Source organism: Corallococcus sp. AB045 (assembly GCF_003668895.1).
GTDB classification, from domain to species: domain Bacteria; phylum Myxococcota; class Myxococcia; order Myxococcales; family Myxococcaceae; genus Corallococcus; species Corallococcus coralloides.
Genome location: NZ_RAWN01000047.1, coordinates 1 through 54,117, shown reverse-complemented (window position 1 = coordinate 54,117; position 54,117 = coordinate 1). Strand labels below are relative to the sequence as shown.

Annotated in this window: 53 protein-coding genes, 1 tRNA gene and 1 pseudogene; 22 read left to right on the top strand and 33 right to left on the bottom strand. The window is 69.8% G+C overall.

The genetic code is table 11. The features are described from left to right. Positions 1 to 129 precede the first annotated feature (129 nt). The 4 genes from D7Y21_RS14160 to D7Y21_RS14145 form a co-directional block, all read right to left on the bottom strand. Positions 130 to 1,578 carry a carotenoid oxygenase family protein gene (locus D7Y21_RS14160; RefSeq protein WP_121713750.1) on the bottom strand — a complete coding sequence of 483 codons (1,449 nt, stop codon included), beginning with the start codon at positions 1,576 to 1,578 and terminating at the stop codon, positions 130 to 132. A 29-nt stretch (positions 1,579 to 1,607) separates the two neighbouring features. Then, complete coding sequence (locus tag D7Y21_RS14155) at positions 1,608 to 2,072, bottom strand: hypothetical protein (protein WP_121713748.1); 465 nt, start codon at positions 2,070 to 2,072, stop codon at positions 1,608 to 1,610. Positions 2,073 to 2,231: 159 nt separating this feature from the next. Continuing rightward, on the bottom strand, positions 2,232 to 3,629 hold the full coding sequence (locus D7Y21_RS14150; RefSeq protein WP_121713747.1) for a DUF1552 domain-containing protein: 1,398 nt from the start codon (positions 3,627 to 3,629) through the stop codon (positions 2,232 to 2,234). A 5-nt stretch (positions 3,630 to 3,634) separates the two neighbouring features. Then, positions 3,635 to 5,980: a DUF1588 domain-containing protein gene (locus D7Y21_RS14145; RefSeq protein ID WP_121713745.1), complete on the bottom strand. Its 2,346-nt coding sequence runs from the start codon at positions 5,978 to 5,980 to the stop codon at positions 3,635 to 3,637. Between the two features lie 311 nt (positions 5,981 to 6,291). Between D7Y21_RS14145 and D7Y21_RS14140 the strand changes: the two genes are divergently transcribed. The 6 genes from D7Y21_RS14140 to D7Y21_RS14115 are packed head-to-tail and all read left to right on the top strand — an operon-like array spanning position 6,292 to position 12,001. After that, positions 6,292 to 7,320: a hypothetical protein gene (locus tag D7Y21_RS14140; RefSeq protein ID WP_121713743.1), complete on the top strand. Its 1,029-nt coding sequence runs from the start codon at positions 6,292 to 6,294 to the stop codon at positions 7,318 to 7,320. Beyond that, positions 7,293 to 8,567, top strand: coding sequence for a hypothetical protein (locus D7Y21_RS14135; RefSeq protein ID WP_121713741.1), 1,275 nt, complete (start codon positions 7,293 to 7,295; stop codon positions 8,565 to 8,567). Before D7Y21_RS14140 ends, D7Y21_RS14135 begins: the two co-directional genes overlap by 28 nt. Next, a complete protein-coding gene (locus tag D7Y21_RS14130; RefSeq protein ID WP_121713739.1) occupies positions 8,564 to 9,175 on the top strand; it encodes an isoprenylcysteine carboxylmethyltransferase family protein in 612 nt (203 codons plus the stop codon). Before D7Y21_RS14135 ends, D7Y21_RS14130 begins: the two co-directional genes overlap by 4 nt. A gap of 6 nt (positions 9,176 to 9,181) precedes the next feature. Next, positions 9,182 to 10,165: a fatty acid desaturase gene (locus D7Y21_RS14125; RefSeq protein WP_121713737.1), complete on the top strand. Its 984-nt coding sequence runs from the start codon at positions 9,182 to 9,184 to the stop codon at positions 10,163 to 10,165. Then, entirely contained in the window at positions 10,162 to 11,391 is a 1,230-nt protein-coding gene (locus D7Y21_RS14120; RefSeq protein WP_121713735.1) for a CapA family protein, read from the top strand. Before D7Y21_RS14125 ends, D7Y21_RS14120 begins: the two co-directional genes overlap by 4 nt. A gap of 1 nt (position 11,392) precedes the next feature. Beyond that, the gene (locus D7Y21_RS14115) at positions 11,393 to 12,001 is read left to right on the top strand and encodes an iron-containing redox enzyme family protein (protein WP_121713733.1); all 609 of its coding nucleotides are present in this window, start codon (positions 11,393 to 11,395) and stop codon (positions 11,999 to 12,001) included. A gap of 28 nt (positions 12,002 to 12,029) precedes the next feature. On the opposite strand, the gene D7Y21_RS14110 is transcribed toward D7Y21_RS14115, so the two are convergent. From D7Y21_RS14110 to D7Y21_RS14090, 5 genes are all read right to left on the bottom strand, one after another. Next, a complete protein-coding gene (locus tag D7Y21_RS14110; RefSeq protein WP_121713731.1) occupies positions 12,030 to 13,676 on the bottom strand; it encodes a hypothetical protein in 1,647 nt (548 codons plus the stop codon). Between the two features lie 385 nt (positions 13,677 to 14,061). Next, complete coding sequence (locus D7Y21_RS14105) at positions 14,062 to 14,475, bottom strand: Tsi3 family protein (RefSeq protein WP_120565732.1); 414 nt, start codon at positions 14,473 to 14,475, stop codon at positions 14,062 to 14,064. Between the two features lie 156 nt (positions 14,476 to 14,631). Then, positions 14,632 to 15,003: a YccF domain-containing protein gene (locus tag D7Y21_RS14100; protein ID WP_120565731.1), complete on the bottom strand. Its 372-nt coding sequence runs from the start codon at positions 15,001 to 15,003 to the stop codon at positions 14,632 to 14,634. Positions 15,004 to 15,165: 162 nt separating this feature from the next. Continuing rightward, a complete protein-coding gene (locus tag D7Y21_RS14095) occupies positions 15,166 to 17,121 on the bottom strand; it encodes a serine/threonine-protein kinase (RefSeq protein ID WP_120565730.1) in 1,956 nt (651 codons plus the stop codon). Between the two features lie 53 nt (positions 17,122 to 17,174). Then, positions 17,175 to 18,515, bottom strand: coding sequence for a trypsin-like peptidase domain-containing protein (locus D7Y21_RS14090; protein WP_121713729.1), 1,341 nt, complete (start codon positions 18,513 to 18,515; stop codon positions 17,175 to 17,177). A 258-nt stretch (positions 18,516 to 18,773) separates the two neighbouring features. Here D7Y21_RS14090 and D7Y21_RS14085 point away from each other — a divergent pair, with 258 nt between their 5' ends. Beyond that, entirely contained in the window at positions 18,774 to 19,781 is a 1,008-nt protein-coding gene (locus D7Y21_RS14085; protein ID WP_120565728.1) for a hybrid sensor histidine kinase/response regulator, read from the top strand. 4 nt (positions 19,782 to 19,785) lie between these two features. On the opposite strand, the gene D7Y21_RS14080 is transcribed toward D7Y21_RS14085, so the two are convergent. Both D7Y21_RS14080 and D7Y21_RS14075 read right to left on the bottom strand, forming a co-directional pair. Beyond that, positions 19,786 to 20,823, bottom strand: coding sequence for an agmatinase family protein (locus D7Y21_RS14080; RefSeq protein WP_121713727.1), 1,038 nt, complete (start codon positions 20,821 to 20,823; stop codon positions 19,786 to 19,788). A gap of 61 nt (positions 20,824 to 20,884) precedes the next feature. Further along, positions 20,885 to 22,429 (bottom strand): serine/threonine-protein kinase, encoded by a 1,545-nt coding sequence (locus tag D7Y21_RS14075; RefSeq protein WP_147469279.1) that lies wholly within the window; start codon positions 22,427 to 22,429, stop codon positions 20,885 to 20,887. 86 nt (positions 22,430 to 22,515) lie between these two features. Here D7Y21_RS14075 and D7Y21_RS14070 point away from each other — a divergent pair, with 86 nt between their 5' ends. After that, positions 22,516 to 22,944: an MmcQ/YjbR family DNA-binding protein gene (locus D7Y21_RS14070; protein ID WP_121713723.1), complete on the top strand. Its 429-nt coding sequence runs from the start codon at positions 22,516 to 22,518 to the stop codon at positions 22,942 to 22,944. A gap of 5 nt (positions 22,945 to 22,949) precedes the next feature. On the opposite strand, the gene D7Y21_RS14065 is transcribed toward D7Y21_RS14070, so the two are convergent. Continuing rightward, entirely contained in the window at positions 22,950 to 23,939 is a 990-nt protein-coding gene (locus D7Y21_RS14065) for an NAD(P)H-quinone oxidoreductase (RefSeq protein WP_121713721.1), read from the bottom strand. A gap of 36 nt (positions 23,940 to 23,975) precedes the next feature. After that, on the bottom strand, positions 23,976 to 24,977 hold the full coding sequence (locus tag D7Y21_RS14060) for a magnesium transporter (RefSeq protein WP_121713720.1): 1,002 nt from the start codon (positions 24,975 to 24,977) through the stop codon (positions 23,976 to 23,978). A gap of 52 nt (positions 24,978 to 25,029) precedes the next feature. Between D7Y21_RS14060 and D7Y21_RS14055 the strand changes: the two genes are divergently transcribed. Next, the gene (locus D7Y21_RS14055; RefSeq protein WP_014396283.1) at positions 25,030 to 25,236 is read left to right on the top strand and encodes a DNA gyrase inhibitor YacG; all 207 of its coding nucleotides are present in this window, start codon (positions 25,030 to 25,032) and stop codon (positions 25,234 to 25,236) included. Positions 25,237 to 25,391: 155 nt separating this feature from the next. Beyond that, positions 25,392 to 26,465: a lysylphosphatidylglycerol synthase transmembrane domain-containing protein gene (locus D7Y21_RS14050; RefSeq protein WP_120565723.1), complete on the top strand. Its 1,074-nt coding sequence runs from the start codon at positions 25,392 to 25,394 to the stop codon at positions 26,463 to 26,465. 13 nt (positions 26,466 to 26,478) lie between these two features. Here D7Y21_RS14050 and D7Y21_RS14045 read toward each other — a convergent pair whose 3' ends face one another. After that, positions 26,479 to 26,952, bottom strand: a complete 474-nt coding sequence (locus tag D7Y21_RS14045; protein WP_120565722.1) for a hypothetical protein — start codon at positions 26,950 to 26,952, stop codon at positions 26,479 to 26,481. 165 nt (positions 26,953 to 27,117) lie between these two features. After that, positions 27,118 to 27,372, bottom strand: coding sequence for a ribbon-helix-helix domain-containing protein (locus D7Y21_RS14040; protein ID WP_120565721.1), 255 nt, complete (start codon positions 27,370 to 27,372; stop codon positions 27,118 to 27,120). A 369-nt stretch (positions 27,373 to 27,741) separates the two neighbouring features. Between D7Y21_RS14040 and D7Y21_RS14035 the strand changes: the two genes are divergently transcribed. Then, positions 27,742 to 28,308, top strand: a complete 567-nt coding sequence (locus D7Y21_RS14035) for a TMEM165/GDT1 family protein (RefSeq protein WP_120565720.1) — start codon at positions 27,742 to 27,744, stop codon at positions 28,306 to 28,308. Positions 28,309 to 28,360: 52 nt separating this feature from the next. Here the strand turns inward: D7Y21_RS14035 and D7Y21_RS14030 are convergent, their stop codons facing one another. Further along, positions 28,361 to 29,404: an NAD(P)-dependent alcohol dehydrogenase gene (locus D7Y21_RS14030; protein ID WP_121713718.1), complete on the bottom strand. Its 1,044-nt coding sequence runs from the start codon at positions 29,402 to 29,404 to the stop codon at positions 28,361 to 28,363. 119 nt (positions 29,405 to 29,523) lie between these two features. Here D7Y21_RS14030 and D7Y21_RS14025 point away from each other — a divergent pair, with 119 nt between their 5' ends. Continuing rightward, positions 29,524 to 30,021 carry a DUF1579 domain-containing protein gene (locus tag D7Y21_RS14025; RefSeq protein WP_121713716.1) on the top strand — a complete coding sequence of 166 codons (498 nt, stop codon included), beginning with the start codon at positions 29,524 to 29,526 and terminating at the stop codon, positions 30,019 to 30,021. On the opposite strand, the gene D7Y21_RS14020 is transcribed toward D7Y21_RS14025, so the two are convergent. The 8 genes from D7Y21_RS14020 to D7Y21_RS13985 all read right to left on the bottom strand — a co-directional run bounded on the left by D7Y21_RS14020 (position 30,003) and on the right by D7Y21_RS13985 (position 38,015). Then, positions 30,003 to 30,569 carry a bifunctional 2-polyprenyl-6-hydroxyphenol methylase/3-demethylubiquinol 3-O-methyltransferase UbiG gene (locus D7Y21_RS14020; RefSeq protein ID WP_120565717.1) on the bottom strand — a complete coding sequence of 189 codons (567 nt, stop codon included), beginning with the start codon at positions 30,567 to 30,569 and terminating at the stop codon, positions 30,003 to 30,005. The genes D7Y21_RS14025 and D7Y21_RS14020 overlap by 19 nt on opposite strands. Positions 30,570 to 30,580: 11 nt before the next feature. Continuing rightward, positions 30,581 to 31,396: an isocitrate lyase/phosphoenolpyruvate mutase family protein gene (locus D7Y21_RS14015; RefSeq protein WP_121713714.1), complete on the bottom strand. Its 816-nt coding sequence runs from the start codon at positions 31,394 to 31,396 to the stop codon at positions 30,581 to 30,583. 33 nt (positions 31,397 to 31,429) lie between these two features. Continuing rightward, positions 31,430 to 31,951, bottom strand: a complete 522-nt coding sequence (gene ogt / locus D7Y21_RS14010) for a methylated-DNA--[protein]-cysteine S-methyltransferase (RefSeq protein WP_199735418.1) — start codon at positions 31,949 to 31,951, stop codon at positions 31,430 to 31,432. Continuing rightward, the gene (locus D7Y21_RS14005; protein ID WP_121713712.1) at positions 31,944 to 33,443 is read right to left on the bottom strand and encodes a DNA-3-methyladenine glycosylase 2 family protein; all 1,500 of its coding nucleotides are present in this window, start codon (positions 33,441 to 33,443) and stop codon (positions 31,944 to 31,946) included. Before D7Y21_RS14005 ends, ogt begins: the two co-directional genes overlap by 8 nt. A gap of 87 nt (positions 33,444 to 33,530) precedes the next feature. After that, positions 33,531 to 33,920, bottom strand: a complete 390-nt coding sequence (locus D7Y21_RS14000) for a YHYH domain-containing protein (protein WP_121713710.1) — start codon at positions 33,918 to 33,920, stop codon at positions 33,531 to 33,533. After that, the gene (locus D7Y21_RS13995; RefSeq protein ID WP_121713709.1) at positions 33,917 to 36,292 is read right to left on the bottom strand and encodes a hypothetical protein; all 2,376 of its coding nucleotides are present in this window, start codon (positions 36,290 to 36,292) and stop codon (positions 33,917 to 33,919) included. The genes D7Y21_RS14000 and D7Y21_RS13995 overlap by 4 nt, the downstream gene beginning before the upstream one ends. Positions 36,293 to 36,454: 162 nt before the next feature. Next, positions 36,455 to 36,528 (bottom strand) — tRNA-Ile (locus D7Y21_RS13990). Positions 36,529 to 36,671: 143 nt separating this feature from the next. Continuing rightward, on the bottom strand, positions 36,672 to 38,015 hold the full coding sequence (locus tag D7Y21_RS13985; RefSeq protein ID WP_147469278.1) for a hypothetical protein: 1,344 nt from the start codon (positions 38,013 to 38,015) through the stop codon (positions 36,672 to 36,674). A 300-nt stretch (positions 38,016 to 38,315) separates the two neighbouring features. Here D7Y21_RS13985 and D7Y21_RS43630 point away from each other — a divergent pair, with 300 nt between their 5' ends. Continuing rightward, the gene (locus tag D7Y21_RS43630; RefSeq protein WP_121713705.1) at positions 38,316 to 38,696 is read left to right on the top strand and encodes a YkvA family protein; all 381 of its coding nucleotides are present in this window, start codon (positions 38,316 to 38,318) and stop codon (positions 38,694 to 38,696) included. A 170-nt stretch (positions 38,697 to 38,866) separates the two neighbouring features. Beyond that, entirely contained in the window at positions 38,867 to 39,343 is a 477-nt protein-coding gene (locus D7Y21_RS13975; protein WP_121713703.1) for a hypothetical protein, read from the top strand. Between the two features lie 65 nt (positions 39,344 to 39,408). Here D7Y21_RS13975 and D7Y21_RS13970 read toward each other — a convergent pair whose 3' ends face one another. Then, positions 39,409 to 39,795, bottom strand: a complete 387-nt coding sequence (locus tag D7Y21_RS13970) for a hypothetical protein (RefSeq protein WP_121713701.1) — start codon at positions 39,793 to 39,795, stop codon at positions 39,409 to 39,411. Between the two features lie 352 nt (positions 39,796 to 40,147). On the opposite strand from D7Y21_RS13970, the gene D7Y21_RS13965 reads away from it, so the two are divergent. After that, entirely contained in the window at positions 40,148 to 41,464 is a 1,317-nt protein-coding gene (locus D7Y21_RS13965) for a multicopper oxidase family protein (RefSeq protein ID WP_199735417.1), read from the top strand. 71 nt (positions 41,465 to 41,535) lie between these two features. Here D7Y21_RS13965 and D7Y21_RS43450 read toward each other — a convergent pair whose 3' ends face one another. The 3 genes from D7Y21_RS43450 to D7Y21_RS13950 are packed head-to-tail and all read right to left on the bottom strand — an operon-like array spanning position 41,536 to position 45,090. Then, positions 41,536 to 43,275 (bottom strand): serine/threonine-protein kinase, encoded by a 1,740-nt coding sequence (locus D7Y21_RS43450; RefSeq protein ID WP_121713699.1) that lies wholly within the window; start codon positions 43,273 to 43,275, stop codon positions 41,536 to 41,538. A gap of 55 nt (positions 43,276 to 43,330) precedes the next feature. Next, on the bottom strand, positions 43,331 to 44,413 hold the full coding sequence (locus D7Y21_RS13955; protein WP_121713697.1) for a hypothetical protein: 1,083 nt from the start codon (positions 44,411 to 44,413) through the stop codon (positions 43,331 to 43,333). Then, the gene (locus tag D7Y21_RS13950) at positions 44,410 to 45,090 is read right to left on the bottom strand and encodes a hypothetical protein (RefSeq protein WP_121713695.1); all 681 of its coding nucleotides are present in this window, start codon (positions 45,088 to 45,090) and stop codon (positions 44,410 to 44,412) included. The genes D7Y21_RS13955 and D7Y21_RS13950 overlap by 4 nt, the downstream gene beginning before the upstream one ends. A gap of 210 nt (positions 45,091 to 45,300) precedes the next feature. Here D7Y21_RS13950 and D7Y21_RS13945 point away from each other — a divergent pair, with 210 nt between their 5' ends. The 3 genes from D7Y21_RS13945 to D7Y21_RS13935 are packed head-to-tail and all read left to right on the top strand — an operon-like array spanning position 45,301 to position 46,928. After that, complete coding sequence (locus D7Y21_RS13945) at positions 45,301 to 46,062, top strand: hypothetical protein (RefSeq protein WP_120562650.1); 762 nt, start codon at positions 45,301 to 45,303, stop codon at positions 46,060 to 46,062. A 2-nt stretch (positions 46,063 to 46,064) separates the two neighbouring features. After that, positions 46,065 to 46,436 carry a hypothetical protein gene (locus D7Y21_RS13940; RefSeq protein ID WP_120562651.1) on the top strand — a complete coding sequence of 124 codons (372 nt, stop codon included), beginning with the start codon at positions 46,065 to 46,067 and terminating at the stop codon, positions 46,434 to 46,436. Between the two features lie 33 nt (positions 46,437 to 46,469). Then, positions 46,470 to 46,928, top strand: a complete 459-nt coding sequence (locus D7Y21_RS13935; RefSeq protein WP_120562652.1) for a GNAT family N-acetyltransferase — start codon at positions 46,470 to 46,472, stop codon at positions 46,926 to 46,928. 1 nt (position 46,929) lies between these two features. Here the strand turns inward: D7Y21_RS13935 and D7Y21_RS13930 are convergent, their stop codons facing one another. From D7Y21_RS13930 to D7Y21_RS13915, 4 genes are all read right to left on the bottom strand, one after another. Beyond that, the gene (locus D7Y21_RS13930; protein ID WP_120562653.1) at positions 46,930 to 47,340 is read right to left on the bottom strand and encodes a VOC family protein; all 411 of its coding nucleotides are present in this window, start codon (positions 47,338 to 47,340) and stop codon (positions 46,930 to 46,932) included. A gap of 123 nt (positions 47,341 to 47,463) precedes the next feature. After that, complete coding sequence (locus D7Y21_RS13925) at positions 47,464 to 48,834, bottom strand: FAD-binding oxidoreductase (protein WP_120562654.1); 1,371 nt, start codon at positions 48,832 to 48,834, stop codon at positions 47,464 to 47,466. 46 nt (positions 48,835 to 48,880) lie between these two features. Further along, positions 48,881 to 49,648 carry a dienelactone hydrolase family protein gene (locus D7Y21_RS13920; protein WP_121713752.1) on the bottom strand — a complete coding sequence of 256 codons (768 nt, stop codon included), beginning with the start codon at positions 49,646 to 49,648 and terminating at the stop codon, positions 48,881 to 48,883. A 66-nt stretch (positions 49,649 to 49,714) separates the two neighbouring features. Further along, positions 49,715 to 50,539: a helix-turn-helix domain-containing protein gene (locus tag D7Y21_RS13915; protein ID WP_121713693.1), complete on the bottom strand. Its 825-nt coding sequence runs from the start codon at positions 50,537 to 50,539 to the stop codon at positions 49,715 to 49,717. Positions 50,540 to 50,632: 93 nt separating this feature from the next. On the opposite strand from D7Y21_RS13915, the gene D7Y21_RS13910 reads away from it, so the two are divergent. From D7Y21_RS13910 to D7Y21_RS13900, 3 genes are all read left to right on the top strand, one after another. Then, a complete protein-coding gene (locus tag D7Y21_RS13910; protein ID WP_121713691.1) occupies positions 50,633 to 52,072 on the top strand; it encodes an RluA family pseudouridine synthase in 1,440 nt (479 codons plus the stop codon). Between the two features lie 112 nt (positions 52,073 to 52,184). Further along, positions 52,185 to 52,721 carry a hypothetical protein gene (locus D7Y21_RS13905; RefSeq protein WP_120562657.1) on the top strand — a complete coding sequence of 179 codons (537 nt, stop codon included), beginning with the start codon at positions 52,185 to 52,187 and terminating at the stop codon, positions 52,719 to 52,721. Between the two features lie 184 nt (positions 52,722 to 52,905). Then, positions 52,906 to 53,547 (top strand): DUF2716 domain-containing protein, encoded by a 642-nt coding sequence (locus D7Y21_RS13900; protein WP_158627286.1) that lies wholly within the window; start codon positions 52,906 to 52,908, stop codon positions 53,545 to 53,547. A gap of 15 nt (positions 53,548 to 53,562) precedes the next feature. Here the strand turns inward: D7Y21_RS13900 and D7Y21_RS13895 are convergent, their stop codons facing one another. Then, positions 53,563 to 53,757 carry a hypothetical protein gene (locus D7Y21_RS13895; RefSeq protein WP_121713687.1) on the bottom strand — a complete coding sequence of 65 codons (195 nt, stop codon included), beginning with the start codon at positions 53,755 to 53,757 and terminating at the stop codon, positions 53,563 to 53,565. A 109-nt stretch (positions 53,758 to 53,866) separates the two neighbouring features. Between D7Y21_RS13895 and D7Y21_RS13890 the strand changes: the two are divergent. Further along, positions 53,867 to 54,117 (top strand): annotated as a pseudogene (locus tag D7Y21_RS13890) (hypothetical protein); the annotation flags it as partial.

Sequence of the window (54,117 nt, the reverse complement as noted above, 5' to 3'; positions counted from 1 at the left end):
GCCGGGGCTGGGGACGGGGGAGTCGCCGGACATGGCGGTATGGACTGGCACTGAGGCGCGCGCTTCGCCCCTGACGAATCGTATGGGCTTCTGCCGTGTTCGCGCGCGGCCGACGGCCCGCCGCGGCCCCTAACGGTGGGCCGCGCCGTTCCTGGGGGGCAGGAACTCGCCGTGGAACGTGGGCGGTAGGCCGTGTTCGAAGTGACAGCGCGCCACGGGCCCCGCGTCCAGCCGCTCGGCGTCCAGCACGGCCACGTGGGTGGTGTCTGTCTTCGTGTCGTAGACCTGGGTGAGGACCCAGCCATCGTCCTCGGCCTTCGAGCCGGGGCGGGGCACGAAGACGCCCTCGGAGGGGTACTGGCCCTCGCCCAGCTCGGCGCGTGTCACGCGGCCGGTGGTGACGTCCACGCGCACCATCGCGTCGTACATGCCGCGCCGGGCCGCGCGGGTGGAGTGCGCGCCCATGTAGGCCGCCTGGTACGGCCGGCACTCCACGCTGGGGGCCACGCGGGGGAACTCGCAGCTCAGGTCCATCAGTTGCTCGCTGCGGAACGTGCGGGCCTTCAGGTCGATGATCGCGCGGTGGAGCATGCCGTCGGCCTCGATGGACGGGGTGGCGCGCACCAGCTCTCCCAGCCACTGGTTGGAGGCGAAGTCGGGGTAGCGCACGTAGTCCACCACCAGCGTGTCGCCTTCCTCGTACGCGTTGCAGAAGTGCCAGTTGAAGAAGGAGTCGGCGGGGATGCGGATGGGGTGCGCCACGTCGTCGATGGGCACCACGACCACCTCCGCCGCCGCCCCTGGCCGGAAGGAGACGTTGTCCGAGAATGCGCCGATGCGCAGCAGCATCTTCAGCACGTCGATGCGCATGGCCGGCAGGAAGAAGACGAGGTAGCGGTCCGTGGCCATGTAGTCATGGACCATGGTCGCGCCGGGCAGCGGCACGGACCCCAGGTGCCGCGCTCCGGCGCCGTCCGGCAGGGCGTACAGCTCCAGCGTGTTCACCCGGCCGTGGTGCTGGCCGAAATTGTAGAGGGTCTTGCGCGAGTGGACGCGGCGCGGGTGCGCGGAGAACGACTTCATCACCACGCCGTCGAGGTTCGTCTCGCCCAGGCTGGACAGGTCGTCCGGGGACAGCTCCACGGGGAGGTTCGGCTCGTGCAGCGCGTACAGCCGGCCGTTCCACGGCATCACCGCCGTGTTCGCGTTGTTCTTCTGGGGGTTGAGCAGCTTGTTGCGCAGCGGCGTGGGCATGGCGTAGCTGCCGTAGAGGTGCCGACCCGCCTTGCGCTCCGTGACCATGGTGCGCGTGTCCAGGAGCTTCGCCGCGCCCTGGACACCGTCTGGCCCGAAGCGCACGCCCATCACGCCGCCGTCGCCGTCGAACCAGTGCTGGACCGGCAGCCCGTGCACGTCGAACGTCCACGCGCCCGCGCGGAACAGCGTCCCGCGCAGTCCTTCGGGAATCCGTCCCTCCACCCGCAGGGGCTGGAAGTCATGCTGACGGGAGATGTTGCGGAAGGCCCGCTTCCAGGCTGGAAGGGGAGCAGCGGCCGGCGGAGGGAGCGCGGTGGTCATGGCGGGTCCGGGAAGAGCAGGGCGAAGGGTCAGGGCGAGGGCTGGGCGATGACCTGCGGTCCGAGCGCCCGGGCCTGCTCCTCGGCCTCGTCACGGCGAATCCCCACCAGCGTCCACATGCCCCCGCTGAAGTCGATGCATCCGAAGAACATGATGATGGGCTCGCACAGGCCCAGCACCGTGCAGACGATCAGCACCAGCGTGATGAAGGTGCGCCCCATCACCGCCCAGACGAAGAACTGGCGCATGTTCAGGACGGCGGCCTGGTGGGACATGAACGACATGGACACCAGCAGTCCGCCCGCCATGCGCATGAAGAACAGGTTCCCATCCGCCGCCCCGGGCGAGATGCCCATCACCTGGAGGAACAGGCCCGGCACCAGCAGCAGCGTGAAGGCCAGTGGGAACGTGTAGAAGACCCATACGTACATGGACCGGCCCGCGTGGCTCAGCGTGGATAGCTTGGGGAACACCTTCGGGGCGAACAGCATCATGTGGACGGACTCCGGCGGTCAGGCTTGAGGCGGTAACGGCAGCGTAGAGGAAAGCACAGGCGGCACGCATCCCGCACAGGGGGGCGCCAACCCCCCTCTTGACACAGCGCCTGACTGTCTCGTTCACATGGACAGGGTTCCGCGGCCCGCCCTCGCGGCTCAGCCATACAGCTCGCTCAGCGGTCCCGGCGCGATGCGGGTGCTGCCCTCCTGCCCGAAGGTGTTGAAGTCCGCGTCTCCGAACGCGTGGCCGAGCGTGTTGAAGAGGTTGGAGACCTGCCGGTTCCGGGCCGCGTCGTACTTCGGGTACACGACCGTGCGCCCGTCGGTCTTCAGGCCCAGCGCGTTGCCGCCCACCACGAGCTTCGGCCACTCACGCGAGGTGGAGTGGTGCTGCTCGCCGTTGTCGGACATGAAGACGATCGCCGTGTGATCCAGCATCGAGCCGCTCGCGCCGACCTCGGGCGTGGCGGCCAGCGTCCTCGCCAGGTTCGCCACCAACTGCACGTGGCGGCGGGTGACCTCGGCGACGCGCTCCCAGTTCTGCCCCGCATCCAGGCCGTGCTGCAAGCTGTGTCGCGGGACGTCGCTCACGTCCGGGCCGTAGGCCACGTCGAAGCCCGAGGTGCCCGTCGCCAGCACGACCGTGTTCGTCAGCCCGCCCAGGAGGGCCGCCGTGGCGATCTGGAACTGCGCCTCGAACCACTTCAGCGAGTCGGGCGGTGAGCCCGCGCCGGTGAGGAGCGGGTTGTCCTTCGGCGCCAGCGGCAGGTAGGGCCGCACGCGGTCCGCCATGCCCGCGAGCTGATCCTCCCGCGTGCGCAGCGACTCGAGCGAGGAGAGGTAGCGCTCCAGTTTCAGCCGCTCGTTGGAGTTGCCCCTGAACTCCGCCAGCGCCTTGCGCGAGTCGGCCAGCGCGAAGTCGAAGAGCATCTTGCGATCGCGCCCATTCGTCGAGCCGCCGAGCAGCGAGCCGAAGGTGCTGTCGAACGCGAGCGACGGGTTGACGATGATGCCCGCGGGCTTGCGGGGTCCGAGCGCGCAGGTTTCGTACACGATAGACACGCGCGCGGAGCTGGTGCCCAGGCGCAGCACGTCGAACGGTGCACCCCGGCGCAGGCGAGGTGCGATCACCGCGTCGAAGGTCGCGCCCGCTCCGTTCACCGCGCAGCTCAGCCCGCCCGTCCCGCTGGAGTGCCCGCCGCCCGCGATGAGGTTCGAGAGCCCCAGCAGCACGGCGGAGCGGTTCACCAGGTCGAGGTTGCCGGAAGACGCCGCCAGCGGCCCGAGACTGATCGCGCTGGCGAGATTGTCGCCCTCACGCACCAGCGGCGTGTCCTTGTACGCGTCCCAGAAGAGGCGGTCGGAGGTGTTGGCGCGTCCCCCCAGCGCCGCGCGGGTGCCCGTGCTCAGGAGCGCGCGGGGGTAGACGCCATTGCACTCGAGGACCAGCACCACGCGCGCCGGCAACGCTGACGACTGGGCGTAGACGTCGTGGAAGTAGGGCGCGAAGAGGCCGGCGGCCATGCCCTTCAGGACGGTTCGTCGCGAGAACATGGCAGTCACTCTCCAGCCTGCGGCACACGCCGCGTCTTCCAGGTGTCGCTTGTCATCAGCGTGGTCAGCATCTTGGAGAACGAGCCGTTGTTCTGATCATAGGCCTGCTCCATCTGCGTCAGCGTGCAGGCGTCGCTCACGTTCTCCGGGCGTCCCATGAAGTAGCGGAAGGCCTGTCGCACGAAGCAGCGTTTCACGTGCCGCGAGGTCGCCAGGCGCTCGCTCAACTCCACCGCGTCGCGCACCGGACCGTCCAGCGCGGGGTCCGGCATCGACGTGAGCGTCGAGCTTCCGTCCGGCGTGGTCCAGCCTCCGCTGGTCGAGTGATCCCGCGCGCGCAGGAAGCCCGCGTGGTTGTAGAGCTCGAAGGGCAGGCCGAGCGGTTCCATCAGACGGTGACAGCCCTGACACTGCGATCCGGCGGTCGCCTCCTGCAGGCGGCGGCGCGCGTTCTTGTCGGCGGCGTGAGCGCCGACCTGGGCTGCCACCTGCACGCTGCTGAGCGGCGGGACGAAGCCGCACAGCAGGTTCTCGCGCACCCACTTGCCGCGGTGGACGATGGACGGATCGTCCTCGAAGTTGCCGCCGTGCGCGGCCAGCCACACCGGGTGGGTCAGCACCCCCGCGCGCTCCGTGGCAGGCAGCGTCTTCCAGCGGCCCGCGACGGTCGCCGGGAGGATCTCGCTGACGTTGTAGGGGTGCGAGAGGCCCTTATGCGAGTCGTATGCCGCGTTCTGCATGGAGGGCACGTAGAAGGTGCGCGTGGTGAGCAGGTTCGACAGCACGTCCTGATCCTCGACCACCACCCGCGCGATCAAATCGTCGAACTGCTGGATGAAGGTCGGCTCCAGCGGATGGAAGTTGGTGAGCAGGTTGTCGTACGAGACCGAGCTGATGTAGCCGAGCCCCTCGAGCTCGAAGCGCGAGGTCGCCGCCGGGGACTCCTTGAACACCGCGGACACGTGCCCGTAGCCGAGCCACTCGCGGAAGAAGCCCGCGACGCCGTCACCCAGCCAGTACTGCCCGCGCTTGGAGCGCTGCTCCTCGTTGTAGTCCTGCACCAGATCGAAGCGCGGTGTCCCGTTCTGGTTGGCGTCGACGCCGCCCAGGTGCTTCTTGATCAGGGCGGTGGTCGTCGCATCCTGCGTGAGCGAGCCATCCTTCGCGGCAATGGCCACGTCGGCCAGATGCCCCTCGAGGGGCGCGGAGTAGTACGGCCACACGAAGCTCGGCGTGGCCGAGGGCGCGCGCCCCGCCAGCGCGTAGGCCAGCTGCGAGCCCAGCTCCAGGCTGGTCAGTTCCACGCGACCGTCGGCCGGATCGCCGCCCAGCTCGCGGCGGAACATGGCGCCGGTCATCATCCACGCGGCGTTGGAGATCCGCGTGATGGAGTCCGCGCGGTTTCGCGGGGAGTAGCTCGGTTCCTGCGCGATGACCGAGGTCGCGAAGGCGGTGATGCGGGTGAGCTCATCCTCGGTGGGCGGGCGGAAGAAGACGCCGAACTCGAGCATCTGGCCAAGGTGGAAGCGCTTGCAGGTGTCGCTCGGGTTCGCGTCGTTGAACATGCAGCTGAAGCGGTTGTTGGTGAAGACACGCTCCATCCGGTTGCCGTCCGGGTAGTTCATCGTCCACGGCGAGGCGGCCGCGCCGACCACCGGCAGGAAGAGCTCCACCGTGGCCTCGTCCAGCGTCTCGTCCGTGGCCCAGGAGCTGTACTGCTCGATGGCGCTGGGATCGAGCGGGTTGTCGTAGAAGCTGAACCCGGTCCAGCTGCGCTCGACCGAGCCACCGACGTTGCGGGTGAACTCGCGCCGGTTCATGCGGCGGATGCGCGTCGGCGCATCCGAGCGCACGCCTTCGGTGCAGGTGAAGAGCGCGGACTGATCGAGCAGGTTGGGCTCGGGCACTACGGTCACGGGCGGCCCGTCCGTGCCACTGCAGAGGGGCATCCCCTCATTGATCCAGGTCTCGAGCGCGGTGCGCTCGGCCGCGCTCGCGCGCTCATGCGGGGCTGGCGGCATCGGAGACGTGTCGTCGCGCATGCGGCTGAGCGCGCGCTGGGCGTTGCTGAGCTTCCCATCCATCGCCGAACTCACCCGCATGTCGTGCAGGGTGCGCAGCGGCATCGTCGCACCCTGGGTCGGCAGCGCGCCGTGACAGCTGGCGCAGCGATTGGTGAGCACCGACTGCACCACGCACGCGGCGCCCACGGGCCCACCGGGATCCCCGGGGTCAACTGGATCCACTGGATCCACTGGCTTGTTGGGGCCTCCGTCGTTGGTGTTTGGCCCGATGTTGCCCTTGCACGCAACGAGGCTCAACAGTCCGGCCAGCAGGAGCACGCGGTTCATCCGGCCAGTCTGGCATGGACGGCGGGTGAAAGAGCAAGCGGGTCCTGCCAAACGGGCTTAGCCGGGACTGGCTCCCATCCTGATCAGGCGGAGCGCGGCCTGGGCAGGCGTGTACCCCAAGGGGCTCACGCGGCCTGTCCACCGGCCGGGAGCTATGCGCCTCGGCTGTGCAGGGGGCTTCACACCCGTGTGCCAGGCGCTGCACGGGGGGCTGGGCGAGCGAGGTTGCGTCCGGGCGGGAGCGGGCCTTCCCGGCTGGCCTCAAGGATGCATTGCTAGCGCACATGGGCCGGGATCGAGCTGCTTCCCTGATGGACGACCTTCGCGCCGCCAACCCCAGCGAGCACACGCGCTGGCTGGCCGAGCCCGATGAGCCGGCCTTCCGTGAGCTGCTTCACGCGCGCTATGCGGAGACGTATTCCTACCCGTTCCTCTACGAGCCCGGCGGCGCCGTACGGCTCTGGAGGGACGGGGCGCTGCTGAGCCTCGGCGAGTTCGACGCGCGGGGGGCGCTGCTGTGGCACACGGGCCTGTGGAGCAAGCCGGGGCGGGACTCGCTGGACTCGGGGCTCTCCGTGGCGCTGCCGAGCCGCCGCACCATCATGGGCCGCGCCGAGCACGAGGCGCTGTGGGGCTCGCTGCTGGAGCGGCTCGGGCGCTGGGTGGGCTTCCTGCACCAGAACACCTCCACGCTGCACGTCATGGCGCAGCGCTACGCCTCGCGCTTCATGCGGGCGAGGCCCATGGGCCTCGTCGTCAACTACACGCGGGGCGAGACGGTGATTGGCGTGGAGGAGGGCTTGGGCGTGCCCATGCAGGCACTGGCGATGACGACGGTGCTCGCGCCCCCGCCGCCACGCCGGCGCTACCTGCCCGAGGGCCCGTGGGGGGAGTGGCTCGCATCCATCCTGGCCGGGGTGGGGCTCGCGGAGTCGGTGGCCTTCACGCCGCTGGAGCGCCGGGCATGGAGGGAGGGCGCAGTGCTGCGTCCGCTCGACTGGAACGCGTCGCTGCGTCTGGAGCGGCGGGTCCTCGTGGGCTTCAGCGCGGAGGGCACCCCGGCGCTCACGTCGGAGCGGGCGCGCGTGGACGTCATCCACCTGCCCATGGGCGAGCCCCAGTGGGTGGCAGAGGGGACGCCGGTGCTCCTCGCGGCCGGCTTTCTTCCGACGGGCATCCGCCTCCGCCAGCACGAGCCGGATGAACTCGTCTTCCAATACGTGGCGGACCCGAGGGCCGCGTGCGAAGCCGTGAGCCGCGCCCGGCTGGACGGCGCGCGGGCCCGGGAACTCTTCGCGGGATGGATGGAGCGATGCGCGCGAACTTCGTGGACACGGTGATGGCGCGGCTGGACGGCGAGGTCGCCACCATCTGGGCCACGGTGCTGCTGCGGCTGGAGGACAGGCCCGACGTGGCGCTCCTGCGCCGGGGGCTGCGCGCGCTGGTGCGGGAGAGCGAGCGCCTCAACGTGGCCTGGAACGACGCGCGCCGCGCATGGGTGCCCGCGGTGCGCGGGGACGCGGAGGTGGACGCGGCCCTGGTGGAAGGCGCAGCCCCCCTGTCCGAGCCCGAAGCCGTGGCGCGAATCATCAACACGCGGGTGGATCTCACGCGCGACGTGCCGCTGCGGCTGCACCTGCATCCCATGGTGGACGCGGCCCAGGGGCCCTGGCTGCTGGGCATCCAGTTGCACCACGCCATCGGGGACGCGAAGGCGCTGGCGCACCTGCTGGAGCGGCTGTGGTTGCTCTGCGCGGGACGCGGGTCGGAGTCGCGCCCGCTGGAGCCCTCGACGCTCACGGATGGCAAGGTGCTGCTCGCGGCGCTGCGCCAGCCTGGCCGGGTGCTGGGGCTCACGAGTCCGCGCCGGCGGCTCCTGGCGCGGCGGGGAATGGGGCTGCGCCGCAGTGGGGACACCGCCGGACACGCGCTATCGGCCACGGCGCGGCTCACGCTTCCCCAGGGCGACACGGACCTCCAGGCGTCGGAGGTCTTCTTCTCCGCGCTGCTCGCGGGCGTGGCGCTGCGAGAGTCCCCGGCGGACGGACTCATCCGCTTGCGCATGCCGGTGGACCTGCGGCGGATGCTGGGGCTCGGGCGGACGCTGGGCAATGGCTGCTCCGCGGTGCCGATTGAGATCTCCCTGAAGGAGGTCCGCGCCCGGCTCAAGGCCCCGCGCGAGCTGGCCCGCTTCCTCCGCTCCGAGGTGCAGCGGGTGCTCGATGAGGGCGTGCACTGGACGACGGCGCTGGAGTGCATGGCGGTGGCCCGGCTCGCACCGGCGCGGGTGCTGCGCAAGAACGCGCGTCCCGCGCTCATCGCCGAGCCCCGGACGAACACGCTCGTCGTCACCTACCTGGGACGGATGGACAAGCACTTCACGGAGGCGCCGTTCCGCATCCGCTCCATGCGCAGCCACACGGCCACCTGGGGCGCCACGGGCCTGGCGTTCGCGGACACGCTCAACATCAACACGGCGGCCTTCGAGGGCCTCTGGACGCGCGAGGAGTTGCGCGACTTCACGGAGCGCGTCGCCGGGTGGGCGTCCTCGGGCTTCGGCCTGCGGGCGGAGGTGCTCGCGCCATGATGGGGCTGCGCGAGGCGCCCGGGGTGTACCTGGGCTTCATCTCCCTGCACGTGCTCGCGGGGCACCTGGGCTCCAGCCTCGTCTACCGCCTGCGCTTCGGACGCAGCCCGCTGGCCTACCGGAGCGCGGCGGCGGATTCCGCGCACACGCGCGTCACGCGGCGCATCAGTTGCGTCTCGCTGCTCTGGGCCGGCTCCGTGCTCGCGGCCGCGTTCTGGCCCGCGTGGTCCGTCATGTCCTGGGGACGGCCGCTGCTGCCCATTCCTCCGCTCGCGGGTTGGGTGCTCGGTGTCGTGGGGCTCATGGGCATGCTGTGGGCCCAGTATGGAATGGGCCCGGCCTTCCGCATCGGCGTGGACGCGGGGGAGTCCCGGCCCGAGCTGCACGAGGGGGGGCTCCACCGCTCCTCGCGCAACCCCATCTACGTGTTCTCCTACCTGTACCTCGTAGGGGCTTCGCTCTGGGCTCCGTCCGTGGTGACGCTGGGCGCCTGTGCGGCGCTCGGGGGGCTCTTCCATCAACTGGTGCTCCAGGAGGAGCGGTTCCTCGCGGACCGCCTCGGTGAGCCCTACGCGCGCTATTGCCAGCGCGTCCCTCGCTACTTCTGACGCGCCATGCAGCCAGCCCTCTCGCGTCTCGCTGATTCGCCCGGTGCCGCGCCCCCGGAGCCCGGCCTCTCCCGCGCCGAGCTGGTGGAGCTGCTCCGCATCCGTCCTCTGCGCGCGGTGGGCATGGCGGCGCTGCACCTGGGGGTCTGGGTCGCGGCGGCCGTGGCCATTGCCCGCGCGGACAGCGTCTGGGTGAAGCTGCCGCTGTGGATGCTGGCGGGTGGGGCGGTGATGGGGCTCATCCAGCTCGACCACGACGCGTGGCACGACAACCTCTTCCCGAGGCCGTGGCAGAACCGCCTCTTCGGCAACGCGCTCAGCCTGCTCGTGGGCATCGCCTACGAGCCCATGCGCCATGACCACCTCGCGCACCACCGCTGGAACCGGACGCAGAAGGACCCCGACGCCTACAACGCGGGCCGCCGCTCGCTCGGGCTGTGCGCGCTCTTCTACGCCACCGTGCTGCTCGGCATCCCGCTGAGCCTCATCTACTTCAACGTCCTCTATCCGCTGCAGCACTTCTCCCGCGCGCGATTGCGCCGCCATGGCGTGGTGCTGCTCTGCTACGCGGGATTCTACGCGGGGCTCTTCTGGATGCTGTCGCGGCACGGGCTCGTCCCCGGCGCGGTGGAGTGCTGGCTGCTGCCGGTGCTCTTCGCCAGCCCCCTCAACGGCCTCAAGTCCATCGCGGACCACTACGCCAACACGTGGCGCGGGGACCGCTTCCACACCGCGACGACGGTGCGCGGCACGCGGCTCGTCACCTTCCTCTGGAACGGGCTCAACTACCACCTGGACCACCACCTCTATCCGCGCGTGCCCGGCTACAACCTCGCCAGGCTGCACACCCACCTGCGCCCCGGGCTGCTCGCGCGCGGCGCCCCCGTCTTCGACAGCTACCTCGACGTCATGGGACGCGCGCTGCTCGCCGGCCCCACCGTCGTGGACGAGGACGTGCGGCTCGTCACCCTGGAACGAAAGCGCTCATGAACGCCCTACGCCAGCTGTACGCGGACATCCGCTACGAGGACGGCCGCTGGCCGCTGTCCCGCTGGGACCTCAACCTGCGCTACATCGCCAAGAGCCTCCTCCACGTCCCCGAGCCGCGCCGCACCGAGGACGCCGAGCACTTCGCGCGCGTCGCCCGGCACCTCGCCTCCGGGAGCTGGAAGCCCGACGCGCCCGCGGCGCTCAACCTGTGCGCCGTGGGCGATGTGATGTGGATTCGCAGCGGCTTCCGCGAGGCCCTCTCCCCGGGCTTGCGCGCGCTGATGGCGGACGCGCACGTGGCCTTCGCCAACCTGGAGACGCCCGTGGACCCGGCGCGGCCCGTGCCCCGGCTCGTCTACGAGACGCTCCACTACAACGCGCCGCCGGGCTACCTGGACGCGTGGGAGGGCACCGCGCGCCACCGTGTGTTCTCGCTGTGCAACAACCACGCGCTGGACCAGGGCGCGGAAGGGCTGGAGCGCACGCGCCAGAGCGTGCTGGCCCGCCCGGAGCACCGCTGCGTCGGAGGCCCCCGGGCGGAGGACGCGGTGGCGGGCCTGGAGGTGGCCGGGGTGCGCCTGGGCATTGCCGCGGTGACGTATGACATCAACCACCTCGCGGGGGCGCCGCCCGAGGGCGTTCCGGTGACGCGCCTGGGCAACCCGCGGCATGCGCCCGACTGGGAGCGGCTGGGCGCCCTCATTGACGCGGCGCGCGCGGTGGGGCCGGACCTCGTGGTGCTCATGCCGCACTGGGGCTTCGAGTACGAGTACTGGCCCGAGTCCCTCCAGCGCGAGCACGCCTACCGCCTCATCGAGCGCGGGGCGGACATCCTTCTGGGCTCCTCGCCGCACGTGCTGCAGCCCGTGGAGCTGGTCTCCATCGACGGCGGGGACCCCACGTGCCCCGCGCAGGTGCGCCGGGGAGGGCCACCGCGAGTGGGGCTCATCGCGTACTCGCTCGGCAACTTCCTGAGCATCATGCCCACGCGGGCGTGCCAGACGGGCGCGGTGCTGAAGCTCGCGCTCGCGCGGGACGCGGGGGGCCCCCTGCGCCCCGTGGACGTGCGCGCGGTGCCCACGGCGTGCGGGCGGGGCCTGGGCGGCGAGGGCTTCCTGGACGCGGGCGTCGTGGCGGTGGACGAGCTGGGCCTGGAGCGCGCGGCGCCGCACCTTGCGCACGCGTGGCGCACCCTGGGCGGACTGATTTCAACCCGGAGGGACTGAGATGGTGTCGATGCGGGAGCAGTTGGAGGCACTCACCGTGGGCATGGCCCGGCAGGTCGCTGGCTGGCTGCCGGCCGTGACGCCCGAGCGATACGTGGCCTTCCTGGACATGATGTACCACTACACGCTGCGCAGTGGAGACCGGCTGCGGCTCGCGGCCGAGCGCGCCACGCTCCCCGAGCTGAAGGCCTTCTTCGCGGAGCTCGCGGCGGACGAGCAGTCCCACTACCAGCTCGCGAAGGCGGACCTCGCGGCCTTCGGGCGCACGCCGTCGGACGCCACGCCCCGCGAGGTCTCCGCGTTCCACGCCTTCTGGGAAGGCATCCCGGGGGAGCGCCAGCTCTCGTTCCTCGGCGCGCTGTACGTGCTGGAGGGCGTGGCGCGGCACCTCGGGGGCGACACACGCCAGGGGTTGGGGCGGCTCGGCCTGGACAGGACGCGGGCGCGCTTCCTGCTCGTGCACCTGGACGTGGACGTGGAGCACGGCGCGCGGGCCCAGGCGCTCTGCGAGTCGCTCGGTGCGCACGGCCCCGAGCCCCTGCTGGACGGCGCGCGCCAGGCGGCGGACTTCTGGGTGGCCATCCATCGCCGGGCGCTCGCGGAGGCATAGGCCGGGCCCCCGCGGGCCAGCCAGTGCGTCACTTGTGCTCGGGTGACCTGGGCATCTCCGTGGCGTAGAGGGCGTGGGAGCCGTCCCGGATCTTGGCCTTGCTGCCGAACACGATCGACTCGTCGTTCTGATCGAAGGTCTTGTTGGGGACGTGCATCCCCGACCCCGACCAGTAATGCCCGAACGCGTTCGTGGGCAGGATGAGCTTGTCGCCCAGCCTGTTCGCCGCCGCCTCCAACACCATGGCGCAGGTCCGGCAGGGGGTCTTGACCCCGCCGATGAACGCGGGCTGCAACGAGGTCAGGCTCCCCGCCCCATCCAGCGCCGTGAGCACCGGGTAGAAGAGCTCCTCGGCGTGGATGTCCTTCTTGGTGAAGTGGGTGCTCCCCGTGCCCTTCCCGAACTTCTTGGGGAGCACCACGTAGACCTTGCCGGCCTGGACGGGGGCGCCCTCCAGCGTCCAGTGCTTGAAGCCATTCGCGTGGTTGGCCACCGTCAGCCCCAGCGTGTTCGCGGAGCCGAACGTCAGGGACTGCGTGAGCGCGTTGAACACGTACGGCCACTTGTAATGGAAGTAGGACGGATAGAGGCCGCTGTTGAACTCCCCCTGGTACTGGGGGAGCTTGTTGGCGTGCAGCTTGCCAATCTTCCGCATCTTCGTCGCGTAGGCGCCGGACGATGACTTGGGCAGCTTGATGTCCGCGAGGAACGTCTTGAGCGACGTCTGCTTCTGGAGCGCGCTCAGCAGCGCATCGGAGTACGTGATGTTGTTGGAGGCCAGGAAGAGGGAACCCGCGGCCCACATGGCCTGGACCTCGACCGGGACGTTGGTGTCGCCTCCGCCGTTGAACTCAATGACGAACAGCAGCGCGCTGAGCCTGCGCAGAAACGAATTGGGCCCCAGCTCCCGGTAGTCCCAGGTGACGTCGCGCTCGATGAGCTTCGCCGCGTTGACGATGGTGGGCATGGAGCTGCCCCCGCGGGGGTAGGACGTCGTGCCAATCGTCTCCGAGTCACCCAGCTTCTTCTTGTACGTGGAGAACGGCACCACCTTGCCGCCGTGAAGCTCCGTCTTCAGCGGGTTGGACGTGTCGTTGAGCGCGCCGTACTTCGTGTCGAACTTCCGCCGGAAGCGCTTGCGGGACTGGTACACCGCTTCGCTCGTCGCGAGCCGCGCGCTGTCGGACGTGCCCTCGAACTCGAACGCCTGATCGTAGACCGTCGCGTCCTGCGGCCCCAGCTCCAGTTTGCGCTTCTTCTTCGTGTGCTGCTCGAACGCCTCCAGCATCGAAGTGTCCACGTCCTCCGTGCCGTAGAGGCCCAGGTCGTTCACCTGGGTCGGGTCCAACTGCCCCGGCTCCTTGCGCTTGCCCAGGCGCGACGGCTTCTTCGCGACGTGCGGCTTGAGGAGGAACACCTCGTCGGCCTTGTCGCACTTGGGGCACAGGGGACGCGCGCCCTTGAGCGTCGGATAGTCGTCCGCGGAGCACAGCCCGGAGGTGTAGGCGCACCGCCGGCAGTTGAAGATGTAGGCGTTGATGGACTTCTGGACGGCGGGCGTCGCGCCGAACTTCTTCGCGCACTCGTTGCAGGAGGGCGGCTGCGTCAGCGCCTCCCCGGCGTTGAACAGATCACTGACCCGCTTGCAGTGCTGACATTCGTAATAGAAGAGCATCCGCGTCCCTCGTCGGATCCGGATGTTCTCCAGCTTCCGCGCGGACCGTCAAGCGAGCGGGCTGGCGCGGCGCGGTCGCCAATTCAATGGAAAAGAGATCCTCGCCAAGTCCGCTTCGTGACAAGGGAGTTCCCTCAAGCCGGGGCGGAGCCGGTGCTTGAGGAGGGAGAGCCCCGCCTTTGCCGCGACGGTGGAGGAGCCGAGGAAGGAGCGCACACCCCGTTTGGACTGGGCCGGACTGCTCAAGCAGGACGTTCGCCCTGGATGTGTTCGCGTGCTTGAGGTGTGGAGGCAAGCTTAAGGGTGTTGGCGTGCGTGAGGGGAGCAGGAGAGGCCTGCTCGATTCAGAGGCACTTGGGGTGATGAGCCGGTCTCATGCCCTCGTTCAAAAGGGCGTCTGGTCTGAAGCGGGCTTCGCCACCGAAAGCCCCTGTCGGCGGATCAACTCGTCCAATTCGAAGCTCGGGGCCAGGCCGTCGGTGAAGCGCATCTGCCGGTAGCGAACGTAGGATGGCCCTAAAGCCTCGACATAGGTCAGGGTCACTGCGTCCCCGCTGGAGCCGCCCTCGGAGGTTTCCATCAGGCGCCGCAGCCGTCGTACGCCCACGCGCTCCGTCGATCCAGCATCCGGGGCGGGGCCCGCGATGATGTCGACATCGATCTGGATTGGATCGCGAGTCTCGTGGGCATCTGAATCCGGCGTGACCAGCCAGCCGTGCTCGCGCGCCTTGGCCGCATAGTGGGAGGCAAGCCTGAGTTCGTAACCCGCTACGGGTGGATGAATGGGTAGCGCGGTCATGGGGGGAGTCGCTTCTCGGCAACCGAACATACAAAGCACAAGAAGAGCGAAGACCCCCACCGCACGGTAGATTGGAACATGCCTCCCTGAATTCAAGGAAAGACCCTCGCTGCTTTCACGTCGCGATATGCTTCGTAGCCGGGTGGAGGGGGGCGTTCAGCCGCGAATGCGCTTGCCGAATGGAGCGAACGCGACCATTCCGAGCTTGAGGTGCTGCAGCGCGAACGGAATGCCGATGATCGTCAGCGCCAGGCTGACTCCGATGACGACGTTGGTGAGGAAGATCCAGATTCCAGCGAAGAGTGCCCAGACGATGTTGAGCCCGAAGCTCATCGCGCCTGCGCTGGGAAGATCCTCGATGTCCTTGCCGAAGGGCATCAGCGCGAGGCCGGCCATCTTGAAGCACTGCACGCCGAACGGGATGCCGACGAGGGTGAGGCAGAGCACCAGTCCACCGAGCAGGTACTCGAGGCAGAGCACCAGACCTCCGCCGAAGATGATCCACAACAGGTTCAGAAGCAGGTTCATGATCGGCTTATACGTTGGAGTCGTCAGTCGATGACATGAGCCCGTCTGAATTTCGCCAGGCCTCGATTTCAGGAGCCGCGCGCGCTGCTATCGCTTGAGCCAGGGCGCGGGGTGTCTGTCCATCCCCGAGCCCCGTCGCGGAGGCGTCCCGCCAACTGGCGCCTACTCCTCCGTGGCCTCCTGCGGCTCCTGGAAGTCCACGTCGAAGTTGACGCGCTGGCCGGGCTCGATGGTGAAGGTCTTCTGCCAGTGCGACGGGCCCACGTTGACGTTGAGGCGGTGGTAGCCCTCGAAGACGTCCAACTCCTCCACGGGGACCGTGCCCACGGGCTTGCCGTCCACGGAGACGTTGGCGCCAGCCGGGCCGCGCACGTTGATGAAGGCCTTGTTGAGGAAGAACTGGTAGGCGGAGCGGCCCGTGGGGGCCACCGTCACCGTGCGCGACACGGAGATGCCGAGCGCGCCGTTGGTGAAGGTCAGCAGGTGCTTGCCCGGCGGCAGCGACGCGGACAGTGGCGTCCGGCCCAGCAGCGCGTTGTTGAGCGTGACCTCCACGCGCGGCTCCACCGTGAGGTCCAGGATGCCCATCGTCGGGCCCGCGTCCACACCAGCGTCAACGCCCGCGTCCTCGACGCCCGCGTCGAAGGGCTCGGCCACGACGATGGGCAGGCCCGCGTCGAAGGTCTCCACCGTCATCGTGCCCTGGAGCTGGCGCTGGACGATCACCGCGCCCGCGCCGAGCGTCAGCACGAGCCCGCCCACCACGAACGGGACCCAGGAACGCGAAGGCTTCTGCGCGGCCACTGGCCGCGCTGCGGGGCTCGCCGCTCCGCCGAAGATGGGGCCCGCGGGCCGCGTCTCCGTGGATGCCGTTGGAGCAGGGGAGGGCGTCACGGTCTGAGCCGTGGCCGGGCTCGTGGTGCTCGGGACAGCGCTCTGCACCGGAGTCGCGACAGGGGTGCTCTGCGGGACCTGCACCGCTGCCGGGGCCTGAGCGGCCTGCACCGGCGCCGTCACCACGGGCTGCACGGGCGCGGCAGTCTGCGGTGCAGTGGTCACGGCCTGCACGGGAGCCGGCTTGCTGCTCTCCGCCGAGGAGAACTCCGGCACCTTGCTCTTCACGGGCTCCGCGAGCCCCGCGCCGTTCGCGATGATCTCGGCGATCTGCGGCGTCGGCATGCCCGCCTTCGCCAGCGCCTCCGCGATGCCCTTCTCAATCGTCGCCCGGCGCGCCGCTCTCGCGTCGCTCTCCGGCGGGAACAGCTTCGCCAGGTGCTCCGCGAACTCCTCGTGCGTCGGCAGCTTGCCAATCGCATCCACCAGCGCCTCGCGGAACGCGAGCGCCGACGAATAGCGCTCCAGCGCCCGCTTCGTCGTCGCGCGGCGCACGACGGCATCCAGCTTCAGCGGCACGTCCGCCGGCATCGGGGGCAGGGCGCGGTTGAGCACCGCCTTGTCCGGATCCGCCGACTCCTTGAACGGCATCTTCCCCGTGAGGCACTCGTGCAGCGTGAGCCCCAGCAGGAACACGTCCGACTGCACGTTGACCGCTTCACGCCCGCCCAGCAGCTGCTCCGGGGACGTGTACGCGCGGCGGTTCTTCACGCGCTTGCCACCGCGCTCACGCGGCGCCACGGACAGCGCGCCGTAGCCCGTCACCTTCGTGTAGCCGCTGAAGGACACCATCAGCGTCTCGGGCCGGATGTCTCCGTGCACCAGCGGTGAACCGTCGTCGTTGCCCGCCACGTGCGCGTAGTGCAGGCCCATGGCCGCGTCCGCCACCACCAGCGCCGCGAACGCGGGCGACATGCGCGGGTTGGCTTCCAGCACGCGCCGCAGCGGCTCGCCGTCCGCGAACTCGGTGACTCGCGCGAGGCCCCCGTCCAGCTTCTCCAGGCCGTGCACGCGCAGGATGTTCGGGTGCTCGAAGACGATGGCGCGGTTCGTCTCGCGCTCCAGGCGCGCCACCAGCTCCGGGTTCTGCGCGATTTCAGGCGGTGCCCAGATGAGCACCACGGGGCGGGGCGTGGCGCCTTCCTCCAGCGACAGTCCGAGGAAGGCACGCGAGCCCTCTCCGGCAAGGAGGGGGCCGAGTGACTGATAGCGAGGCGAACTCATGGGAACGGCATGCTAGTGCCCTTCCCGTCGATCCTGGAATCCCCGGGTCGCGCCTAGAGTCGCTGGCCTTCGAAAGGCAGCGTCAGGTGGTAGCCATAACGCCCGCGCCGCACGAGCAACAGCACGCTACGTCCCCGTCGCGCCGTCAGCAGGGCTTCACGGAAAGTGTCACCCGTGGGGACAGGCTGATTGTTCATCCGCAACAGCACGTCCCCCGGCTCCAGCCCAATCTCCGAGGCAGCCGACCCCTGCCGCACGGACGAAATCGCCATCCCGCCCTTGGACTCCTTCACGCGGAGTCCCAGCTTCTCCCACGCCAGGTTCTCAAGCAGGCGAGCTGGAAATTCGACCGGCGTCACCTGCACCGTGCGGTTGCCGCCTGCTCGGAAGAGCACCAAGGGGAAGACCGAGCGGGCGGGGTAGCCGCGCACGCGCGAATCGAAATCCTCCGCGTCCTGGATGCGCGAACCGCCCAGCTCCGCGACCAGGTCTCCGCGCTGCACACCGGCCTGCGCTGCGGGGCTGTCCGGATCCACGTTCGTCACGATGACACCGTACGTGCGGTCCCACCCGAGCCGCGCGGCCACCTGCGAGGGCAGATCCGCCGTGTCCATGCCCACCCACGCGGGGCGCACCTTCCCGAAGCGCGTGAGCTCCTCCACGATGCGCCGCACCTTGTCCGCGGGGATGGCGAAGCCGATGCCCTGCCCGTTGGCGTAGATGGCCGTGTTGATGCCGATGATCTCCCCGTCCACGTTGAGCAGCGGCCCGCCGGAGTTGCCCGGGTTGATGGCCGCGTCCGTCTGGAGGAAGTCGTTGTAGACGCGGCTGTCCGCACGGAAGGTGCGGCCCGTGGCGGACACCACGCCTGCGGTCACCGTCTTGCTCAGGCCGAACGGGCTGCCGATGGCGACCACCGTCTCGCCAATCATCAAGTCGCTGCTGGTGCCCAGCTTCGCCGTGGGCAGGGGCTCCTTCGCGTTGACCTTGAGGACCGCCAGGTCGTTGTTCGCGTCACTGCCCACCACCTCCGCGTCGAAGGTGCGCCCGTCCGCGAGCACCACGTGGATGGCGGACGCGCCCCGGATGACGTGGTCGTTGGTGACGATGATGCCGGACGGGTCGATGATGGCGCCGCTGCCCAGGCCCGTAATGCGCTGGCGCGTCTCCGGCTGCGCCATCCCCTGGCCGAAGAACTCCTCCAGGGGCGAGCGGGGCCGGCCCCGGAAGCGCGACTCCACCTCCTGTTCGGTGCCGATGTAGACGACCGCCGGGGAGACCTTCTGAACCACCTCCACCACGTCGCTGCGGCGCCGGGACAGGTCCGCGTGCGCCGGGAGCGCCAGCACGAGCCCCCACAGCAAGAGCCCCCACCGGATGTGTGCTGCCCTCATGCCATTCCTCCGTACGCCGCCGGGAATTGTCTCCCGGAAGACAGTCTGAATGTCGGGAAGGCCTCAGCCATTCCCTGGGTGTCTGGAAGCGGCGTCCCGCTCTTCATAGACCAGATGCTGCGGCCGTGATCGAACGCACTTTCAGGCAGAACGTCCTTGCCCTGGGCCGATTGCGGCGTTGGGGGAGCAAGGGCAGCCCTGGGAGTCCCGGCGCGGCGTGTTGCTGGCTGCCCGCGGGGGCCTTGGGAGCGGTTGCGCATGAGTCTCGTCCTGGTCGCGGATGACGAACCCGCCGTGCTGGAAGTCCTGAGCCAGGTGATTGAGGACCTGGGGCACGACGTGGTGCGCGCGCGGGATGGCGAGGAGGCGCTGGCGCTTGCCCGGGCCCACCGTCCGCGGCTGGTGGTGACGGACCACATGATGCCGCGCATGAGCGGCATGGAGCTGTGCAGCCGGCTGAAGCAGGAGCCGGGCCTGCGCGAGGTGCCCATCATCCTGCTGAGCGCCGTGCTCCAGCAGGGCTCGCCGGATGCGTCCGCGTTCCTCAACAAGCCCTTTGAGATCACCGACTTCGAGACGCTGGTCCACGATGTGCTGGAGAAGGCCCCCGCCGCGCCCCCGGAGCCCACCACGCCCGTGGAGGCGCTGAGCCGGTGGGTGGCGCAGTCGCTCCAGGGCCCGCTGGAGGCCGCGAGGGATCAACTGCGCACGCTTAGAGACCTGCCCCCACCGGGCAAGGGCGCGGTGGAGGCGCTGGGCGCGCAGCTCCAGTCACTGGAGCGGATGGGCCGCTACCTCCAGGACGCCGCCCGTCTGAGCGCGGGCAGCGTGACGTTGCGGCCGGTGGAGGGCGACCTGCGCCAGCCGCTGGAGGCCTCCGTCGCGCGCTGCCGCACCACGGGGCCGGGCGTGCCGGTGGAGGTGACGGTGCCCCCGGAGGCGGTGGGCCTTCGCTTCGACCCGGAGCGCCTGGAGCAGGTGTTCGACGTGCTCCTGTCGAACGCGGCCCGGCAGGGCGGGGTGCGCGTGGAACTGGAGGCGTCCGCGGAGCAGGTGCTGGTGCGCGTGAGCGACCCGGGGCCGGGCATCCCGGATGCGGAGCTGCCCCGGCTGTTCCAGCCCTTCCCGGAGGGCCCCGCGCGGGGAGATGCGCTGGGGCTCTACGTGGCCTCGGAGCTGGCGAAGCTGCACGGCGGCGCGCTCTCCGCCGAGTCGCGCCCCGGGCAGGGCGCGACGTTCAGCGTGTCATTGCCGCGCGTGGCCTGACGCCTCAGGCCTTCTGCGACTTCAGCATCCAGCCGATCATCTTGTAGAGCAGGCGGGCGCCCACGTTGGCGTCCCACTCGCTGCCCTCCGGGTCGGGGGCCACTTCGGTGAGGTCGAAGCCGACGATGGTGCGGCCCGAGCGCACGACGCCCGCGACGAGCGCGATGGCCTCCGGGAAGGACAGGCCGCCGGGGACGGGCGTGCCGGTGTTCGGGCACAGCACGGGGTCCAGGCCGTCGATGTCGAAGGACAGGTAGACCTGCTGTGGCAGCTTGTCGACGATCTGCTTCACCTGCTGGTTCCAGGGCAGGCCGTCGAAGCGGTTCTGCTGGAGGACGGCGTCGTAGAAGGCGTGGATGCGGCCGCCGGAGCCCTCGATGTAGCGGTGCTCGTTCTCGCTCATGTCGCGCAGGCCCACCTGGACCAGCGTCTTCACGCCCGGGATGCGCTCACACACGTTGTAGAAGATGGACGCGTGCGACCAGGTGAAGCCCTCGTACGCGACGCGCAGGTCGGCGTGCGCGTCCAGGTGCAGCACGCCCATGCCGGGGTACTTCTCCGCGTGGGCCTGGACGATGCCGAAGGAGATGGCGTGATCGCCTCCCACGGCGGCCACGAGCTTGCCCTGCTCAATCCACTGCTTCGCGGTGCGGTAGACGTGGTCGTTGAGCTTCTCGCTGAAGCCGTTCACGTCCTTGGCGGCGAGGAGCAGCTCGGCCTCGCCGGAGTCGATGCCGCCGGCCTCGATGACGAGCTGGGCGCGCTCCTTGGCGCGCTCGTTCCACTCGTGCAGCTCAGCGGGGGCCTCCAGCATGGCGATGCCGCGCTCGTAGGGCCGGCCGGTCTCCACGTCGAAGAGGTCCACCTGCTTGCTGGCCTCCAGCAGAGCGGCGGGGCCGTTGGACGTGCCGCCGCCGTAGCTGGTGGTGGCCTCGAAGGGCACGGGGATGACGACGACGTGGGCGTCGTCGGGAGAGTGGGGGAGGCCGAAGATGCCGGAGCCCGGCTGCGCGGCGGCGGCGGGGTCGAAGTGGGTAGCCATGGCGGCGCAGGATACGGTTCCGCATCCGGGGCGCAATGGCTTCGGTGGCTCCTGGCTGCCCTCAGGGAGGCGGGGCCTTCAGGAACTCGCGCGCGTGGTCCGAGCTGGGGCCCTGGAGCCCCAACCGCAGGTAGCGGTCGTATTCCGTTCGCGCCTCTTTCAGCCGTCCCAGGCTCTCGTAGGTGTTGGCCAGCGCGAACCGGCACGGGCCGCTTCGTGGATCCGCCGCCACGCAATCGCGGAACGAGGCCAGGGCATCCGAGGGCCGCCCCAGTTCGAGGAAGGCCCTGCCCATGGAATAGGCCGCGGCTGCCTCATCGGACGGCGAGCGCGGATGCTGCTCGCCCGAGCGCACGACCCACAGGAGCAGCATCACGCCGAGGAGTCCACCGCCTCCCATGATGAGGCCGTTGCGCCAGTGGCGATGCCAGCGGATCTTCCGGCGTGCCGGGGCCATGGGTTCAGGAGCCGTGGGCGGAGCGTAGGGCGCCCGGGGCAGGCTCTTCGCAACCAGCTCCGCGGGAAACACGGGCCATTCGTGCATCGCGGGTGAGGGCGGGGCGGACTCGGCGTCCACAGGGGCGCGACTGGCGAGCAGCCGTTCGTCGCGCCAGGTCTGGAGCTGCCGGAGGAAGGGCTCCGGAATGGAGACGTCCCGGTGCTGGGCGGCCAGCTGTTCCTGGAAGCACCACGCCATGAACAGCTTCCGGGCATGGGTGGGAAGGCGCGGCGCGTGCGAGCCCAACCAGTCCGACAGGGATTGTTGCAGCGCCTCCGCGCTCCGGTAGCGCTCGTCCGGAGAGGGCATGAGGGCCCGCTTCAGGATGGAGAGCAGGTCCTCGTCCAGGCCGGGGTTGAGGCTGCGCGCCGGGGTGTGCCGGCCCTCGATGGCTCGCTGGAAGATCTCCAGTTCGTTGCCGGTGATGGGCCGCTCGCCACAGAGCAGTTCGAACAGGACGACGCCCACCGCGTAGACATCCGCGCGCGCGTCCGAGGGCCACTGCTTGAGCTGCTCCGGCGCCAGATAGGGGTATTTGCCTTTGACGACGCCGACCTCCGTCTCCGGCCGCCCCGCGAGCCGCGCCTTGGCGATGCCGAAGTCGGAGACCTTCACCTCGCCCTCGTAGCTCACGAGGACGTTGTCGGGAGAGATATCCCGGTGCACGAGCCCCAGGGGCGCGCCCTGTTCGTCCGTGCGTGTATGGGCATGATGCAGGCCCCGGCACAGCTCGATGACGGTGCTCACCGCGAGCGGCGCGGGCATCCAGGCCAGCCCCCTGGCCTTGAGCTGCTTGAGCACGTGGGACAGCGGCTGGCCGTCCACGAACTCCATGGCGAGGAAGTACTCGCCCTCCACCTGCCCGAAGTCGAAGACCTGGACGATGTTGCCGTGATTGAGCCCCACGGAGATGCGCGCCTCGTTGAGGAACATCTCCACGAAGGCCGGGTTGTCCGCGTACTCGCCCAGGACGCGCTTGATGACGACGGTCTTGGTGATGCCCGGTCCCGCCGTGTATTTCCCCCGGTAGACCATGGCCATCCCCCCGGCGCCCAGGCGCTCCAGGAGCTCGTAACGGCCAAAAGGGAGGGGCTGCGTCGCGCTCACCCGGGTCACGGTAGCAAAGGGAGACGGAGGCCGGAAACTCCGGCATCCCCAGCAGTCCAGGTGTCAACGTGACGGAAAGGACACACATGGCGACGCGGAAGAAGACGGTGGCGAAGCGCAAGGGACGGCTCACGGTGGACGACGTGCGCGAAATGGCGCTGGCCCTGCCGTCGACGGAGGAGCGCCCCTCCTACGGCACGCCCGGGTTCCGGGTGAGCGACAAGCTCTTCGCGCGGGTGCTGGATGACGACTCCATCGTCATCCAGGTGGATTTCGACCACCGCGAGGCCCTGCTGGATTCCAAGCCAGACATGTTCAAAGTGACGCCGCACTACCAGGACTGGCCCATGGTCATCGTGCGTCTGAAGACCGTGAATCGGCGCCTGCTGGAGGTCCTGCTCAAGGAAGCCTGGCGCAGGTGCGCTTCCGCCAAGGTGCTCAAGGCGGAGGAGCCCGCCGCGGCTGCTCCCAAGCGAGCGGTGAAGAAGGCTGCCGCCCGAAAGCGGAGCGTGTAGCGGCTTCAGTCCCAGCGAACGACGATCTTGCCCACGGTGCTGTTGCCCGCCATCCGCTCCAGCCCGGAGCGGAGCTCCGTCATGGGCAACACGGCATCCACCACGGCCCGCAGCGCGCCGGAGTCGAACAGGGGCAACAGCTGCCGTTCCGCCACCTGCGTGAGCAGCATCTTCTCCTCCGCGGGCCGGCTGCGGAGCACCGTCCCCTTGAGCGTGAGCCGCTTGCGCATCACCGGCCCCAGGTCCAGCTCCGCTCGCGCGCCCGCCACCGAGCCCACCTGCATCAGCCGCCCTCGGGGCGCCATGGCCTTCACGGACTCCGGCAGGTAGGCGCCGCCCACCAGGTCCAGGCACACGTCCGCGCCCCGGCCCTCGGTCGCCTTCAGTACGGCATCCGCGAACACCGGCGGGTTGCTCTCACACAGCACCGTCTGGCCCACGCCCCATTCGGAGGCCCGCGCCAGCTTCTCCGCGCTCCGCCCCGTGCCCACCACCCGCACGCCCATGGCCCGGCAGATCAGCGCCGCCGCGGAGCCCACGCCGCTCGCCACCGCGTGCACCAGCACCGTCTCACCAGGTCTCAGGTCCGCCTGGAGCACCAGCGCGTCGTACGCCGTGAGGTACGCCTCCGGCAGTGCCGCCGCGTCCGCGAAGTCCAGCCCGCGAGGCATGCGCAGCACCTCGCGCTCGTGCGTGGTGAGCACCTCGCTCCACGCGCCGCCACCCACCAGCCCCATCACCCGGTCGCCTGGCTGGAACTTGCGCGCGCGTGGGCCCACCGCCACCACCTCGCCCGCGTACTCCAGGCCCGGCACGTCCTGGGGGACGTCGGGCGGCGGCGGATAGGCACCCCGTACCTGGAGCAGGTCCGCCCGGTTCAGCGCGCTCGCCCGCACCCGCACCTGCACGTCGTAGGGCCCCGGCACCGGCTCCGGCCGCTCGTCGAACGCGAGGACCTCCGGACCGCCCGGCTTCGTGATGCGCACGACCTTCATGACCTGCCCCCTTCCGCGAGAAGACCCACCACACCGTTACAACAACAACCGCGTCACCAATCCGAAGTACGCCAGCAGCGTCACGTTGTCGGACACCGCCAGCACCAGCGGCGCCGACGCCAGATGCGGATCCACCTTCAACCGCTTGAAGAGGAACGGCAGCACGCCGCCCAGGCACGACGCCAGCGTGGCGGACACCGTCACCGCGACGAACAGCGCCAGGGGAAAGCCGAACCCCGGCGAATAGACGCGCCCCAGGAGCGCCACCACCGCCGCCGCCATCAACCCGGCCAGGCTCGCGGCCAGCACCTCGCGCGCCACCACCTTCCGGTCCACCTCTCCGTGCGTCACCATCGACGCGGCCACCGCCGTCGTCTGCACGCCCAGGCTCTCCGACAGCACCAGCACCATGGGGATGAAGGCGCTCACCACCACCAGCTCCGCCACCGTGCGCTCGAACAGCCGCGTCGTCGTGGCCGCCAGGAACCCGCCGCCGATGTTCACGAGCAGCCACGGGAAGCGCTTGAGCGCCATGCGCCCGGGCCGCGTCTCTCGCGCCTCGCCCTTGGGCAGGCCCACGAAGCGGTAGACCTCGTCGCGCACGCGGCCCTCCACCTCGTCGAAGAGCGTGTCGGAGAACGCGTCCACGAACTGGTTCATCTCCACCACGCCCACGATGCGCTCTTCCGCGTCCACCACCGGAAACGCCAGGAAGCGGTAGGTGACAAAGAAGTCCTCCACCAGCGCGTCGGAGGCGTCCACCGGCAGCTTCACCACCCGCGTGAACATCAGCGACGCGATGCGCTCGTCGGGCGACGCGCGGATCAGCTTGCGGATGGGCACCACGCCCACCAGCCGGCCGGCCGGGTCGCACGCGTAGCAGTAGAAGATCTCCCCCGTGCCGGGGTGGGCGCGCAGCTTCTCCAGCGCCTGGGCGACCGTGTCCTCCACGCCCACGGCGGTGAAGTCCCGGGACAGCCGGTCGCCCTGCAACAGCGTGTGAGCGGTCTCCGGAGGCATCTGCACGGGGCCGGGCACGAAACGTCCTGGCCCGCCGGAGCGTCAAGGCTTATCTAGGACTCCATCCGCCATGCCACTCGCGCCGTGTCCCATCTGTCAGAAGCCCGTGCCTCCGCGTCCGGAGAACACCTCCCATCCCTTCTGCTCCCGCCGCTGCCGCGCCGTCGACCTGGGCCGTTGGCTGGGTGAGGAGTACCGCGTGCCCGACCGTCAGGCCGAGCAGCAGGAGGACGAGCTCCCCTCCGACGGCGAGCCGCGCCGCCACCACGACGCCTAGCCGTTGCCGGCGTCCGAAGCTGGAAGATTCCCGGACCGCGCGAACGACAGGGCAGGGGAGCGTGCCACCGGAAGGCCCGCGCCCGTGCGCCCCGGAGGGCAGGGGGCGGGCGTGCCGCTGGAGTCGCGGGGAGAGTGACGCTATACCCGCCTGCCGTGAAACGCGCCGTCAACCTCATCGCCAGCCTGCTCGTCACCGTTGCCTTCATGTGGTGGGCCTTCCGGGACACGGACCTGTCCACGCAGGTCGCCAGCCTCAAGGCGGCCAACTACGCGTGGATCTTGCCGTACTGCGTGTGCCTCACCTTCGTGCACATCTTCCGCACGTTGCGCTGGGGTGCGTTGCTGTCCGGCCTGGAGCGCGTCCCGTTCCGCAAGCTGAACGAAGCGTCCGGCATCGGCTTCATGATGCTGCTGGTGCTGCCGTTCCGGCTGGGTGAGTTCGCGCGGCCCTTCCTCATCGCCCAGCGCAGCTCCATCCGCCGCAGCGCGGCCATGACGTCCGTGGTGCTGGAGCGCATCGTGGATGGCCTCTTCGTCGCTGCGCTGTTCCGGGTGCTGCTCTTCTTCGTCCCGACGGAGACCCCCGAGGTCCGGTACGTGAAGCTGGGCGCGTGGCTGATGTTCGCCGTGTTCGGTGGCGGCCTGATGTTCCTGCTGCTGGGCCTGTGGCAGCAGGAGCGCACGGTGCGACTGGTGCGCGCCACCGTGGGCCGCTTCTCGCCGGGCATCGCGGACAAGGTGGCGGACGTCGTGGACACCTTCGTGGGGGCCATGCGGCAGCTCCCCGACCGCAAGCACATCGCCCTCTTCTTCCTCTACACGGTCGCCTACTGGGGCGTGAACGGCCTGGGCATGGCGCTGCTCGCGCGCGCCTTCGACTGCTCCGGCGCGGCGGCGGGCACGGCCTGCGAGCCCATGAACCTGACGCTGTTCCAGTCCTACATCGTGATGTGCGTGCTGGTGGTGGGCGTGATGATCCCCGCCGCGCCCGGGATGATGGGCACCTTCCAGGCCGCCACCAAGGTGGGCCTGGGGTTGTTCATGCCCGCCGCGATGGTGAACGCGCACGGGCTCGCCTACGCGAACGTGCTGTGGATGTGCCAGACGTTCCAGCAGATCGCCTTCGGCCTCATCCTGCTGTCCATCAGCCACATGTCCTTCCGTGAGCTGGCGGGGAAGATGAAGAAGGACGACGACACCTCGGTCACCCGCTCGTCGGTGGCCTGAGGCCCTTCCGGCGCTACGGGGCGGGCTGGGTGGCCTGCCCGCCGTCGGTCGGTGGCGGGGACGCGGGAGGCACCTGCTGGGCGCGCACGCTGTTCCTCACCTGATCGGTGACGGCGGCGGGATCCACGGTGCCCTTGAACGTGCCGAAGGGCGTCTCGATGCTCTGCTCGCGCTTGCCGTCGGTGCCCGGCGGACCGCACCAGGCCTTGGCGGCGTCCTTCAGCGAACCCACGGGCGTGCGCACCGCGGTGCGCGTCTCGGTGGTGGACTTGGCCACCAGCACGTGGTCGCGCATCAGCACGCAGTGGTCCTCGTCGAAGTACCAGGCCGCCGAGCCGTCCGCGAACTCCTGCGCCCGCTCCGGCCCCCTGCCCATGGTGTCCGCCACCTGGGCGGCCGTCATGCCGGGGTAGAGCTTCTCGAAGCCGGGGGTGGCGCAGCCGGTGGCGGCCAGCGCGAGCAGTGCGGACAGCAGGGAGGGACGCATCCGGGGCGCGACTCCTGGAAGGAGAGGCGAACAACCCTAGCGTGTTCCTCCCGGACCGCTCCAGGTGGGCCTGGAGGCGATGACGGGAGGATTACAGCTCCTGCTCCAGCCAGCGCCACAGCCGCTCACTCAGCAGGCGGGCGCGGCGGCGGAGCAGGGGGCCGCTCACGACTGGCCCTCTGTCTTGGCGGGGATTCGGCCGTACTTGGACAGCAGGTCCTCCACGGCTTCACGCAGGTACTCGCTCTGGTGGATGCGGGTGCGCCGCGCCAGTTCGCGCAGCTTGTGCACCTGCTCCTCGGGAACGAGGACGTGGGTGGAGACGATGTCGGCCTCGGGGCTTCGGACCTCACCGGGTTCCACCGCGGACGGGGACGACGGAGCGTCGGGGCTCAGCGGGCTGGCGCTTCCATCCTGCATCGGGCTTCCTCCAGGAATGCTGCTACAGGCCGCTACCGACCTGGCGTGGGCATTAGGGGGCCGGCCTCTCGTGCCGTCAAAAAAAGGAACACGCGACGGGCCGGGTTGACTTGGAACCCGGTGCGCTGTTACTCGCGCATCCACGTAAGGGGAGTAGTTCCCGCCCGGCAGCGAGGGGCGGAGGGGCGCTCGACACACTGGCTGGTGACAGCCCGGGCCCCCATCTCGTGAAGCGCGCGAGACGAACGAGACCTTCGGACAGGGATTCAACGCTCCCTGGCCGAGGTCCGTCGTGCGCGCTCCTCCCTGAAGCGCTCCACCCCACGACATCCTCCGCGCCAGGAACTGGGATGGGGTGCCATCGTGTCTTTGGAAGCCATTGTCGGATCATTCGTCCTCGTCGCCGCCAGTGAGATGGGGGACAAGACGCAGCTGCTGGCGTTCTCGCTGGCGTCCAGGTTCCGCAAGCCGTGGGTGGTGCTGGGCGGCATCTTCGTGGCCACGGTGGCCAACCACGCGCTGGCGTCGTCGGTGGGCACGTGGGTGTCCACGCACGTCCCCGCGCGGGTGATGGCGCTGGTCCTGGCGGTGTTGTTCCTGGGCTTCGGCCTGTGGACGCTCAAGCCCGACACGCTGGATGAAGACGGCGGAAAGCCTCCGCGCTTCGGCGCCTTCCTCACCACGGTGGCGCTCTTCTTCATGGCGGAGATGGGGGACAAGACGCAGCTGGCCACCATGGCGGTGGCCGCGCGCTACCAGGCGCCGGTGCTGGTGACGCTGGGCACGACGGCGGGGATGCTGGTGTCGGACGGCCTCGCGGTGTTCCTGGGCGACCGGCTGTCCGGGCGGGTGAACATGAAGTACGTGCGGTGGGTGACCGCCGCGCTCTTCTTCCTCTTCGGCCTCGTGTCGCTCTGGACGGCCTGGCGCGGCTGAGGCTTCACGAAGGGCCCCGGCGTGCAGGGACGCCGGGGCTTCGCGGTGAGGACTACTTCAGGCTCGCCGTGTCGATGACGAAGCGGTAGCGCACGTCGTTCTTGAGCATGCGCTCGTAGGCGTCGTTGATCTTCTGGATGGGGATGACCTCCACGTCGGAGGCGACGTGGTGCTTCGCGCAGAAGTCGAGCATCTCCTGCGTCTCACGGATGCCGCCAATCATGGAGCCGCCCAGCTTGAGCCGGCGGGGGATGAGCGAGAAGGCCGCCAGCGGCGTGGGAGTCTCCGGCGCGCCGACGATGATCATCGTGCCGTCCGTCTTCAGCAGGCTCAGGTAGGCGTTGTAGTCATGCTGCGCGGAGACGGTGTCCAGGATGAAGTCGAAGGACCGCCGCAGCTTCTTGAACGTCGCCTTGTCGGACGTGGCCTCGAAGTGCGTGGCGCCCAGGGCGAGCGCGTCGTCGCGCTTGGACGGCGAGGTGCTCAGCACCGTCACCTCCGCGCCCATCGCCTTGGCCAGCTTCACGGCCATGTGGCCCAGGCCGCCCAGGCCCACGACGGCCAGCTTGCTGCCGGCCTTCACGCCGTAATAGCGCAGCGGCGAGTACGTGGTGATGCCCGCGCACAGGAGCGGCGCGGCGCGGTCCAGGGGGATGCCCTCCGGGATGCGCACCACGTACTTCGCGTCCACGGTGATGTGCGTGGAGTAGCCGCCGTAGGTGGGCTGGCCGTCGTATTCACGGCCGTTGTAGGTGTTCACCGCGCCGCGGTCGCAGTACTGCTCGTCGCCCGCGAGGCACTGGGGGCACTCGCGGCACGAGTCCACGAAGCAGCCCACGCCCACGGCGTCACCCACCCTGAACGTGGTGACGGCGCTGCCCACCTGGGACACCTTGCCGACGATCTCGTGGCCCGGGACCATGGGGAAGAGGGCGCCGCCCCACTCGTCGCGGGCCTGATGGATGTCCGAGTGGCACACGCCGCAGTACTGGATGTCGATGAGCACGTCCTGGGGGCGCGGCTCACGGCGCTCCACGGTGAAGGGGCCGAGCGCGGCCTTCGCGGTGGGGGCGGCATAGGCAGGGGTCGTGGGCAAGGAAGGCTCCTGATGGGAAACGAAGTAGGGGCGGCAATCTAACGACGCCGGGGCCATCGTGCCGGGGAACATCGGGAGAAGTGGACCTGCCCGGGGGGCATCCAGGAGACTCCGCGCCCATGAGCCAGGAACGTCTGCAGCAATCCCTGTCCGCGGGTCCCCATCACCTCCTCTCCCGCCTGGTCGGCACGTGGGAGGGCGTCGCGCGCACGTGGTTCCAGCCCGACAAGGTGGAGGATGAGTCGCCCATCTCCGGCACCTTCCGGAGCGTGCTCGACGGCCGCTACGTGGTGCACGAGTACACGTCTGCCTTTGGGGGCAAGCCGCTGTCCGGGATCGCGACGCTGGGCTACCACCTGGACGGGCGGCAGTTCACCATGTCGTGGGTGGACACCTTCCACGTCGGCACGGACATCATGGCGCTGCAGGGGGAGGCCGGGGTGAGCGACCGCATCTCCGTCACCGGCAGCTACTCCACGGGTGAGCAGTCGCCCCGCTGGGGCTGGCGCGTGGACCTCGAGTTGACGAGTCCGGATGCGCTGGTCATCACGCACTTCAACATCGAGCCGGGAGCGGCACCGCAGAGAGCGATTGAGATTCAGTACAAGCGGCGCTGAGCCAGGATGCGCGCCTCGTGACGTCCGGCGTCCGTCCAGTCCTCGGTGAATGAGAGGGATTGGAGCCCCTGGAGCAGGGTGGGCAGTTCACCCTCCTCCAGGAGGAAGCGCGCGGACGGGTGCGGATGGCGTTGCAGGTTGCGCCGGGTGGGCTGGGCGAAGACAAACAACCCGCCCGGTGCAAGGAGCTTCGGCACAGCGGCCAGGAGCGGCCGCCAGAGGTAGTTCAAGCACACGACCAGATCGAACGGACCGGGCGGCAATGCATCTGTTTCCAGGTCCAGGCGCAGGCGCGTGAGGGACACGCCCGCGTCGCGCGCCAGGGTTTCCGCCTGCGCCAGCGCCACGTCGGAGATGTCCACCAGGGTGACGTCCAGCCCGCGCCGCGCGAGCCAGCATGCGTCGTGTCCCGCGCCGCCGGCCAGGTCGAGCGCCCGGCCCTTTCGGGGCAGCCGGTCCTCGAGCGAGCGGAGGAATGCGGACGGCTCCCGCGGCGCGGTGGCCTGCTGGTACTTGTCGTTCCAGCGCTGGCGATCCTCCTGGGACATGGCTTGGGTTCCTACTTCCGGGTCATCAGCGCGTTGAGGGTCGGGTAGCTGGCGGCGGCTTCGAACAGGCTCGCGGAGTGTCCCTCGCGGAGGAAGGCGGAGGCGAGCGCCCCGGCCCGGCCCCAGAGGGCCTCCGGGATGGCGGAGCCGGCGCTGAGCCGCCGCACCCCCAGCCGCTGCAACTCCGCCTGAGCGGGGAGGTCCTGCCGCGCGAGCACGTTCACGGGCAGCGAGGTGCCCCGGGTGATGGCCTGGATCTCGGCTGCATCCGTGACGCCCGCGGCGAAGAGGCCATCCGCGCCGGCCTGCTGGTAGCGGGCAGCACGGGCCAGGGTCTCCTCCACGCGGCGCTCGGGCGGCACGAGCTTGCGAAGGTAGACGTCCGTGCGCGCGTTGACGAAGACGTCCACGCCCAGCCGCGCGCCGGCCTGCTTCACGCGTTCAATCTTCGCGGCGAGCAGCTCCGGAGGACCGCTGCCGTCCTCCAGGTTGCAGCCCACGGCGCCCTCGGACAGGAGGCGGGCCACGTTCTCCGCGGCGGTGGCCGGGTCGTCGGAGTAGCCCGCTTCGGCGTCCACGGTGAGGGGGACCTGGATGGCGCGGGCGATGGTACGAACCGTGTGGACGAGCGCGTCCACGGGCAGCGCATTGCCGTCCGCGTAGCCCAGGGCCCAGGCGATGCCGGCGCTGGTGGTGGCGATGGCCTTCGCGCCCAGGCTCTCGAAGAGGCGGGCGCTGCCGGCGTCCCAGACATTCGGAAGCACGAGCAGGTCAGGGCCCTGGTGCAGCGCGCGGAAGGTGGGGGCGGTGTCGGGACGGGCGGTCATGCGTGGGGGCTCCGGTGACGGGGTGAGAGGGATTCAGGCGTGGGTCTGCTCATGGTCGAGCAGCCAGCGCTTGCGTTCCAGGCCTCCTGCATAACCGGTGAGCGAGGCATTGGCACCGACAACGCGGTGGCACGGGACGACGATGCCGATGGGATTGGCGCCATTGGCCAGGCCCACGGCGCGGATGGCCTTGGGACGTCCGATGCGTTCGGCGAGCCGGCCGTAGGTGGTCGTCTTTCCCACGGGAATCTCGCGGAGGGCGCGCCAGACCTCGCGCTGGAAGGGCGTGCCGCCGGTCTCCACGGGGAGGGAGGCGATGGCGCCCAGGTCTCCGCGCAGATACGCCTGGAGCGCGGAGGTGCGGCCGGCGGGGTCGCGCGCGGTTTCGAGGACGCAGCCGTTCTCGCCGTAGTGCAGGCGCAGGAGCCGGTGCATTCGGGCCTCGTAGCCCTCCCAGTCCAGCGCGCGCAGGCGGCCCTCCTCATCACAGACGAGGAGCGCCACGCCGGCGGGGGTGGGCGTGGAATCGATGAAGAAGCGCAGACGGTCAGGCATGAGCTTTCCGGTGGGGAGGGGTGAGGGCCGCCGCGGTCCAGAGGTACTGGGCGGCGTAAGCGCGCCACGGGCTCCAGGCTTCGGCGCGCCGCAGGAGTGCTTCGGGCGTGGGACGAGGGCCTCCGCCTTCCGTCGCGGCGCGAAGCAGGGCGACGTCGGAGGCAGGAAAGGCATCCGTCTCGCGGACGGCGCGGAGGGCGATGTACTGGGCGGTCCACTCGCCAATGCCGGGCAGGCGCGTGAATCGGGCGACGGTGTCCGCGAGCGACGGGCCGGGCTGGAACAGCGAAGGGTCCGCCACGGCCGCCGCGGCGAGCTGGGAGATCGCCCGGGCCCGGGCGGCCGGCATGCCCAGGCCGGTGAGGTCCGCTGATGCGAGGACTTCGGGGCGGGGGAAGGCGCGCTGGAGGCGGGCATCGCCGGTGAGGGCCGGGTCCAGGCTTTCGCCATGCATGGCGAGGAGCCGCTGTCCCAGCTGCCGCGCGGCGACGGTCGTCACCTGCTGGCCCAGGATGGCGCGGACCGCCAGCTCGAAGCCATCCCAGCCACCCGGGGCGCGAAGTCCGGGCCGCGCGTCGAGCAGGGGCGCGAGCAGTGCATCCGTCGACAGGTGGGCACGGATGGCCTCCACGTCCGCGCCCACGTCGAAGACGCGCCGGACCTGGGCGACGACGGAGGGCAGCATCCGCACATCGCTGACACGCAGGGTGGCGCGCAGGGCGTCGAGCCCCGGTGCGGGCGACACCTCCACGGCGCCCTGGCCCCAGGCGTTCGTGAACGTCCGCAGATAGCGGCCGGGCTCGACGTGCTCCATGCCGGTGAATGCGCGGGCCGTCAGCCAGGCCTCCATCGCGTCCCAGTCGTAGGGCGGCCGGTAGGGGATGAGAAGCGTCACCTCGGGACCGGCGGACGTCACTGGCGCCGCCCGGGAACGGCGGAGGGTGCCCGGAGGTCGGCCGTAGAGCGACTGGAAGACGGCGTTGAAGCGCCGCACGCTGCCGAAGCCGGACGCGAGGGCGACCTCGGCCATGGGCAGGGAGGTCTCGTGGATGAGCTGACGGGCGAAGAGCACGCGGCGCGTCTGCGCCACGGCGACCGGTGAGGCGCCCAGGTGTTGGTGGAACAGCCGGCGCAGCTGCCGGTCCCCGACGCCGAGCCGGTCCGCCAGCACCTCGACGCTGGCCTCGTCGGCATCCAGCAGGCCGTCCGCGATGAGCGCCAGTGCGCGCGAGACGGTGACGGAGGTGCCGCGCCAGGGCGCGAGTGAGGGCGAGGCCTCGGGCCGGCAGCGGAGGCAGGGCCGGAAGCCTGCTTCCTGGGCCGCCGCGGCAGTGGGGTAGAAGGTGCAGTTCTCGAAGCGGGGCGCGCGGGCCGGGCAGATGGGGCGGCAGTAGATGCGCGTCGTCTTCACGGCGGTGAAGAACCGCCCGTCGAAGCGGGAGTCCCGCGTCGTCAACGCGCGGTAGCAGGCGGTGGGGTCCAGGCCGTCCATGGGGTGAAGGTCACACGGCGGACCCTGGATGTCTGGCCGTTTTCGGACGTGGACGTTCGGCTTCTGGGAGCAGGCCTGCCGGCTCGCCTACCACCTCACCGTCAGGGCGGTCGTCCCTCCCGAGTCGATGGTCGCGGTCGTCTCGTGACGGCCCAGTGCGGCGTGCTCCAGCAGGACCTGGACCTTCGTTCCGTCGACGCGCACCGCTGGCGTCGGGGACATGCCCACGAAGGCGCCGTTGATCCACACGCGGGCGCGCGGAATGGCGATGACCTTCACGCGCGTGGGTGTCTCCTCGAGCTCCCGCCATCCGCCGCCGCCGCCGCCACCGCCGCCGTGGCAGTGATAGCCACCCGTGGCCCGTACGTTGTGACAGCCGGAGCTGTTGGTCCGTCCCGGATGCGCCCTCGCGAGGTGTGAACACGCCAGCGCCGCGACGACCCCCAAGCCCAGCGCCGCCTTGCTGACGCGCCTCATGGATCCACCCGTCCCATCTGTGCTTCGACCAGCGTGTCGTCATGCCATCCCAGCAGGGCCGTGTGCCGGCCCAGGCGCACCGTCACATGGGCCACACCCTTGCCCGCATGCACGAGGTCCTTCGCGGAGAACTCCTGGCCCGTGAATCGCTTCGCGGCAAGCTGGAGCGCCGCGGGCGACAGCCCCGCCTTCCCATGGTCCGGCGTGGTGACGTAGAGGCCACGGGTCATGCCCTGACCGACGAACAGGTACGTGAGCGTCCCCGGGGGCGCGTCCACCACGCGGAACACATCCGAGCGCTGCATCTCCAATCCGGAGGGACCGAGCTGTGCCTGGGCGACTTCCACGGGTTCCCCGAGGGGAAAGCGATTGCGCAGCAACGCCTCCCTGCGGCCGAGGAGCGCGGCCCTCGCGGCGGTCATTTCAGCGTCGCTTCCGAGCACCGAGAGCAGTGCGCCCACATCCTCGTCCGCGGTCCGGAGCTCGCGCAGCGAAGCACCGAGCCCTCCCGCGTGGGCCGTGGCCGTTGCCATCCGGGTGAGCTCCGCGCCTCGGAAGGAGGCGAGGGCCGTGCGGGCTGTTTCGCCCGTGTCGACCGCCACCGCGGCGTGGAGGGCCGTGGCGCGGCAGCGAACATCGCGGGCAGGGCATGCACGTTCCTGACGCAGGTAGGCCTGGGTGATGAGCGGCTCGGGGCGTTCTGAGACGAGCGTCCGGGCCTGGATGCGTGACAGCACCTGGATGGCCTCGGCCAGCTCTCCCTTCTCCAGCGCGGCCTTTCCCGTCGCGATGCGGAAGTCCTCCAGCTTCGCGCGAAGTCCGTCCATGACGGAGGCCGGAGCCCGCTCGGTGGACAGGGCTTTCAGCTCCGCCTCGACCGTGTCCTCCGCGCCGCGTTCCAGCGCGGAGCGAGCCCATGCCTCGCGCAGCTTCACGCGCGCCGTCTCCAGGGGACCGGTGCCCTTACCGGAGCCCGCGTAGTGACGGATGAGCCTCACCGCGTCGCGATTGTCCATGCCCTGGATGCGCGCGAGCACGAACGTATTCCGCGCCTCGATGTACTCAGGACTGGATTCACCGTTGGCCTCCAGCAGGTCCGCATGCAGCTCGGCTTCACGGAGCTGGCCCGCGGCCGTCAGGCGGACCAGCTCCGGAACCGATGGACGAATGAAGAGAAAGCATCCCGCGAGGACGAGCGCGCAGAGTCCCGTCAGTCCGATGCCAATCCGGTCGTGCCACCGTGCGGGAGATTTCGCGCCACCAGCGCGTCGGCGGCGCAGCGCGGTCGCGGCCCACCACCAGGTCCCGGGCCAGAGACCCAAAATCGCAAGCATGGCGAGCCAGCTCTGGTCCGGTTCCGCGTAGAACGCGTGCCGTGAGATGAACGCGCTGACCAGGAAGGGCACGGCGAAGAAGCCCGCCATGGCCACGCCCATCAGGGCACCGACGCGCCGGTGGAAGGCGGAGGTGTCGCGGGCCTGGGTGGGGTGGAGGTCGCGTCCCATCAGGTGGATGAAGCCCGGCCTGCCCGCGAACTCGAAACAGACGGTCGCGGACGGGGCTTCAAAGACATCCAATGTCTGGGAAAGGATTCTTCCGCGCAGCGGCTCGAGCTCGGGCTCCAGCGAGGACCTCGCGGCGATGAAGCCCGCGGAACGGGCCTCATCCCCCAGCGCCGAGCCGGGCAGGGGACCCGGGTGCTCCACGGAAGCCAGGGCCCGCGCTCCCGGCCATTGAAGTGCCCGCTTCGAATCCTCCAGCAGGCCCTTGTGCGCGGAGAGGGCCTTCGCATCCGGCCACGCACGCACCTGGGTGCGTTCGACGGTCGACACCCTCAGCCACCGGCGGAGCGTCCCCGAGCCCCGGCAGGTGTGGCAGCCCACCATGCCCTTCGTGCAGCGGACGCACTTCTTCGTGCCCTTTCCCCGGCACTCCGTGCAGTTCACCATCCGGTAGCTCTTGCGCGCCCGGCTCATCCGCCGGCCGGACCCGCCGCAGCCGGAGCAACTGGCGCGAAGGGAGCCCCTGCACGTGGGGCACGTCACCTGTCCTGCGCCCTGGCAGTCTCCGCACATGGCGAGGTGAGATGACTTTTCGGCCAGGGCCTCCGGAGATGCGCTCCACAGGTCGAGTGTGTCGAGTGAGACCGGAGGCGTGGAGCGCGAACTCCGGGCCGTGTTCGCTCCGCCCGCGTAGGCCTCCGCCGCCCAGGTGCCGGTGCGGACGGCGTACCGGGTGACGAGCCGCCCGTAGCGGAGCACGGACGCGTCGACCCGGGTGATGAGGTCCGCGAAACCAAGGGGGCCCAGCCGCCAGCGCGCCCAGCGGACGGCCGCGGCCCGGGCCTTCGAGTGGATTTCCTCGTCCAGCATCGTGCGGACTCCCCCGGGGCATGGGTGCTGCGCGTCGGGACAGGGGGGCATCGGACCGCGCCGGGAGGGGGCCTGACAATCCCCCGGAAGGGGGACGGGCGGGCGCTACGGAACGAAAAAAGCCCCGGAATCACTTGGGAAAGTGACTCCGGGGCTGCTTGATGGCCAGGGTCAGACTTGAACTGACTACCTGCGGATTATGAGACCGCCGCTCTAACCAGGTGAGCTACCTGGCCGTGAAGCCCCGCCCGTATACCGGGCCAGGGCCGTGACCGCAAGAACTTCGGACGGGGTGCCCGGGCCCTTCCTGACAGGGCTGCGGGAGGGGGGCGCCTTCCGACTTTCGCCCCTGGACCGGCTGCCTGCTTGGGCGACAGGGCTACTGGTAGCGCGCGACCCAGAGGGTGTCGCCATCCGCGGCTGTCTCAATCCACACCGCCGTTGCATGCCCATTCAGGTCGATGGCCCCCGTGATTGCGCCCACGACAGCTTCCGGCGCGGACCGCAGGGGTTCCGGGGCCCGGAAGTTGCCAGGGGCATATTGGTAGCTCGCCCAGGCCGTGTGGTCGGACTGTGCCCAGAAGGCGACCTGGTCACCGGCCGGGTCGGAGGCGAGCACGGGATATCCGCCCAGCACGGTGCCTCCGAGCCGCGGGTTGTTCGGGTCGACGCTGCGGTCGAAGCGCGGGCGGATGTCCCATTCCTCCTTCGACGCGAGGTACACGCGTCCCTCGGCGGCCCCGGTGAGGGGCGGGGGGTGGGGGAGGTACAGCCAGCCGGCCAGCGCATCGCCCGTGTTCGTCGCGATGACGATGGACGGGTTGAACATGCCTCCGTAATCGGAGATGTGCGAGTCGATGCGCTCGGCGGGCTGCCATGTGTTGCTCTCACGGTCGTAGCGGCGTGCGTCGATTCCCTGCATCAGTTTGCCGGTCAGCGTCGCGACGTGCTGGGGCCAGACGGCGAGCGCGTTGCCCGCCGCGTCCATGGCGATGGCGGGCGTCGTGGCCGCGCCGTAGTTCGACCGGCTCAGGATGGAATCGCCACACCACTGGAACTTGTCGGCGTTGTACGCGCTGCCATGAATGGCCTGGGTCCCCCGGGCGTCCGCCTGCTGCCATTGCACGAGCGCGCTGCCGTTCGCGTCGAGCGCGGCGGCGGGCCAGAGAGACGGGGTGTCACGCGCCGTGTTGAGGGGCACCGGCGGCTGGACCCACCGGTTGCTGGCCGCCCCATAGCGCATGGCCATCACCCGGTGCTCGACGGGCTTGCACAGCGTCTTGCAGAGCGTTGTCCAGACGAAGACCGCGTCGCCCGTGGGGGACATGGCCAGGCGCATGGTGGGGATGTCGTCAACGGGGAACGTGAGCTGTAGCGCGAGGCTCCACTGGCCCGTCGCCGCTGAAAAGTGGCTCGCGAAGAAGGTGTTGCCCGCCGGGGTCTGCTGGAGCCAGACCGCCATGGCATTTCCCTGCTCATCCGCGGCCAGACTGCTCCGCAGAAGGTTGCCGGGTTGGGATTGGAGCGGCTGCTCGGGCGTCCATGTATCGGACGTGGCGGTATAGCGGCTGGCGTAGAGCGCCGTGTAGTCGTGGGGCGCGTTCTGGGTCGTGACATGCGCGAAGATGGCGAAGGCGCTCCCGGATGGGCCCGCCGCCACGCGCGTGTACTCCCACGAAAGCGACGGCCCGGTGGAGAGCCGCTGGGGCTTGCTCCAACTCATGATGCTCGCAGCCCCCGCGATCGGATTCCGCGGGGAGGGGGCCGCCCCCAGGGTGCAAACCGCGCAGCCGAACTCACACAGGAGCAGTCCCATCACGAACAGCGAGACGCAACGGAAATGGAAGCTCATGTATCTCCGGTCTCATCTGTTCGCGGTGGGAGGCGCCGCGCACGCCTGCCCCCTCTCTGGACAGCGCCTGGATCTATTCCCTGTCCCCCTGGCGGGTCAGTGTCCGCAAGTCCCTTCCGTGCGATCAGAATGCGACGGCTGACGCAGGGAACCGCTTAATCTCCACCGAGAATGAAGAGCCTGGAACGGTGGAGACAGAAGGTCCGGCAGCTCAAGACGGAGGTGGCGGCGCTCTTCATCGCGGCCCGGCATCCTGGAGTCCCCTGGTACGCGAAGCTCCTCGCGGCGGGGGTGGTCGCCTACGCGCTGAGCCCCGTGGACCTCATTCCAGACTTCATCCCGGTCCTCGGACTGCTCGATGACCTGATCCTCGTCCCACTCGGCATCCTTCTCGTCCGCCGGCTCATCCCTCCCGCAGTGCTCGCCGAATGCCGGGACAGGGCCCGCCAGGAGGCGAACCTGCGCAAGACGAGCTGGGCCGCGGGGGCGGTCATCCTCACCCTCTGGGTGCTGCTCGCGCTGCTGTTCGTCCGGTGGCTGCGGCCTCACTGACGCCATCGCCTGCGGCTACAGTGGATGAAATGACGCCCATACCTCTTCTCGTCGTTGTCCTCGCATCCACAGCAACCGCAGGTGACGTGCCGCGCTCGGGCTATTTCGGTGCGGGAGTCAATCTGGAGCCCCTCTCCGTGGGGCCCGTACAGGCGTTCTCGGGAGGCCGAGTGGCGGTGGGCATCAGCCTCCAAGCCGCTTTCCAGGTGGATCTCGGTGCCCGGTGGGCATTCCGCCTGCCGCTGGAGGCCGGGGTCGGCGGCTCCGGGGATTCCACCTTCTCCGAGCTGGGCCTCACCCCGGGGCTGCTCTACCGCTGGCGCAGCGATGCCGCCCAGCGATGGGTTCCGTATCTCGGTGCCGGGCTGAAGCTCGGAGCCGCGGGGGCGGGCAGGGCGTTTCTGGGGCTCCCTCTCGTCACCACCGTGCAATCGCTCGACTTCGACTTCGATGATGGCGACGGCGATTCCGATGATCCCAACTTCGAGTCGCGCCTGGGCGCTTTCCCGGAGGTCTGGGCCGGGGTGGAGTGGCACCCCAACCGATGGTTCTCGCTCAACGTGGCCGCTGCCTATACCTACGTGCGGTTGCTCGGCACGAACGTTCATCTGCTGCATGAACGGGTGGGCGTGAGGTTCTCCCTTTAGCGCGCCTCCTTCATGAGGATGCATCGCCGCGTGGCGGTTCCGGTGCTTGAGACGGCGCGCGCTCGTCAGCGCTGCTGCTGACCGGGCGAGGACGGCTGGCCCTGCTGTGGGGTGCCGCTTCCGCTCATGCAGCGCTGCATCCCTTCCGCCATGCGCTGAACCTCCGAGACCTGGTCGGGGTTCTTCGCGGTGAGCCGCAGGATGGCCCCTGTCCGCGTCTCTTCTACCTTCACGTCCGCCATTCCGTGCATGGGGCAGCTCATTCCCGCTCCGCCCATGCCATGGCCCATCATCCCGCCGCCCATCATTCCGCAGGGGCAGCTGGATTGCTGCTGCGCGGGCGTGTTCGTCTGGCGCTCCGGGTTCGGTGTCTGACCGGTGCCTTGGGCTCCGGCAAGTGGTCCGAAGAGCAGTCCCGTGGTGATGATCAGACCGTATCCAAGCTTCCTCATGGCATTTCCTCCCAGGCTCGAACTTCCCCAAGGAAAAGCTGCTGCCTGAGCTGGAGGATGGCCTGTTCGAGCCAGAGTGGAACGTGGGGGGAGGCGGTGGCTCGCCGCGTGAGGCGGCATCATTTCCGCGGAGCCGTGAGGTTGTGAACCTCATGGACCGCGGGACATCGACATGGGTCCTCATCCTGGCTGCCATCACGGCATGGCCACGAGGTCCCCCATGCGCACCCGCACGAATGAGACCGCGCACGCACCGGTCCGCGACGAGGACGTCCCCGGAACCTCGGAGCGCGGGGGCCCTCCTGGAATGCCTCCCGAGGCTGGAGGAACGGGAACCCTGACCCGGCGAAGCATGCTGGCGACAGCGGGCGCTACCCTCACGGGTGGCGCGCTGCTGCTGAGCGGCTCCGCTGTGGGCTCCGGCCCGCGACAAGCGCGGCAGGACTGGCTGCGCCCCGGGATGCCCGACCGGGACTACCAGCCCGTGGTGGTGCCCAATGGCTCCAAGCTGCCGTGGAAGGTGGTGGGCGGCGTGAAGGTCTTCCACCTGGTCGCCGAGGAGGTGGAGCACGAGTTCGCGCCCGGTCTGAAGGCCCTCTGCTGGGGTTACAACGGCCGGGTCCACGGGCCCACCATCGAGGCGGTGGAGGGGGACCGGGTGCGCATCTACGTCACCAACCGGCTGCCCGCGCCCACCACCGTGCACTGGCACGGCATCCTGTTGCCCAACGGCATGGACGGCGTGGGCGGCCTCAACCAGAAGTCCATCGCCCCCGGTGAGACGTTCCAGTACGAGTTCACCCTGCGCCAGTCAGGGACGAACATGTATCACTCGCATCATGACGAGATGACGCAGATCGGCCTCGGCATGACGGGCATGTTCGTCATCCACCCGCGCCGGCCCATGGGTCCCCGCATCGACCGGGACTTCGCCATCCTGCTGCATGAATGGCGCATCGACGTCGGCACCCGCCGGCCCAATCCGAACGAGATGACGGACTTCAACGTGCTCACCATGAACGCGAAGGCGTTCCCGGGCACGGAGCCGCTCGTCGTACGCCAGGGGGAGCGGGTGCGCATCCGGCTCGGCAACCTGAGCCCGCAGAACCACCACCCCATCCACCTGCATGGCTATCACTTCCGCATCACCGAGACCGACGGCGGACGTGTGCCCGAGTCCGCGCAGCAGCCGGAGACAACGGTGATCGTCCCCGTGGGCAGCGCCCGCGCCATCGAGTTCGTGGCGGACGCGCCCGGCGACTGGGCCCTGCATTGCCATATGACGCACCACCTGATGAACCAGATGGGCCATGGTTTCCCCAACATGATTGGCGTGAAACCGGGTGGGCTGGACGCGAAGGTGCGCGCGCTGCTGCCCGGCTACATGACGATGGGCCAGACAGGCATGGCGCAGATGGGCGAGATGGGGATGCCTGTCCCACCCAACTCCATCCCCATGGTGGGGCGCCAGGGCAAACACGATTACATCACCATGGGCGGCATGTTCACCGTGCTCAAGGTCCGTGAGCGCCTGGACGGATACAAGGACCCGGGCTGGTACGACAACCCGCCCGGCACGCTGGCCCAGGCGGCGAGCACGGAGGCGCTGCGCCGGGACGGCATCGACGTGGAGGCCCCGGCTCCGGTGGAGCCCGGCTCACCGGCCTGATGCTGGAAGGTGCGAGCACGCGTGGACCCTCAACAGGATGGAGCCGGTGGGCCGGCCATCCGCCCGGAGGATCAGCGTGAGCCGTCCGTGAAACCCCGGTCACGTTGGCGGAGCAGCGCCGCGGCCCGGGTCCGGACGCTGGCCATGGGGTGCTCGCGGGCAGCATCTTCCAGCGAGGGCACCGCGGCCTCGCCCAGGTCCTTGCGGAGGAAGTCCTCGCAGGTGCCGTGGAACCGGTCACTGACGAGGCAGCGGATGGCGTTCTGGATGACGACCGGTGCGTTGCGGTACGCGGCGTCATTGCGCAGCGCCGTCCGGTAGGCCGTCACGCCATCCACCCAGCGGAGGTTGTCGAAGTTGACGTTCCCCTCCAGGTAGCGGACGTAGGCGCTCGTCGGGTACTTCGCCGCCAGCTTCTTCAACGCCGCCAGGGCCGCGTCCCGTCGCTGTGCCTTGATCAACCGATGGGCCTCGTCGATGCCCGGAAGCTGCTCCACGACGGGCTGCCAGTCCGTGGCGCCCGTGGGAGCCTCCGCCCGTGCTTCCTCCGCCGCCGGGGCCCTGGGCGAGGGTGGCTCCGAGGCCACAGGCGCCGGGTCCGCGGACCTTGACGCCAACGCCCACCAGCCAAGGCCCGCCACGGCCAGGGAGAGCACCGCCGCGCCTCCCACCACCCGTCGCGAGCGGCTCCCGCCGGGAGGGGGCGTGATGGGGCGAGACTGGATCGTGGCCTCGGACTCCTCCTTCCTGGCCACGGCCTCCGTCGGGGTCGCCTGCGGGGACTCCAGCGCGCGGGATTCGGCCTGAAGGTCCACCGGCGTCCCGCGGGGCTGTGCCCGGACGTTCCGGGTCGCGAGCACTTCCTCCCTTGGACGCGACGGCGTGGGCGAGGAGGAGCGAGGCACTCCCGGTGCATCGCCGGCCACGGGCGCCGTGGGGGACGCGGCCGGTCCCGACCAGGCCCCTTCGAGCGCGGCCAGGAACTCCGTGGCGGACTGGAAGCGATTCTCCGGAGCCTTCTCCATCGCCTTCGCCAGCGTCGCTTCGAGCTCCGCGGAGAAGCCAGCGTCAGGGGCGGTGTCGCGCAACCGGGGCGGTGGCACCTCGCGCTGCATGCGCAGCAGCTCCGCGTTGCTGGAGGCGTTGAAGGGCTTCTTCCCGGTGAGGAGCTCGTAGAGCAGCACGCCGGTGGCGTACAGATCCGTGGGCGGGCCCACCGGCTCGCCGTGGATCTGCTCCGGGGCCATGTAGGACGGGGTCCCGAGCATCATCCCCGAGGTGAGGCCCGTCACCTCGTCGCGGAGCTTGGCCAGCCCGAAGTCGAGGATGCGCACCTGCTCCCCGAGCCCCACCGCGTGGGTGACGATGATGTTCTCGGGCTTGATGTCCCGGTGGATGATCCCCTGCGCATGCGCATGGGCCAGGCCCGCCAGCACCTGCCGCACGGCGCCCAGGGCTCGGGGCGGCGGCAGGGCCCCGTCGCCCAGCAGCCCTCGCAGCGTGTCCCCCGTGACGAAGTCCATCACCATGTACGGCGATTCCTGATCCATGCCGAAGTCGATGACCGACACGCAGCACGGATGGGTGAGGCGGCTCATCGCGCGTGCCTCCACCTGGAAGCGCTTGCGGAAGTCCTCGTCCCGGGCGGCCCAGGCGTGGAGGAACTTGATGGCGACGGGCTTGCCCACCTCCAGCCGCTCGCCCCGGTACACCATGCCCATGCCCCCGGCGGCGAGTCGCTCGATGATGCGGTAGCGCTCCTGCAACACCGAGCCGATGCGTGGATCCGAAACGGCCGTGGGCTCATTCATGGGCGCGCACGATAGCAAGTGCCTGGGAGGCGGGGAGGGTGGGGTGGAGGGACCTTCACACCTGCTTGCGCGCCACGGACCAGATGAAGCCGTCGTACCAGAAGTGCATCAGGGACACGACGAGGGTGCAGGCCCAGAGGCTCTCCAGGTCCGGGTCCAGCAGCTCGGCCCCCACGCCATAGGCAAGCACGGTTGCCAGAAAGAGCGCGAGCGCCAGCCCGCGCCACTTCAGCCGCAGCCGTTCCCGGAGGTGCTCTCCCTCCGTGGCCCACACCAGCGCCAGGTATTGCACGGCGTGGAGGACGTTCATGATGAAGAACGCCTCGCCCCAGGTGTTGAAGCCCCACGAATAGATGGAGCAGGCACCCGTGGTGACCAGCAGGAACACCTTCTGGAAGGAGGGCCGGTGCCCCTGCCTCCACAGACGCACCGAAGCCGCCACGTAGAAGACGAGGAACGCGCCGCCCACGGCCAGCACGCCCAGCGTCCACACGCGGTGGGTGGCCGTCATGCGCACGGGCACGGAGGCGAGCCACGGCATGCCCACCGCCTCGAAGGACTCGAAGCTGCTGAAGTGGTCCAGCATCGTGGCGCCCGCGAGGATGGGCCCCGCGTACAGCAGGTGGTTCAGCCAGAAGTCGAGCCGGCGCCCCGCCGAGGGTGGGGTGCCCCGGTTGCGGTCGTAGATGCGGGCCAGGCCGAACGTCTGCAACCCCGAGTGCCACACGTCCCAGAACGTCGCGAGCACGGTGGCGGCCGCGGCCACCACCGCCGAGCCGCGAATGGCCGCCCACGCCAGCACGGGCACCAGGACGAAGCGCAGGGGGTGGAGACGGAAGATGGCGGGGTTGCCATGACTGCGGAAGAACACCGCGACCAGATGCGCGTGGATGAGGCTGCCCACCAGCAGCGCGGCCCAGGTCTTCTCCTGGCCGAAGAGGCGGACGGGAGCGTCGCTGAAGGCCGTACCGGAGATGGCGATGCCCAGCCCGAGCGCCAGCAGCGGCGGCAGCAGGAAGAAGGCCCAGTCGAAGACGGGCCCCACGATGTAGGGCGAACGCGCGGGGGCCGGGGCCGCCTCGCGCACGGCCTCCACCGGGCGCTCCGGCTCGGCGTGGAGTGGCCGGGCCAGGCTCATGGAGGGGGCGCCTCCACTCGCGCCGTGAGCACCACCCGCTCACCCCATTCCTCCAACAACGCCGTGAGGAACAGGCTGGCGCCCACCAACTCCAGCGCCTCTTCCACGTGGTCGATGAGGGCGTACACGAGGTTGTCGTTGCCGTGCCGCTCCGTCCACCATCCCAGCGGCAGCTCCATGAGCAGCGCGCCGCCCACGTACAGCACGCCTGCCAGGATGAACTGCCCGCGCCGACGCAAGGGAAGCCGCGCGAGGAACGGCAGGAACGCGAGCCCTCCGAGCAGCACAAGGACCGCGGCCGGCACCACCCAGGTGAAGAACAGCACTCCCCCCAGGGAGAGGAGCCCTCCAAGGTGTTCATGAATGCCCACGCTCTCGTCCAGCGAGAGGTACGCGAACGTGCACGCCAGGGCCCACCAGTGGCGCCGTCCCGGGTCGCGGGAAAGGCTCGCAGCCCGGGCAATGCCCGCGAGCACGAGGGCGCAGCCCAGCAGCAGCCCCGATGCGTACCAGGTGGGCAGGTTCTGCTCGTAGCTCAGGGAGAGGAACGCGACGAGGGGCTCCAGCGTCGGGGTGCCGAGCGCGCGGTGCGCGACTTCGACTCCCACGCCCAGGAGGGTCAGCACGCCCGCCCACGCGAGCAGCCAGCGGCGGAAGATGGCGGGGGTGGGGAACATCGGGTGTCGGCGGACGGAGGTTACTCGGGGATGCGCTCCGGGTGCTGGCTGCCGCCTGGTGAAGAATATTTCGCGCGCATCACCCTCAAGTCGCTCGCAGTGCACAAGGGCAGACACCGCGGGTGGGGGACGAGGCCTTGCGAGTGCTCGACCCGGGGCGGCCGGGGTCCCGTATCCGGTATAAGGACACCCCCGAGGGAGAAGCCAAACATGTCACGGATGAACCTGGCCGCGCTGTCCGCGGTGCTGCTGTTTGCCGTCGGCGGCACGGCCGAGGCGAAGCAGTGGCGGTATGCGGGGATGCACCCGCGCACCGGGCAGCCGGCGGATGGGCTGTGCCACATCGAGGCGATGCACGTGCACACCGCCGCGCCGCTGTATGCCGACACGCTCTACCGCACGCGCGACAACGTCCACATCTTCATCGGGGACCCCACGCCCTTCGGCTACGAGGGGCCCCGGCACGCCTACTACGGGCACCACCCCGTGGTCCTCAACGTGATCATCCACATCGACGTGGACGTGGACGAGGTGGAGTACTGCCACCACGACGGGCCGCACTACCACGCCTACGAGCCGCCGCCGCGCCAGCGGTTCGTGGAGAAGGAGGACGTCTCCTATTACGCGGGTGAGTACCCCGAGGAGTACCAGCGGGAGAACCCGAAGCTCGTGCGCGTCAACTCGGTCTACCGAAACTGGAGCTCTCCGCGCCCGGTGGTGACGGTGGCACCGCCGCCCGAGTACCACGGCCCCGTCATCCAGGTGGGCTTCAAGGTCCCGGTGCCCAGGGTCGAGGTGTCGGTGCCGGGTGTCGAGGTGCGGGTGGGCGCGCCGCCGCCGCCGCCCCAGCGGGAGGTGGTCATCATCCGCGAGGAGCGCGTCGTGCACGAGCACCATCACGATGACCACTGCGGCCACGGCCACAAGAAGCACAAGAAGCACAAGCACAAGAAGTTCAAGGACCGGGACTGAGCATGAGGCGCCTGTCACTTCCGCTGGTGGCTCTACTGATGGCGGGCTGCTCCAGCCCTGTGGACGACGTGTTGGGTGCGTGGAAGAAGGCGGGCGAGTCGCCCTCCGCGTTCACCGATGCTGGCGAGAAGTTGCCCGGAGGCAAGTGCCAGGCCGGCAAGGTGAGTGGCCTGGACGCCACGCTGTGCGTCTTCGACAGCGCCGAGACGGCCCGGAAGGCAGAGGAAGCCGGGTGGGGGCTCATTGGCGATGTCGTCGGGTCCGCGGTCGTCTCGGGCAAGACGCTGCTCGTCATCGCCGACCCGCGGAAGGAAGACCCCAGCGGGCGGCGCATCAATGCCCTCGTGAAGGCGTACCAGGATGAGACGCGCTGAGGCCGGGTCCGGTCTCCTCTAGGATGTTCGGACATGGCCCCCACCACCTTCCGCAACGCCCGTGACACCGACCTGCCCACCATCATCGCGCTGCTCGCGAATGACGACATCGCGCGCTCGCGCACCGGCTACGCCGAGGAGGTCACTCCCGCCGTCGATGCCGCGTTCAAGGAAATCACCGCCGACCCGAACAACGAGATCGTCGTAGGCGAGCAGGACGGGCAGGTCATCGCCACGCTCCAGCTCACGTACATCCCGGGCCTGGGCCGCGGCGGGATCCGGCGAGCACTGGTGGAGGAGGTGCGCGTGCGCTCGGACCTGCGAGGGCAGCGCATTGGAGAAGCGCTGATGAATGAGGCGATGGAGCGCGCTCGGGCCCGGGGCTGCGCCCTGATCCAGCTCACCACCGACAAGCGCCGCCACGAAGCCCAGCGCTTCTATGCGCGGCTGGGGTTCGTGGCGAGCCACGAGGGCATGAAGCGCCCTCTCTGAATCACGGCTGCGGCTGCACGGCGGCGGGGTCCATCCAGAACGGCTCCCACTGGTGGCCATCCAGGTCCGAGAAGCTGCGCTGGTACATGAAGCCCATGTCCGTCTTGTCCTTGGTCTCCTTCGCGCCCGCCGCCAGCGCCTTCTCCATCAGCGCGTCCACGGCGGCACGGTTTTCCTGGGACAGGGCGATGATCACCTCCGTTGTCTTCGTGGCGTCCGCGACCTCCTTCTGGGTGAACGTCTTGAAGAAGGGCTTCACCAGCAGCATCACGTAGATGTCCTCGCTGATGACCATGCAGGTGGCGTTGGCGTCCGTGAACTGGGGGTTGAACGTGTAGCCCAGCTTCGTGAAGAAACCGACCGCGCGGTCCAGCGACTCGACGGGGAGGTTGACGAAGATCTTGGTGCCCATGGTGCGTCTCCTGGCGGAAGAAAGAGGATGAGGTGAACGTCGCCTTCATCCACGCGACGAACGTGCTCCGGTGGGATCGACACCGGATTTATTTTTCCCCGCCCTGGCGCCAACCCGCCGGAATCACAGCACCTTGCCGGGGTTGAGCAGGCCCAGCGGGTCGAGCGCGCTCTTGATTGCCTGGTGCAGGCGCAGCGTCTCCGGGCCCAGCTGCGCGCCCAGGAAGCCGCGCTTGAGGGACCCCACGCCGTGCTCGCCCGTGATGGTGCCTCCCAGGGCCAGCGCCGCGTGCAGGATGTCGTCGAACGCTTCCTTCGCCCGGGCCAGCGCCGCTGGATCCTTCCGGTCGAAGACGACGGTGGGGTGCATGTTCCCGTCGCCCGCGTGCCCGAACGTGCCGATGAGCACTCCGTGCTTCTCCGCGATGCGCTCCACCTCCGCGAGCAGCTCCGGGATGCGCACGACAGGCACGCCCACGTCATCCAGCAGCGTGGCACCGCGCTGCTCCAGCGCCGGGAAGGCGAAGCGCCGGGCGCCCATGAGCAGCTCGCCCTCGGCCTCGTCCGCGGTGCTCAGCACGGAGGTCGCTCCGGCCCGCTCACAGGCCGCGACCATCAATGCCAGTTCCTCCTCTCCCTGCACTCCGCCCGCGTCGGAGCGCGCCAGCAGCAGGGCCTCGGCGGTGACGTCCAGGCCCATGGGCTTCCAGGACTCGACGGCGCGCACGGTGGTGCGGTCCATCAGCTCCAGCACGGATGGGCGCGAACGCTCCATGATGTCGCAGACGGCCGTGCCCGCGCTCACGAGCGTCGGGAACGCGGCCACCAGCGTCGTCGCGTTCGGTGGCCGGGGACGCAGCCGCAGTGTCGCCTCGGTGAGGACGCCCAGCGTGCCCTCCGAACCGATGAAGAGGCGCGTTAGATCGTAGCCCGCCACGTTCTTCACCGTCCGCCCGCCGGTGCGCACCACGGTGCCGTCCGCGAGCACCGCCTCCAGCCCCAGCACCGCGTCGCCCGTCACTCCGTACTTCACGCAGCACAGGCCTCCCGCGTTGGTGGCCAGGTTGCCGCCGATGGAGGAGAACTCCCAGCTCGCGGGATCCGGCGCGTACCAGAGGCCGTGCTCCGCGGCGGCGGCCTTCACCGCGCCGTTGAGCGCGCCGGGCTGGACGACAGCCAGCATGCCGCGCCGGTCCACCTCCAGGATGCGGTTCATCCGCATGAGCGACAGGACGATGCAGCCGTCGCTCGCGTTCGCGCCGCCCGACAGGCCCGAGCCCGCGCCCCGGGGCACCACCGGCACGCGCAGCGCCGTGGCCACCCGGAGCACGGCCTGTACTTCGGACGTGGACGCGGGCCGCACCAGCACCCTCGGCATGCCCGAGGACGCCCACTCCGCCTGGTCGTGCCGGTGCGCCGCGAGCACGTCCGGATCCGTGATGACCGCCTCCGCCGGCAACACCTCCGCCAGCGCTCGCTCCACGTCGACCGTCATGAAGGCCTCCCAGGCTCTGGACCGTGAACGCCGGGCCGGCCACCCGTCATCCGTTCCCTGACGCCCCAGCTTGCCCCGGAGCCGGGGCCGCTTCACCCAGGACCTGCGCCAGGAATGTCCGCAAGGCGGCGTCCGCGCGTCCCGCGGCGACCGGGTGGTATTGGATGCCCGCTTCGGGCCTCTGGGCGCCGGGGAAGGTGAAGGCATGCATCGCGTGGCCGTAGGCCTGGAGCTGCCAATCCGCGCCCGCCTCGGTCAGCTCCCTCGCGATGCCCAGCACCGCGTCCGGCTTCGCGGTCGGATCCTCCCATCCGTGCAGCAGGAGGATGCTCGCGGAGATGGGCGGCTGGGGACCCAACCGTGGCGCGTGGAGCATCCCGTGAACGCTCACGGCGCCCCTCAAGCCCTCCGGAGCCGCGCGGGCCAGGTCGAGCGCGCAGAGTCCCCCGAAGCAGTAGCCCAGCACCGCGACGCGCTCCGGGTCCACGCGAGGATGGCGCCTCGCGGCCTCCAGCGCCGCTCGCATGCGCCGGCGGAGCAGCGCGCGGTCTTCCAGGAAGGGGCCCATGAGGTGCGAGTTGTCCCCCGTCACGTCTCCCCGCACGCCCTTGCCATACACATCCAGGGCGAAGCCCACGTAGCCCTGTGCCGCGAACCGTTCGGCCATCGCGCGGATGATGGCGTTCTGCCCATCCCACGCATGGGCAATCAGCACACAGGGGCGCGGGCCCGCGTGGGCGGAGTCGTGGGCGACGTACCCTTCACAGAGGGTTTCCCCATCGGCGTAGTCGAGGCTCTCGGCATGGAGGGACATGGTGGCGTTCACGCTGCCTGCCTCATGCCTGGGTCGTCTTGAACGAATGCGACATGCCCGAGCCTTTCAGAGGAAGTGCGCGAGCGCCGCGGCCGAGCCCTCCCGTCGGGGGTTGAAGTAGTCCGCCATCATCGAGCGCGGTGTTCGGGCGAAGCGCCCGGGTGTCAGGCCCAGATGGCGGCGCCACATCCGGATGCGGTGGGCCTGGTCGCTGAACCCCTCGTGCGGATCCCCCTGACCCGTCTGCGCCGCGAGCAGGCTGTGGTGGAGCCGCTCCAGTGCGGCCACCTGCCGGGGCGAGTGCCCGAGGTGCTCCTGGAACCAGCGCTCCAACTGCCGCGTCGACACGTCCACGGCCCGCGCCGCGGCTTCCACGCGCGACGTGCGGCGCAGCACGTCCCAGGCCCGCGCGAGCCGCTCGGTTTCGGGAAGGGGCTTCGTCGTGACCAGCCGTTCGAGCAACCATGCATCCAGTCTCGCGGCGACCCGGTGAGGCTCCCACGCGGCCGACAGGTCCTCCACGAGCCGCCGGGACGCGCCATCGCCCAGCACCGCACCCAACTCCAGCAGGTCGTCCCCCGTGGACTGGCCGCTCGCGGGAAACAGGCGCGCGAGTCCCGCCGGCGTCAGCATGACCATCACGAAGGCGCAGCCTTCCCCCGAGCGCCAATCGCGGCGGTGGGATTGGATGCCCAGGAGCGAGGCTCGCGGGGCTCCCGCCGCGAAGTCGCTCGTGCACGGCCGGCCGAAGTTGAGGGTCAGCACCGCCGTGGGCGACGGCGCGGTCTGGATGGGCCGTCCTTCGTGGGCGCCCTTCAGGTCCTCGATGAACCAGTACCCCAGCACCAGGGAAGACAGCTGCGCGACGGGGGCTTGCTTGAGGAAGTGCACGGCGTGTCTCTGCCTCCCCGCCAGCGGTAGGGTGGGAAACATAGTCCGCGAAGGCGCCCTCCACCGGAGGATTCAGGCGAAGATGGGGCCCGGATGAAGACCCGAACAGACGAGGCGGAGCTCATCCGGACCCTGGCGTCCATCGAAGGCCCGCTGCCTGCGCGGCTGGCGAATCCCTTCCATCCAGCGCCTCCCGGCCCCTGGGGGCTCCGCGCGGCGGAGGCACTCCAGCAGCGGCTGCGGCAGGAGCCCCCGTTCGGCGAAGCCTTGTGGCGGCCCGGCGGCGGAAAGATGTTCGGCGTGCTGGTGGTCGCGGCGCCGGAGGGACGGGTGGGGTTCCTGAGCGCCTTCTCCGGGATGCTGAACGGCGCGTGGAACGTGGAGGGCTTCGTGCCGCCGCTGTTCGACCCGGTGGCCCGCGACGCGTTCTGGCCGGCGGGAGAGGCGGAGCTGGCCGCGCTGGAACAACAGCATGCGGCGCTGTGCCGGGAAGCCGAGGCGCTGCGCGCACAGGGACACGCGCCTTCGCTGCGCGACGTGGAAGCGCGCGTGGCGGAAGTGGAGCACGTGCGTGCGGAGCGTTCACGGGCCCTGTGGCGTCAGGTGACCCAGGGATATGTCATTCCCAATGCGCGCGGCGAAACCCAGACACTCGCCTCGCTGTTCGCGCCCAAGCCTCCTCCCGGCGGTGCCGGTGACTGCGCGGCGCCGAAGCTGCTGGCGTATGCCTTTCGCAACGGATTGACGCCCTTGGAGCTCGCGGAGTTCTGGTGGGGAGCCCCTCCGCTCGATGGCCGCCGGGAATCCGGCGCGTACTACCCGGCGTGTGACAACAAATGCGGCACGGTGCTGCCGTACATGTTGCAGGGATTGGCGGTGGAGTTGCCGCCCGCCGAGCCAGCCGCCGCCGGGCCACGCCTCCTCCATGAGGACCCGTGGCTCCTCGTAATCGACAAGCCCGAGGGGCTGCCCACGCTCCCCGGACGCCATGCGCCCACGCGCGACTCGGTGCTCGTCCGGCTCCAGCCCCGGTTCCCGGAACTGACCCCCGCCAGCTTCCTCCACGAGCTGGACCCGGAGTCCTCCGGCCTCCTCGTCATCGCCCGGGATGCGGTGACGCGGGGCTCGCTCCAGCGCCAGTTCTCCCAGCGCGAGGCGGAGCACCGCCACGTCGCCTGGGTGGACGGCCGCGTGGCCGGAGACTCAGGCCTCATCGACCTGCCGCTGCGCTTCACCCCCCACGCCTCCCTGGAGGACTGCGTGGACGCGCGCCACGGCAAGCGGACCCGGAGTGCGTGGAAGGTACTCCGTCGCGAGGCAGCCCGGTCCCGGGTGGAATTCGTTCCAACGACCCATCCGCCCCACACGTTGCGTATCCATGCCGCGCATCGCCTGGGGCTGGGAGTGCCCATCGCCGGGGACGCGCGCTTTGGACGAGAGGACGTGCGGCTGATGCTCCATGCCGACGCGCTGGCCTTCGTGCATCCACGCACCGGCGAGCGTCTGGTGTTCGCCTCGCCCGCGCCGTTTTGAAGTCTGGCGGCGTGAATTGTTTGATCAATTCAAAGGCCCGCGGAGACCAAGGGAAAGGGAAGGGCGGGAAGGCCCTTCATGAACAGACACCCCCACCTTGGAGAGGAATCCCATGACCTACGCACGCAAGAACCTCGGCTCGAAGTCCTTCATCGCGGGCCTGCTGCTCGCGGCGACGGCGCTCACCGGCTGCGGAGAGGACGACATCAAGCGCAAGTACCAGGGGACGTACGAACTGGATCTCCAGCTCGACACCGGCGCGAAGGTGTCCGAGGGCGGCCTGGACGTGGGCTTCAACGTCTACAACGACGATGACGCCTTCATCACGATGAACGCGCTGCAGTGCTCGCTCTCCGCTACCTACAGGAACATCACCGAGCCCGGCGCGGAGGGCGGCAAGGTGGAGTACGAGGATCTGCAGGACGTGCGTCCGGATCAGATTCACGTGTGCCCGGTGCCCGCGGAGTTCGGAGAGAACCTCTGGCTGGACTTCCGTCTGGGCAAGGGCCGCATCGAGAACAACCAGCTCACCATCGACTACGGCGGCACCGTGGTGCGCGGCACGTTCGAGGAGGTCTCGAACAGCCAGGGCACCCGCGTGGGGACCTTCGGCTACACGTTCCTGGGCAATGAGGTGGAACTGCCCTGATTCACCCGGCGCGGTCCCGTCGTCCACCGCGCGACACCGGGTGTGGATGGCCCCTGCGGCTTTCCACATCCGCCCCTCGTCGCGGTGGAAGTCGGGTGCCATGCACAGGCCCCGACCCCTCCCGCCAGGTGCTTGCGCGATTCCAGCGTTGCGCGCATACCCGGGTTTTCGAGAAGGGGGGGCAGTGGTGGTGCTCAAACTCAAACCGGAAGCCGAAGCCGAAGCCGAAGCTGAAGCCTGGATGCCCCTGTCGGGCGATGCGGAGCGCCACGCGTTGGACCATCCGTGGCCTTCCCCGGAAGAGGGCAGCGTTCGCTTCGTCGTGGGCGAGGACTTCTTCCGCCTGGAGCACGACGTCCGGCTGGAGCTCTACCGCGACCTGGCGGAGCGGATGCTCGCCGTGTTCCGCGAGCTCACCCCGCCCGGGGACTGGCTCTACGCGTTGGATCCGCAGCACCCCTGCTACCGCCTCTCCCCGCACGTGCGCTTCGAGGCCGACGCGACGCTGGAGGAGATGACCGGGCTCTACACGCGCGAGCACATGGAGCGCGTGGAGCGCGGCATCCACCCGCCGTCGTTCGAACCGCGCTGGGCCATGGACGTCCACCCGGCGGGGGACCCGGAGCACCTCTTCGCGCCGCCGGACTTCCACTTCGTCTTCGCCGCGCGCTACCGCGTGGGCAACTTCGACGGGCTGGAGGCCCCGGGGCGAGGCCCCATCGAGATGGAGACCTACGAACTCCTGGGACACCGCCTCATCGCCGCCGTGGACCGGAACCCGCCGGCGCTCTTCCAGCGCGCGCGCAGGCTGGGGCCTGACGACTGAGGAGAAGCCGGAACGTCAGTCCGGCCGGGACACGGTGCGCGGGCGGGGCGCACCCTCGTAGTAGAGGTTGGCGCGCCCCTCGCCGTAGACGACCAGCACCCGGTCGTTCTCCTCCAGGAGCCCTGACGTCGTCTGCGTGACCTTGCGGACCAGCGTGTCGAGCTGTGCCGGACCCTGCTTGCTGCTGGCCCGGACCGTGACGACTGGCATTCGGTGTTCTGCTCCTGGTGACCTCCCGCGACGGCAGGAAGGCGTTGCGTGTCATAGCCAACGGAACACTTCGTTGACAAGTGCGCGCTGCCACGGTGGATAGAGTCCCATGCTCCACCTCGCTCGCGCATTGCTGGTTGTTTCGCTTGCCCTGGTCTCCACCTCCGCCGCCGCGCAGTCGCGCGAAGCAGACTACCTGCGGGGCCACGTGTCGCCCACGCCCGCCTGGCTGCCCCGCGGCCTCTTCCTGGGCACGCAGATCAGCAACGGCGCCATCATCCCCAACCTGCGCGTGCAGTGGGAGTTCACCATCTTCCAGGACCGCAAGGACGCGTGGATCGCCATCCTGGAGGGTGGGGT

Coding starts and splice junctions, on each gene's coding strand:
- D7Y21_RS43450 (WP_121713699.1), bottom strand. CDS start 43,275: ATGAATGAGCCCACGGCCGTTTCGGATCCACGCATCGGCTCGGTGTTG.
- D7Y21_RS13925 (WP_120562654.1), bottom strand. CDS start 48,834: ATGACGGTCGACGTGGAGCGAGCGCTGGCGGAGGTGTTGCCGGCGGAG.
- D7Y21_RS14080 (WP_121713727.1), bottom strand. CDS start 20,823: ATGGCTACCCACTTCGACCCCGCCGCCGCCGCGCAGCCGGGCTCCGGC.
- D7Y21_RS14150 (WP_121713747.1), bottom strand. CDS start 3,629: ATGTTCTCGCGACGAACCGTCCTGAAGGGCATGGCCGCCGGCCTCTTC.
- D7Y21_RS13895 (WP_121713687.1), bottom strand. CDS start 53,757: ATGCCAGTCGTCACGGTCCGGGCCAGCAGCAAGCAGGGTCCGGCACAG.
- D7Y21_RS43630 (WP_121713705.1), top strand. CDS start 38,316: ATGAAGAGCCTGGAACGGTGGAGACAGAAGGTCCGGCAGCTCAAGACG.
- D7Y21_RS13930 (WP_120562653.1), bottom strand. CDS start 47,340: ATGGGCACCAAGATCTTCGTCAACCTCCCCGTCGAGTCGCTGGACCGC.
- D7Y21_RS14155 (WP_121713748.1), bottom strand. CDS start 2,072: ATGATGCTGTTCGCCCCGAAGGTGTTCCCCAAGCTATCCACGCTGAGC.
- D7Y21_RS14065 (WP_121713721.1), bottom strand. CDS start 23,939: ATGAAGGTCGTGCGCATCACGAAGCCGGGCGGTCCGGAGGTCCTCGCG.
- D7Y21_RS14090 (WP_121713729.1), bottom strand. CDS start 18,515: ATGAGGGCAGCACACATCCGGTGGGGGCTCTTGCTGTGGGGGCTCGTG.
- D7Y21_RS13920 (WP_121713752.1), bottom strand. CDS start 49,648: ATGTCCCTCCATGCCGAGAGCCTCGACTACGCCGATGGGGAAACCCTC.
- D7Y21_RS13950 (WP_121713695.1), bottom strand. CDS start 45,090: ATGTTCCCCACCCCCGCCATCTTCCGCCGCTGGCTGCTCGCGTGGGCG.
- D7Y21_RS14130 (WP_121713739.1), top strand. CDS start 8,564: ATGATGGGGCTGCGCGAGGCGCCCGGGGTGTACCTGGGCTTCATCTCC.
- D7Y21_RS13985 (WP_147469278.1), bottom strand. CDS start 38,015: ATGAGTTGGAGCAAGCCCCAGCGGCTCTCCACCGGGCCGTCGCTTTCG.
- D7Y21_RS14055 (WP_014396283.1), top strand. CDS start 25,030: ATGCCACTCGCGCCGTGTCCCATCTGTCAGAAGCCCGTGCCTCCGCGT.
- D7Y21_RS13945 (WP_120562650.1), top strand. CDS start 45,301: ATGTCACGGATGAACCTGGCCGCGCTGTCCGCGGTGCTGCTGTTTGCC.
- D7Y21_RS14015 (WP_121713714.1), bottom strand. CDS start 31,396: ATGACCGCCCGTCCCGACACCGCCCCCACCTTCCGCGCGCTGCACCAG.
- D7Y21_RS14040 (WP_120565721.1), bottom strand. CDS start 27,372: ATGCAGGATGGAAGCGCCAGCCCGCTGAGCCCCGACGCTCCGTCGTCC.
- D7Y21_RS13905 (WP_120562657.1), top strand. CDS start 52,185: ATGACCTACGCACGCAAGAACCTCGGCTCGAAGTCCTTCATCGCGGGC.
- D7Y21_RS14110 (WP_121713731.1), bottom strand. CDS start 13,676: ATGCTCTTCTATTACGAATGTCAGCACTGCAAGCGGGTCAGTGATCTG.
- D7Y21_RS13910 (WP_121713691.1), top strand. CDS start 50,633: ATGAAGACCCGAACAGACGAGGCGGAGCTCATCCGGACCCTGGCGTCC.
- D7Y21_RS13970 (WP_121713701.1), bottom strand. CDS start 39,795: ATGAGGAAGCTTGGATACGGTCTGATCATCACCACGGGACTGCTCTTC.
- D7Y21_RS14105 (WP_120565732.1), bottom strand. CDS start 14,475: ATGACCGCGCTACCCATTCATCCACCCGTAGCGGGTTACGAACTCAGG.
- D7Y21_RS14125 (WP_121713737.1), top strand. CDS start 9,182: ATGCAGCCAGCCCTCTCGCGTCTCGCTGATTCGCCCGGTGCCGCGCCC.
- D7Y21_RS13935 (WP_120562652.1), top strand. CDS start 46,470: ATGGCCCCCACCACCTTCCGCAACGCCCGTGACACCGACCTGCCCACC.
- ogt (WP_199735418.1), bottom strand. CDS start 31,951: ATGCCTGACCGTCTGCGCTTCTTCATCGATTCCACGCCCACCCCCGCC.
- D7Y21_RS13965 (WP_199735417.1), top strand. CDS start 40,148: ATGCTGGCGACAGCGGGCGCTACCCTCACGGGTGGCGCGCTGCTGCTG.
- D7Y21_RS14070 (WP_121713723.1), top strand. CDS start 22,516: ATGGCGACGCGGAAGAAGACGGTGGCGAAGCGCAAGGGACGGCTCACG.
- D7Y21_RS14160 (WP_121713750.1), bottom strand. CDS start 1,578: ATGACCACCGCGCTCCCTCCGCCGGCCGCTGCTCCCCTTCCAGCCTGG.
- D7Y21_RS14025 (WP_121713716.1), top strand. CDS start 29,524: ATGAGCCAGGAACGTCTGCAGCAATCCCTGTCCGCGGGTCCCCATCAC.
- D7Y21_RS14140 (WP_121713743.1), top strand. CDS start 6,292: ATGGACGACCTTCGCGCCGCCAACCCCAGCGAGCACACGCGCTGGCTG.
- D7Y21_RS14020 (WP_120565717.1), bottom strand. CDS start 30,569: ATGTCCCAGGAGGATCGCCAGCGCTGGAACGACAAGTACCAGCAGGCC.
- D7Y21_RS14115 (WP_121713733.1), top strand. CDS start 11,393: ATGGTGTCGATGCGGGAGCAGTTGGAGGCACTCACCGTGGGCATGGCC.
- D7Y21_RS14135 (WP_121713741.1), top strand. CDS start 7,293: ATGCGCGCGAACTTCGTGGACACGGTGATGGCGCGGCTGGACGGCGAG.
- D7Y21_RS14120 (WP_121713735.1), top strand. CDS start 10,162: ATGAACGCCCTACGCCAGCTGTACGCGGACATCCGCTACGAGGACGGC.
- D7Y21_RS14000 (WP_121713710.1), bottom strand. CDS start 33,920: ATGAGGCGCGTCAGCAAGGCGGCGCTGGGCTTGGGGGTCGTCGCGGCG.
- D7Y21_RS14045 (WP_120565722.1), bottom strand. CDS start 26,952: ATGCGTCCCTCCCTGCTGTCCGCACTGCTCGCGCTGGCCGCCACCGGC.
- D7Y21_RS13940 (WP_120562651.1), top strand. CDS start 46,065: ATGAGGCGCCTGTCACTTCCGCTGGTGGCTCTACTGATGGCGGGCTGC.
- D7Y21_RS13995 (WP_121713709.1), bottom strand. CDS start 36,292: ATGCTGGACGAGGAAATCCACTCGAAGGCCCGGGCCGCGGCCGTCCGC.
- D7Y21_RS13955 (WP_121713697.1), bottom strand. CDS start 44,413: ATGAGCCTGGCCCGGCCACTCCACGCCGAGCCGGAGCGCCCGGTGGAG.
- D7Y21_RS14095 (WP_120565730.1), bottom strand. CDS start 17,121: ATGAGTTCGCCTCGCTATCAGTCACTCGGCCCCCTCCTTGCCGGAGAG.
- D7Y21_RS14100 (WP_120565731.1), bottom strand. CDS start 15,003: ATGAACCTGCTTCTGAACCTGTTGTGGATCATCTTCGGCGGAGGTCTG.
- D7Y21_RS14145 (WP_121713745.1), bottom strand. CDS start 5,980: ATGAACCGCGTGCTCCTGCTGGCCGGACTGTTGAGCCTCGTTGCGTGC.
- D7Y21_RS14005 (WP_121713712.1), bottom strand. CDS start 33,443: ATGGACGGCCTGGACCCCACCGCCTGCTACCGCGCGTTGACGACGCGG.
- D7Y21_RS14085 (WP_120565728.1), top strand. CDS start 18,774: ATGAGTCTCGTCCTGGTCGCGGATGACGAACCCGCCGTGCTGGAAGTC.